Origin of the sequence: Reinekea sp. G2M2-21, from assembly GCF_015687175.1 — a bacterium.
Classification (GTDB): domain Bacteria; phylum Pseudomonadota; class Gammaproteobacteria; order Pseudomonadales; family Natronospirillaceae; genus Reinekea.
Genome location: NZ_JADPQG010000006.1, coordinates 1 through 57671, shown reverse-complemented (window position 1 = coordinate 57671; position 57671 = coordinate 1). Strand labels below are relative to the sequence as shown.

Annotated in this window: 51 protein-coding genes (1 of these 51 running past the window's edge); 20 read left to right on the top strand and 31 right to left on the bottom strand. The window is 49.9% G+C overall.

Annotation, left to right across the window (positions count from 1 at the left end):
• The 6 genes from IYN85_RS19305 to IYN85_RS19280 all read right to left on the bottom strand — a co-directional run.
• Window positions 1–1054: the 5' portion of an HD domain-containing phosphohydrolase gene (locus tag IYN85_RS19305; protein WP_196160587.1), read on the bottom strand. The gene continues 482 nt to the left of window position 1, outside the view; only the first 1054 of its 1536 coding nucleotides appear in the window; the start codon lies at window positions 1052–1054; its stop codon lies off the left edge, out of view.
• 170 nt (window positions 1055–1224) lie between these two features.
• Complete coding sequence (gene hslU / locus IYN85_RS19300; RefSeq protein WP_196160586.1) at window positions 1225–2547, bottom strand: ATP-dependent protease ATPase subunit HslU; 1323 nt, start codon at window positions 2545–2547, stop codon at window positions 1225–1227.
• 49 nt (window positions 2548–2596) lie between these two features.
• Complete coding sequence (gene hslV / locus IYN85_RS19295; RefSeq protein WP_196160585.1) at window positions 2597–3115, bottom strand: ATP-dependent protease subunit HslV; 519 nt, start codon at window positions 3113–3115, stop codon at window positions 2597–2599.
• A 174-nt stretch (window positions 3116–3289) separates the two neighbouring features.
• Window positions 3290–3934 (bottom strand): SPOR domain-containing protein, encoded by a 645-nt coding sequence (locus IYN85_RS19290; protein ID WP_196160584.1) that lies wholly within the window; start codon window positions 3932–3934, stop codon window positions 3290–3292.
• Window positions 3935–3946: 12 nt separating this feature from the next.
• Window positions 3947–5632 (bottom strand): arginine--tRNA ligase, encoded by a 1686-nt coding sequence (argS, locus tag IYN85_RS19285; RefSeq protein WP_196160583.1) that lies wholly within the window; start codon window positions 5630–5632, stop codon window positions 3947–3949.
• Window positions 5633–5741: 109 nt separating this feature from the next.
• Complete coding sequence (locus IYN85_RS19280; protein ID WP_196160582.1) at window positions 5742–7934, bottom strand: primosomal protein N'; 2193 nt, start codon at window positions 7932–7934, stop codon at window positions 5742–5744.
• Window positions 7935–8071: 137 nt separating this feature from the next.
• On the opposite strand from IYN85_RS19280, the gene rpmE reads away from it, so the two are divergent.
• Window positions 8072–8287 (top strand): 50S ribosomal protein L31, encoded by a 216-nt coding sequence (gene rpmE / locus IYN85_RS19275; protein ID WP_196160581.1) that lies wholly within the window; start codon window positions 8072–8074, stop codon window positions 8285–8287.
• A 70-nt stretch (window positions 8288–8357) separates the two neighbouring features.
• Here rpmE and IYN85_RS19270 read toward each other — a convergent pair whose 3' ends face one another.
• Complete coding sequence (locus IYN85_RS19270) at window positions 8358–8885, bottom strand: tetratricopeptide repeat protein (RefSeq protein WP_196160580.1); 528 nt, start codon at window positions 8883–8885, stop codon at window positions 8358–8360.
• A 245-nt stretch (window positions 8886–9130) separates the two neighbouring features.
• On the opposite strand from IYN85_RS19270, the gene IYN85_RS19265 reads away from it, so the two are divergent.
• Window positions 9131–10378: a malic enzyme-like NAD(P)-binding protein gene (locus IYN85_RS19265; RefSeq protein WP_196160579.1), complete on the top strand. Its 1248-nt coding sequence runs from the start codon at window positions 9131–9133 to the stop codon at window positions 10376–10378.
• Window positions 10379–10681: 303 nt separating this feature from the next.
• Window positions 10682–11824, top strand: a complete 1143-nt coding sequence (locus IYN85_RS19260; protein WP_196160578.1) for a hypothetical protein — start codon at window positions 10682–10684, stop codon at window positions 11822–11824.
• On the opposite strand, the gene IYN85_RS19255 is transcribed toward IYN85_RS19260, so the two are convergent.
• The 3 genes from IYN85_RS19255 to IYN85_RS26505 are packed head-to-tail and all read right to left on the bottom strand — an operon-like array spanning window position 11818 to window position 13509.
• Window positions 11818–12120, bottom strand: a complete 303-nt coding sequence (locus tag IYN85_RS19255; RefSeq protein ID WP_230390869.1) for a Dabb family protein — start codon at window positions 12118–12120, stop codon at window positions 11818–11820. The two genes, IYN85_RS19260 and IYN85_RS19255, sit on opposite strands and share 7 nt — an antisense overlap.
• A gap of 11 nt (window positions 12121–12131) precedes the next feature.
• A complete protein-coding gene (locus tag IYN85_RS19250; RefSeq protein WP_196160576.1) occupies window positions 12132–12923 on the bottom strand; it encodes a replication protein P in 792 nt (263 codons plus the stop codon).
• Complete coding sequence (locus tag IYN85_RS26505) at window positions 12820–13509, bottom strand: DnaT-like ssDNA-binding domain-containing protein (protein WP_196160575.1); 690 nt, start codon at window positions 13507–13509, stop codon at window positions 12820–12822. Before IYN85_RS26505 ends, IYN85_RS19250 begins: the two co-directional genes overlap by 104 nt.
• A gap of 867 nt (window positions 13510–14376) precedes the next feature.
• Between IYN85_RS26505 and IYN85_RS19240 the strand changes: the two genes are divergently transcribed.
• Complete coding sequence (locus IYN85_RS19240; protein WP_196160574.1) at window positions 14377–15255, top strand: ABC transporter ATP-binding protein; 879 nt, start codon at window positions 14377–14379, stop codon at window positions 15253–15255.
• Between the two features lie 2 nt (window positions 15256–15257).
• Window positions 15258–16265 carry an ABC transporter permease gene (locus tag IYN85_RS19235; protein WP_196160573.1) on the top strand — a complete coding sequence of 336 codons (1008 nt, stop codon included), beginning with the start codon at window positions 15258–15260 and terminating at the stop codon, window positions 16263–16265.
• A 33-nt stretch (window positions 16266–16298) separates the two neighbouring features.
• On the opposite strand, the gene IYN85_RS19230 is transcribed toward IYN85_RS19235, so the two are convergent.
• From IYN85_RS19230 to IYN85_RS19180, 11 genes are all read right to left on the bottom strand, one after another.
• Window positions 16299–17300 carry a patatin-like phospholipase family protein gene (locus IYN85_RS19230; RefSeq protein WP_196160572.1) on the bottom strand — a complete coding sequence of 334 codons (1002 nt, stop codon included), beginning with the start codon at window positions 17298–17300 and terminating at the stop codon, window positions 16299–16301.
• Window positions 17301–17514: 214 nt separating this feature from the next.
• Window positions 17515–18759, bottom strand: a complete 1245-nt coding sequence (locus tag IYN85_RS19225) for a type II secretion system F family protein (protein WP_196160571.1) — start codon at window positions 18757–18759, stop codon at window positions 17515–17517.
• Window positions 18752–20530 (bottom strand): GspE/PulE family protein, encoded by a 1779-nt coding sequence (locus tag IYN85_RS19220; RefSeq protein WP_196160570.1) that lies wholly within the window; start codon window positions 20528–20530, stop codon window positions 18752–18754. Before IYN85_RS19220 ends, IYN85_RS19225 begins: the two co-directional genes overlap by 8 nt.
• A complete protein-coding gene (locus IYN85_RS19215) occupies window positions 20527–21369 on the bottom strand; it encodes a hypothetical protein (protein WP_196160569.1) in 843 nt (280 codons plus the stop codon). Before IYN85_RS19215 ends, IYN85_RS19220 begins: the two co-directional genes overlap by 4 nt.
• 1 nt (window position 21370) lies before the next feature.
• Entirely contained in the window at window positions 21371–22462 is a 1092-nt protein-coding gene (locus IYN85_RS19210) for a lipopolysaccharide assembly protein LapB (RefSeq protein ID WP_196160568.1), read from the bottom strand.
• Window positions 22459–23358 carry an ExeA family protein gene (locus IYN85_RS19205; RefSeq protein ID WP_196160567.1) on the bottom strand — a complete coding sequence of 300 codons (900 nt, stop codon included), beginning with the start codon at window positions 23356–23358 and terminating at the stop codon, window positions 22459–22461. Before IYN85_RS19205 ends, IYN85_RS19210 begins: the two co-directional genes overlap by 4 nt.
• 5 nt (window positions 23359–23363) lie before the next feature.
• Complete coding sequence (locus tag IYN85_RS26500; protein WP_196160566.1) at window positions 23364–24902, bottom strand: pilus (MSHA type) biogenesis protein MshL; 1539 nt, start codon at window positions 24900–24902, stop codon at window positions 23364–23366.
• A gap of 4 nt (window positions 24903–24906) precedes the next feature.
• Window positions 24907–25257, bottom strand: a complete 351-nt coding sequence (locus IYN85_RS19195; RefSeq protein WP_196160565.1) for a hypothetical protein — start codon at window positions 25255–25257, stop codon at window positions 24907–24909.
• Window positions 25250–25897, bottom strand: coding sequence for a hypothetical protein (locus IYN85_RS19190; RefSeq protein WP_196160564.1), 648 nt, complete (start codon window positions 25895–25897; stop codon window positions 25250–25252). Before IYN85_RS19190 ends, IYN85_RS19195 begins: the two co-directional genes overlap by 8 nt.
• Window positions 25897–26508 (bottom strand): PilN domain-containing protein, encoded by a 612-nt coding sequence (locus tag IYN85_RS19185; RefSeq protein ID WP_196160563.1) that lies wholly within the window; start codon window positions 26506–26508, stop codon window positions 25897–25899. Before IYN85_RS19185 ends, IYN85_RS19190 begins: the two co-directional genes overlap by 1 nt.
• Window positions 26505–27464, bottom strand: coding sequence for a hypothetical protein (locus IYN85_RS19180; RefSeq protein WP_196160562.1), 960 nt, complete (start codon window positions 27462–27464; stop codon window positions 26505–26507). Before IYN85_RS19180 ends, IYN85_RS19185 begins: the two co-directional genes overlap by 4 nt.
• Window positions 27465–27706: 242 nt before the next feature.
• Here IYN85_RS19180 and trmL point away from each other — a divergent pair, with 242 nt between their 5' ends.
• The gene (gene trmL / locus IYN85_RS19175; RefSeq protein ID WP_196160561.1) at window positions 27707–28171 is read left to right on the top strand and encodes a tRNA (uridine(34)/cytosine(34)/5-carboxymethylaminomethyluridine(34)-2'-O)-methyltransferase TrmL; all 465 of its coding nucleotides are present in this window, start codon (window positions 27707–27709) and stop codon (window positions 28169–28171) included.
• Here the strand turns inward: trmL and IYN85_RS19170 are convergent.
• Both IYN85_RS19170 and IYN85_RS19165 read right to left on the bottom strand, forming a co-directional pair.
• Window positions 28166–29416: a UbiH/UbiF/VisC/COQ6 family ubiquinone biosynthesis hydroxylase gene (locus tag IYN85_RS19170; protein ID WP_196160560.1), complete on the bottom strand. Its 1251-nt coding sequence runs from the start codon at window positions 29414–29416 to the stop codon at window positions 28166–28168. The genes trmL and IYN85_RS19170 overlap by 6 nt on opposite strands.
• Window positions 29413–30636 carry an FAD-dependent monooxygenase gene (locus IYN85_RS19165; protein WP_255533788.1) on the bottom strand — a complete coding sequence of 408 codons (1224 nt, stop codon included), beginning with the start codon at window positions 30634–30636 and terminating at the stop codon, window positions 29413–29415. Before IYN85_RS19165 ends, IYN85_RS19170 begins: the two co-directional genes overlap by 4 nt.
• A gap of 200 nt (window positions 30637–30836) precedes the next feature.
• Here IYN85_RS19165 and malE point away from each other — a divergent pair, with 200 nt between their 5' ends.
• The gene (malE, locus tag IYN85_RS19160) at window positions 30837–32099 is read left to right on the top strand and encodes a maltose/maltodextrin ABC transporter substrate-binding protein MalE (RefSeq protein ID WP_196160558.1); all 1263 of its coding nucleotides are present in this window, start codon (window positions 30837–30839) and stop codon (window positions 32097–32099) included.
• A gap of 64 nt (window positions 32100–32163) precedes the next feature.
• On the opposite strand, the gene IYN85_RS19155 is transcribed toward malE, so the two are convergent.
• Window positions 32164–32526, bottom strand: coding sequence for an MmcQ/YjbR family DNA-binding protein (locus tag IYN85_RS19155; RefSeq protein WP_196160557.1), 363 nt, complete (start codon window positions 32524–32526; stop codon window positions 32164–32166).
• A gap of 259 nt (window positions 32527–32785) precedes the next feature.
• Here IYN85_RS19155 and pulA point away from each other — a divergent pair, with 259 nt between their 5' ends.
• The 3 genes from pulA to IYN85_RS19140 all read left to right on the top strand — a co-directional run bounded on the left by pulA (window position 32786) and on the right by IYN85_RS19140 (window position 37323).
• Window positions 32786–36364 (top strand): pullulanase-type alpha-1,6-glucosidase, encoded by a 3579-nt coding sequence (gene pulA / locus IYN85_RS19150; RefSeq protein ID WP_196160556.1) that lies wholly within the window; start codon window positions 32786–32788, stop codon window positions 36362–36364.
• 150 nt (window positions 36365–36514) lie between these two features.
• A complete protein-coding gene (locus tag IYN85_RS19145; protein WP_196160555.1) occupies window positions 36515–36817 on the top strand; it encodes a DUF2007 domain-containing protein in 303 nt (100 codons plus the stop codon).
• Complete coding sequence (locus tag IYN85_RS19140) at window positions 36793–37323, top strand: GNAT family N-acetyltransferase (RefSeq protein ID WP_196160554.1); 531 nt, start codon at window positions 36793–36795, stop codon at window positions 37321–37323. Before IYN85_RS19145 ends, IYN85_RS19140 begins: the two co-directional genes overlap by 25 nt.
• A gap of 77 nt (window positions 37324–37400) precedes the next feature.
• Here IYN85_RS19140 and IYN85_RS19135 read toward each other — a convergent pair whose 3' ends face one another.
• Window positions 37401–40115, bottom strand: a complete 2715-nt coding sequence (locus IYN85_RS19135) for a hypothetical protein (protein WP_196160553.1) — start codon at window positions 40113–40115, stop codon at window positions 37401–37403.
• A gap of 578 nt (window positions 40116–40693) precedes the next feature.
• Here IYN85_RS19135 and IYN85_RS19130 point away from each other — a divergent pair.
• From IYN85_RS19130 to IYN85_RS19115, 4 genes are read left to right on the top strand one after another with little or no spacing between them, the layout of a single operon-like run.
• Window positions 40694–42841 (top strand): CHASE2 domain-containing protein, encoded by a 2148-nt coding sequence (locus IYN85_RS19130; protein ID WP_196160552.1) that lies wholly within the window; start codon window positions 40694–40696, stop codon window positions 42839–42841.
• Between the two features lie 19 nt (window positions 42842–42860).
• Window positions 42861–43334 carry an SH3 domain-containing protein gene (locus IYN85_RS19125; protein ID WP_196160551.1) on the top strand — a complete coding sequence of 158 codons (474 nt, stop codon included), beginning with the start codon at window positions 42861–42863 and terminating at the stop codon, window positions 43332–43334.
• Window positions 43331–44164 (top strand): M48 family metalloprotease, encoded by an 834-nt coding sequence (locus IYN85_RS19120; RefSeq protein WP_196160550.1) that lies wholly within the window; start codon window positions 43331–43333, stop codon window positions 44162–44164. The genes IYN85_RS19125 and IYN85_RS19120 overlap by 4 nt, the downstream gene beginning before the upstream one ends.
• An 8-nt stretch (window positions 44165–44172) precedes the next feature.
• The gene (locus IYN85_RS19115) at window positions 44173–45417 is read left to right on the top strand and encodes an OmpP1/FadL family transporter (protein WP_196160549.1); all 1245 of its coding nucleotides are present in this window, start codon (window positions 44173–44175) and stop codon (window positions 45415–45417) included.
• Window positions 45418–45732: 315 nt separating this feature from the next.
• Here the strand turns inward: IYN85_RS19115 and IYN85_RS19110 are convergent, their stop codons facing one another.
• A complete protein-coding gene (locus IYN85_RS19110; RefSeq protein ID WP_196160548.1) occupies window positions 45733–45876 on the bottom strand; it encodes a hypothetical protein in 144 nt (47 codons plus the stop codon).
• A gap of 103 nt (window positions 45877–45979) precedes the next feature.
• On the opposite strand from IYN85_RS19110, the gene IYN85_RS19105 reads away from it, so the two are divergent.
• From IYN85_RS19105 to IYN85_RS19095, 3 genes are read left to right on the top strand one after another with little or no spacing between them, the layout of a single operon-like run.
• Window positions 45980–46927 carry an ABC transporter ATP-binding protein gene (locus IYN85_RS19105; protein ID WP_196160547.1) on the top strand — a complete coding sequence of 316 codons (948 nt, stop codon included), beginning with the start codon at window positions 45980–45982 and terminating at the stop codon, window positions 46925–46927.
• Window positions 46917–49793, top strand: coding sequence for a Gldg family protein (locus tag IYN85_RS19100; protein WP_230390867.1), 2877 nt, complete (start codon window positions 46917–46919; stop codon window positions 49791–49793). Before IYN85_RS19105 ends, IYN85_RS19100 begins: the two co-directional genes overlap by 11 nt.
• Entirely contained in the window at window positions 49790–50722 is a 933-nt protein-coding gene (locus tag IYN85_RS19095) for a DUF4340 domain-containing protein (RefSeq protein ID WP_196160546.1), read from the top strand. The genes IYN85_RS19100 and IYN85_RS19095 overlap by 4 nt, the downstream gene beginning before the upstream one ends.
• A 46-nt stretch (window positions 50723–50768) precedes the next feature.
• Here the strand turns inward: IYN85_RS19095 and IYN85_RS19090 are convergent, their stop codons facing one another.
• On the bottom strand, window positions 50769–51248 hold the full coding sequence (locus IYN85_RS19090) for a hypothetical protein (protein ID WP_196160545.1): 480 nt from the start codon (window positions 51246–51248) through the stop codon (window positions 50769–50771).
• A 233-nt stretch (window positions 51249–51481) separates the two neighbouring features.
• On the opposite strand from IYN85_RS19090, the gene groES reads away from it, so the two are divergent.
• Together groES and groL are read left to right on the top strand one after the other, a co-directional pair.
• On the top strand, window positions 51482–51796 hold the full coding sequence (gene groES, locus IYN85_RS19085) for a co-chaperone GroES (RefSeq protein ID WP_196160544.1): 315 nt from the start codon (window positions 51482–51484) through the stop codon (window positions 51794–51796).
• Complete coding sequence (groL, locus tag IYN85_RS19080; protein ID WP_196160543.1) at window positions 51793–53421, top strand: chaperonin GroEL; 1629 nt, start codon at window positions 51793–51795, stop codon at window positions 53419–53421. Before groES ends, groL begins: the two co-directional genes overlap by 4 nt.
• A gap of 42 nt (window positions 53422–53463) precedes the next feature.
• Here groL and IYN85_RS19075 read toward each other — a convergent pair whose 3' ends face one another.
• A complete protein-coding gene (locus IYN85_RS19075) occupies window positions 53464–53979 on the bottom strand; it encodes a MerR family transcriptional regulator (protein ID WP_196160542.1) in 516 nt (171 codons plus the stop codon).
• A gap of 141 nt (window positions 53980–54120) precedes the next feature.
• Between IYN85_RS19075 and IYN85_RS19070 the strand changes: the two genes are divergently transcribed.
• Window positions 54121–54501 (top strand): VOC family protein, encoded by a 381-nt coding sequence (locus tag IYN85_RS19070; RefSeq protein ID WP_196160541.1) that lies wholly within the window; start codon window positions 54121–54123, stop codon window positions 54499–54501.
• A gap of 72 nt (window positions 54502–54573) precedes the next feature.
• On the opposite strand, the gene IYN85_RS19065 is transcribed toward IYN85_RS19070, so the two are convergent.
• The 3 genes from IYN85_RS19065 to IYN85_RS19055 all read right to left on the bottom strand — a co-directional run.
• A complete protein-coding gene (locus IYN85_RS19065) occupies window positions 54574–55503 on the bottom strand; it encodes a hypothetical protein (RefSeq protein WP_196160540.1) in 930 nt (309 codons plus the stop codon).
• A 428-nt stretch (window positions 55504–55931) separates the two neighbouring features.
• Window positions 55932–56801: a hypothetical protein gene (locus IYN85_RS19060; protein ID WP_196160539.1), complete on the bottom strand. Its 870-nt coding sequence runs from the start codon at window positions 56799–56801 to the stop codon at window positions 55932–55934.
• Between the two features lie 439 nt (window positions 56802–57240).
• A partial coding sequence (locus tag IYN85_RS19055; protein WP_230390866.1) for a hypothetical protein occupies window positions 57241–57671 on the bottom strand: 431 nt, incomplete at its 5' end.

Below are 57671 nucleotides of genomic sequence, written 5' to 3'. Positions count from 1 at the left end.
GGGCAAAGAATTCACACAACATGGCAACCCGCTTTACGTGACTGCCGGTTTCCAGACTGCGCGCTTCGATGGCGTCTCCGACAATGTACATCAATTCCTTTTGGCTGGTTTCCAGTTGAATCTGGCGAGACAGGTTTTCAAAAATTAGCACCGCCTGAGTGGCGAATATTTCGACAATGTTGGCGCGGAAATGGGTGGGATCATCGTTAAATTCCACATACAAAACCGAACCGGAGTCTTTCCCGGTCGCAAAATAACCGGCAAAGTCAACGTCGGTGACTATCGTGCTTCTGTTGGTAAACGCCAGCTCAATTTTCTGGCGAACCGCGTCGGGGACCTGATCCAAGTCTGTCATTTCTGACTGGGCAAACTGACCGCTGCAGGCGATAACCTTTTCGTCGATGTCAGAAAAAAAGTTCTTCTGCCGGCGGGTGATATAGAGTGATGAGCTATCCATATTAAGGATGCTCAGCAGCCCTTTAAACGTCGATGAGGCCAGTTCATTTAAATTGTCTTCTTTGAGCAGGCTGGCCGATGTGTCGATCAATTTACGGAAGGCACTCAAGCTACGCGCAATGGTGGTGATGTCGCGGTACCCACGAACTGCGTTAAACACGCAGGTTGCCAGGCTCTGTGCGGTCAGATCGGTCTTTGATCGATAGTCATTGATGTCATACTTGCGGATGACTTCGGATTCCGGCGCCATACCCGCTTGACCTGTGCGCAAAATCAGCCGTATTTCATTGTTGTTATGGGTATTGCGTATCCATTCGACGAGCTCAAGTCCTGCGTTCTGCGTTTCCATCACAACATCGACAAACGCCATGCAAAAAGTGGTTTCGCCTTCGGTTAGCAGTTTCTTGGCTTCGGCTGCCGTGTAAGCTGAGTGAATTTTAAGTGGCTGGTCAAACACTTCCAGACGATTCAGGGTCAGACGGGTAACATCATGGACACTGGGTTCATCATCGACAACTAACACGTGCCAGGGCTCTTGCGGCTCCATGCTGGCCGCTTTGGGAGTCGGTTCTTCTTCGTTGAAGAGGAAATCGGTCATGAATACTTCTGCCTAGTTTGTCAGAGTTAAACTATGGCACAGACCCGCGCGTTTTCCAGTTATTTGTCTTCTGAAGCCAGGTTGACCGAGCTAGTTCGGGTTGACATACAGGGATTCAGTAGAAGAAAGCCCACATATGTAGGCTTAAAGGTGTTTGACGTGTGAGTTCGTTACAATATGAAGCGACTCAGGTCTTCATTTTGAGCGAGTGCACCGAGCGATTTCTCGACGTAGGCGGCGTCAATCATTTGCTTTTCGCCACTGCGTTCACTGGCGCTGTAGGAAATCTCCTCGAACAGCCGCTCCATGATGGTGTGCAAGCGCCGCGCGCCAATGTTCTCTGTGCTTTCGTTGACGTGATAGGCCGTATTAGCGATGGCTTCAATGGCATCCTCGGTGAACTCAACGTTCAGTTCTTCGGCCTGCATCAGCGCTTTATACTGTTCGGTAATGCTGTAGTCGGGCTCGGTTAAGATTCGCTTGAAGTCGTTCGGCGTCAGAGCGTTGAGATTTACCCGAATGGGCAGCCGACCCTGTAATTCCGGAATCAGATCACTGGGTTTTGAGAAATGAAACGCGCCACTGCCGATAAACAGTATGTGGTCGGTTTTGATCATGCCATATTTGGTGCTGACCGTACTGCCTTCAATGAGCGGTAGCAGATCCCGCTGCACGCCTTCGCGACTGACATCACCACCACCGCGGTTGTCATTTTTCGCAATTTTATCAATCTCATCGATGAAGACGATGCCGTTTTGCTCCACCGCTTGCAGGGCGCGTTGCTTGAGCTCATCTTCGTTGACCATATGCGCGGCTTCTTCGTCTGCCAGTAGTTTCAATGCTTCCTTGATTTTGACCTTACGCTTTTTCGTTTTCTGATTGCCCATATTGGAAAACATGCTCTGCAACTGGCTGGTCATTTCTTCCATACCAGGAGGCGCCATGATTTCAACGCCGACCTTGGGTTCGGCAACCTGAATTTCAATTTCTTTGTCATCCAGTTCACCTTGGCGCAGTTTCTTACGGAAAACCTGGCGGGTAGATGAGTTGGATTCTGTGGTTTCGTCACCACCTCTGGCCTGAGGCAGTAATATGTCCAGAATTCGGTCTTCGGCGGCGTCCTCTGCGCGCGGCCGAACGGCGTTCATTTCGTGTTCGCGGAACAGTTTAATGCCCGTTTCCACCAGATCACGGACAATAGACTCAACATCTCGTCCAACATAGCCTACTTCCGTAAACTTGGTGGCTTCCACCTTAATAAAGGGCGCATTAGCCAACTTGGCCAATCGCCGGGCGATTTCGGTTTTACCGACACCCGTGGGGCCGATCATCAGAATATTCTTTGGCGTGATTTCATCACGCATACGTTCGTCAAGCTGCATACGGCGCCAGCGGTTACGCAGCGCGATGGCGACCGCACGCTTGGCCTCATCCTGACCAATAATAAATTTGTCCAATTCATGCACGATTTCACGTGGCGTCATGGTTGACATATAAAACCTCGTTACAAATTAAGTATGGAAAACGCCTGCTGCGTTTTCCTTAAAGGGTTTCAATCACCGCGTTATGGTTGGTGAACACGCAAATGTCAGCGGCCAGTTCCAGTGATTTTTCGGCGATTGTTCTTGCGTCCAATTCGGTGTTTTCGAATAGCGCCCGGGCAGCGGCGAATGCATAGTTACCACCGGAACCAATTGCGACCACGCCGTGTTCGGGTTCTACGACATCGCCGGTTCCGGAGATCAATAGGGAGGTTTCGCTGTCGGCGACGATCAGCATAGCTTCCAGACGACGCAAAGCTCTGTCCGTGCGCCACTCTTTCGCCAATTCGACGGCGGATCGGGTGAGGTGCCCGCTGTGTTGCTGTAAATGAGATTCGAATTTTTCAAAAAGCGTAAATGCATCTGCGGTACCGCCGGCGAAACCTGCGATAACTTTGTCATGATAAAGTCGACGGACTTTACGCGCGTTACCTTTCATGACGGTGTTACCGAGTGAGACTTGTCCGTCGCCGGCAACGACGACCTGGTTATCGCGGCGGACCGCAACAATAGTTGTCATAGTTGACTTGCCTGTAAATGAGTTCAGCAAGTTATGTGGGGTTTGGCAAAGGAAATGCAAGAGTGCCGGCCGTGCCGAAAGTCAGTAAATAGTGATCGACGCTTCTGGGCGCCAAACGAAACACATAAAAAAGGCCTGCAACAGGCAGGCCTTTTTAGGATTCGTCTGGGCAAATTACTGGGCTTTTACCAGCGGCTTGTAGTTCAGTTCCGCCAGAATATCCTGCGCCTTGTTCAAACTGGGACGGTGTTCAAACGGCCCCACCATGACGCGGTGATAGGTTCCTTTGCCAGCGACATCGACCGAGACGATCTCTGTATTGGGTAAACCATTCAGGATCAATTGGGCCCGTACCTTATCCGCATCGGCGACATTACTGAACGACGCGACTTGAATAATCCAGCTATTGGCTTTGCTGGTTGTCGTACTGGGTTGTCCGGAAACGGTTGATGACGTTGTGCCGGACGTCGTCGAAACCGGTTTGTCACCGGGCAGATCTACAGAAACTTCATCGTTTTCCAGCAGTTCATAAAACTCGAACGCTTTCTTCATGGTTTCGGCTTTGGCTTTCAGGTCTTCAATAGTCTCGTGTTGCTCTGGTTCGACCTTAGGCGCTGTGGTTTTCGGCGTGGATTCCGTCAACGCAATACTCAGTTGTTCCCGAACGGCTTCAGCCCCTCCCGTTTCGCCTGGCACCTGACTCAGGTAATAGAGGAAACCAACAAAACCGATGGCCACCACCGAGGTGAAATACCACACCCAGCGAGGGATGTGGCTACCTTCCGGTTGACGTGGTTTATGAGCAAAATCTCGTGACATGGTAATTTCCGTTTACATGGTTTCCGGTGCTGAAACACCCAGTAACGCCAGACCATTCGCGAGAACCTGGGCGACAGCCTTAGACAACACCAAACGGGCGTTGCGTACGTCTTCCTCGTCTACCAGCATTTTATTGCTGTTGTAATAACTGTGGAACAGACCCGCCAGGTCTTTCAAATACGTTGCAATCATGGCAGGTTCCAGATTGTCCGCGGCGGCTTTCACGGTATCCGGGTAGCGGCGCAGTTGCGTCATCAATTCACGCTCAGCATCCAGATCGAGTTTACCCAGCGCGGCCAGCCCAGCCTCGGTATTGAAACTGAGACCCTGTTCGGCCACCTTGGCGAGTACGCCGAATACCCGAGCGTGCGCGTACTGAATGTAGTACACCGGGTTCTCATTGCTCTTTGAAGTTGCCAGATCGATATCGAAAACGATCTGCGCGTCAGCCCGACGGGAAATCAGGAAATAGCGGGTCGCGTCGCGTCCGGCTTCTTCAATCAGTTCACGCATCGTGACGTAAGAACCGGCACGCTTGGATATTTTGACTTCTTCGCCATCGCGCATGACACGAATCATCTGGTACAGCGAATAGTCTGGGAAGCCTTCAGGAATGCCTTCTTTGAGGGCCTGCAAACCCGCGCGCACTCGGGTAACGGTGCTGTGGTGGTCCGAGCCCTGAACATTAATGACCCGGTCAAAGCCGCGCTCGAATTTGTTCTTGTGATAGGCCACGTCCGGCAGGAAATAGGTGTAGCCACCGTCTTTTTTACGCATGACACGGTCTTTATCATCGCCGAATTCGGTGGTTTTCAGCCACATTGCACCGCCGTCTTCATAGGTGTAACCGTTTTCGACCAGCTGTTTCACGGTGGCGTCGACCAAACCGTCGGAATACAGGCTGGATTCGAGAAAGTAAACATCGAAATGTACGTCGAACGCTTTCAGATCAAGATCCTGCTCATGGCGCAAGTAAGCAATGGCAAATTCGCGAATGGCGTCGAAGTCTTCCGCATCAGCCGCGGCCGTCACTTCCCGGTCATCAGCGCGAACGGTTTCGCCGGCCATATAAGCCTTGGCCAGTTCGATGATGTATTCACCGCGGTAGCCATCAGCTGGCCAGCTTTCGTCATCGGGGGTCAAGCCCTGTATCCGGGATTGCACGGACACCGCGAGGTTGTTGATCTGGGCGCCAGCGTCGTTGTAATAAAATTCTCGTGTGGGCTGCCAACCATTGGCGCTTAGCAGACGACACAGGGAATCGCCGAGCGCCGCATTACGGCCATGACCTACGTGCAGCGGTCCGGTTGGGTTGGCGGAGACAAACTCGACCTGAACTTTTTTTCTTTCACCGGAATTGTTGGTACCAAATTGTGAACCGGCGGAGAGAATGTCTGCGACGATTTCAGCGCTCGACTCACCTGCCAGATAAAAATTAATAAAACCGGGACCGGCGATTTCGACTTTGCTGACCACGTCATTGTCGGGCAGCGCGGCGATGAGTTTTTCGGCTACGGCACGAGGGTTGGATTGACAAGGTTTCGCTAACGTCAGGGCTAAATTGCTTGCAAGATCGCCGTGCGATTTATCGCGGGTATTGTCGACCATAACGCGGATTGCGTGCTCGGTCGGGATAAATCCCTCTGCTTTTAATTGGTTGGCGGCGGCTTCGAGCAAGTGTGCAATTTGCTGCTTCATGAAAACGATGTCTCCGGAACGGGAAATATGATGTAAGAAAGGCGGCATTATCCATATTTTACCGACAATTAGCCACTGTACTGCCCTCCGGGCGCAGGTGATTAGTGGATTAGGCCAGGTCGGCGGGATCTATATCGATATGCCAGCTAACCTGCTTGGCGTCACGTGGGTAGTGTTGATGCAATGGCGTTAAGGTTTCATGCAGCAAACTGCGTTTGCTTGCCTGAACAATCAGCATGAAGCGATGCTTGCCTGCGCGCCTTGACAGCAGCGCCGGCAGCGGACCCAGCACCCGCACTTTGCCGGTCTGCATCAGGTAAGAGGCCATTTCCTGTAGCAGCTGTTCCGCGCGTTCGGCAAAGGCGCTGTCGCAACGGATGACGGCAATGAAACCAAACGGAGGCAGACCCGTTTTCTTGCGCTCTTGCAGCAAGTCTGCAGCAAAACTCCGATAGTCGTGACGCAGTAAAGGGGTAAACAACGGATTTTCCGGGTAGTGAGTTTGAATAAGAACTTCACCACGTAATTCTCCGCGACCAGAACGCCCCGCTACCTGCGTGAGCAGTTGACCCATGCGCTCACGGGCGCGCAGGTCGGCACTGAACAGGCCAACATCTATATCCCAGATGCAGACCAACGTGACCCGCTCAAAGTGATGGCCTTTGGCCAGCATCTGAGTACCCAGAATGAGTGCGGCACCCTGATCTTCGGTCTTTTGTAGCTGTTTCTCGAATTTCAGCCGAGTACTGGCGGCATCTCGGTCGAAACGGATAACCGGAATGCCCGGAAACAGGTCGACCAACATTTCTTCAGCACGCTCAGTGCCGGTCCCCATCGCTGCAATCCGCTGGCTTTGGCAGTTCGGGCATTGTCTGACCGGCACCTCACGGTGGCCACAGTGGTGACAGATGTTGGCAAACTGTTGTCGGTGATGAGTGAGATGAGCATCGCAAAACACGCAGTCGGCAATCCAGCCGCAATCATCGCAATACCAGGAGGGGGCATAACCGCGCCGGTTCAGAAACACCAAGACCTGATTGTTATCATCTAGATGTTGCTTTATTCGCAAAAGTAGCCGTTCCGATAAGCCGTGACGATGACGCTGTTTGCGCATGTCAATGGTTTCCACGGTTGGCATCTCTTGCCCTGCGGCACGAGCTTTCAGTTGCAGGTGGCCGAATCGCCCGGAAATAGCATTGTGAAGCGTTTCCAGTGATGGGGTCGCTGAGCCGAGCAGAATCGGGATGTTGTTCAGCTGCGCCCGTTTCAGGGCAACATCCCGGGCTTGGTAACGCAGGGTATCCTGCTGTTTATAGGAAAGATCATGTTCTTCATCGACTACGATCAGTCCTAGGTTTGGAATTGGCGTTAAGACAGCTGAGCGGGTGCCAATGACAATAGCAGCCTGTCCCAGTCTGGCTCTTAACCAAGCCTGTAAGCGCTGTTTATCGGACAGACCGGAATGCAAAGCGACCAGTTCATCTTTAAAGCGGCGCTGAAATCTCGCCAATGTTTGAGGGGTTAAACCGATTTCCGGTACCAAAACCAGCGCTCGTTGACCTTTACGCAGACAATGTTCAATGGCCTGCAAATAAATTTCAGTTTTTCCGCTGCCGGTCACGCCTTCCAGTAAAAACGGAGCAAACTGGTTCTGCGAAACTTGCTGTAGAGCGATCCTTTGTTCGTCGTTGAGGGTCAACGCAGGCTCAACCAGTTCTCCGCTCGGCGTTAAGGATTGTTCATTTCGTTGGTCTCTGCGCTTGATGAGCTGCTTCTTTTCTAACGCGGCCAACTCAGCTGACCCATAGCCTAATTGCTTAATATGCGTCAGTGATGCCGTTTTCAGAATCTGCAATTGCGTCATCAACTGTTGCTGCTTTATCGAACGTTTCAGCTGAAGTGGGTCAACGGCTTCTCCCTGTACGGTGAGTTGGATCCATGTTTCTGCGGGCAGTTGGGCCATGTCGCCCTTGCGCAGCAAACCAGGCAAAGCCAGCAAGAAACTGCTGCTGTATTCATGTAAATAGTAGCGGCTCATCCAGTTGGCCAGGCTCAGAATGTCACTACTGAGTTGCGGATGATCGTCGAGTACTTGTGCGATGGGTTTCAGTTTTTCCGAGTTCAGATCCGCATCTGCGGGTTCATCCACAACCAGACCAACCAGGGTTCGAGATCCCAATGGCACCCTCACCCGGGTCCCCGCCGGCACAGGACTGTGACAGATATAGCTTAGGGGGCCGCTAAACGGGCCGGGCACAGCAACTTGAATTCGATGAACGGTGTCGTTAAACAGGCTTGTCAATTGGTTGGACTCTGGTATTATTGCGCTCCCAATTTTTGGGGGCCAGTGAACGCCTATTGTGCCCTCAAAGTGAATGTTCCGTCAAAGCGCGGTGCCAGACACAAGATCTGGTAGCGGCGTGACTTGAGGTAATGACTATGCAAGCTGATATCCATCCTAAGTATGAAGAACTTACTGCGACCTGTTCTTGCGGTAATGTGATCAAGACTAAATCTACCCGTGCTGGCGAAATGCACTTGGACGTATGTTCTGCGTGCCACCCGTTCTATACTGGTAAGCAGAAGACTGTTGATGCTGGTGGTCGAATCGATAAGTTCAAAACTCGTTTCGGTGCTCGTACGCTTAAGAAGTAAGCTCTCGACGAATTCTCTTAAAAGCCCGGTTTACCGGGCTTTTTTGTGCCCGCAGAATGGTCAGTAAGGTTTAAATGCTATCGCGTCGTTGCTGTTTCATTAATGTTTCTACTTTCATCCGGCTGAACGGGGATGCAGGGTAAATATCGAGTACCGCCTGATGTGCTTTGATGGCCGCATCGATCTGACCCAATTTCTCAAACATAAGACCCAAACCGGACCAAGCACCAAAATGGCGGGGCTCCAGTGCGATGGTTTGTTCAATGTCAGCAAAGGATTGGCTAAAGTTTCCCATTATATAGTGCAATGTGGCGCGCTTGTTCCAGGCCTCTGCGTACTTTGGTGTGGTTTCGATCAGCTCATCCAGCAGAACCAGCGCGAGAGTCAGTTCTCCTTGATTCATCGCTCGCACTGCCGAAGCTAGCTGCTCGGTGGCGGTATCTGTCGGGCCTTGTAGCCAGGTCTGCCAGATGTCTTCTTCAATATTGGCTGCCTGAGTCGATGTTTCGGCAGCTTTCAATTGATCGAACAACTGATCTAACGTCGCAGCATTCAATGGCAGGCTCAAACCAGCCAGAAAGATTATGATCATAAACATTCTGATCATCCGCTGCCTACTCCGTGTTGCCAATACAGGAATATTCGTTGTCTCGGGCAAATCGGATTCATCGCCAGAGCGGAGAATTAGCCACACAATAGTAGATGTTATTTTCAGAACCTCGACATTATGTCGCAAAAGCAACACAGCAGTGCCTAAATGTCGATATCCACTGGTTGAGTAAGGGTAATTCCGGCGCTATGCTACAGAGCACTTCATTCCTATAACAATAATTGGAAATCACCATGTCAGATACTCTTAAGCAAGATGCACTCGCTTACCATGCCGACCCTAAGCCCGGCAAACTCAGTATTGAATTAACCACCCCGGCTGAAACTTCCCGCCACCTGTCATTAGCCTACAGCCCGGGTGTCGCTGCTCCTGTGCGTGCTATCGCTGAAAATCCGGAAGATGCGTTCAAATACACCATCAAAGGTAATCTGGTGGGGGTGATTTCCAATGGCTCGGCCATTTTGGGATTGGGTGACCTCGGTAGCTTGGCCAGTAAGCCGGTGATGGAAGGAAAAGCCCTGTTGTTCAAGCGCTTTGCCAATGTTGATGCAATCGACATAGAAGTTGACTCATCAGATATCAATGAGATTGTACGTACTGTTGAATTGATTGCCGAAACCTTTGGCGGCATTAACCTGGAAGATATTAAAGCGCCAGAATGTTTTGAAATTGAGCGCCGCCTCATTGAATCCTGTAATATCCCCATTTTCCATGACGATCAGCACGGTACCGCCATCGTGACCGTGGCCGGTATGCTGAATGCACTGGATGTTCAGGGCAAGAAAGTAGACGAAGCTAAGTTGGTTTGTCTGGGGGCGGGTGCCGCTGCCATCTCCTGTTCCCGATTGCTGGTTGCCGCGGGCATGAAAAAAGAAAATATCGTCATGCTGGATCGTAAAGGCGTAATCTTCAACGGCCGCGAGGGTGTGAACCAATATAAAGCAGAGTTTGCCAACGACGTCACCCGCGCGCGAACTCTGGAAGAAGCTATTGTCGGTGCAGACTGTTTCTTAGGCTTATCCGGTCCGGACCAGTTGTCTGTGGATATGCTGAAATCGATGGCGGACAAGCCCATTGTCTTTGCCTGCTCAAATCCCGATCCGGAAATCAGCCCGGAACTGGCTTTGGCGGCTCGTGATGATGTCATTATGGCCACCGGTCGCTCCGATTACCCAAATCAGGTAAATAATGTATTGGGCTTCCCATTTATTTTCCGTGGCGCGTTGGATGTGCGTGCGACCAAGATCAATGAAGAGATGAAACTTGCAGCGGCTTATGCCATTCGAGACTTGGCAAAAGAAGAGGTTTTGGAGGAAGTCGTTGCCGCCTATGATGGTGAAGCGTTCGCTTTCGGTAAGGAATACATTATCCCTAAACCTTTGGATCCGCGTTTATTGAATCGCGTTGCCGGTGCCGTGGCCCGTGCGGCAGTCGACACGGGTGTTGCGCGAATTGCATTGCCTGAACAATACAAAGTTTAAAGAGCAGGACAATTCGCTCTGTTTAAGGTCACCATTGTGGTGGCCTTTTTTGTGTCTGATCGATCCATGCAGCGCTTTCTCAGGACTGTCCAGTCTGTCAAAAACGGAGTTATGAAATACCCGAATTTCGCTAAAAACGCAGGAAAATGGTAAATTCGTGGTCTATGCTACTCAGGAACAGTGTTCCAGGCTCGAAGTAACCGGCTTTGCGGTGGTAGGATTTCGCAATCGGATAGGGTGCCTGTTCACGAGCCCAAAGTTAGGCGACAATCGTAAGATTCAGCCATTGAGCAAGCTGCAAAGATGACGATGACGAAAGAGCACGTTAAGGATATTCCACAAACGGCATTCTGGTTAATTCACCCAGATCCGACTCAAGCTGCGGTGCACCTAGCATTGCAGTGGTTGGCATTTGTCTATCCGGCCAGTGAACTGCAGATTGATCGTACCTTACAGCAGGCTCTCCCCTACGCGGATGCGGATTTGTCGTCGCGATGGTCTCAGTTCCTTGATGAAGAAGACGTCAACGAGCATGTCGATGCCCTGAATTGGATCGCCAAAACCTTATCCACGGAACAAATTCCTTTTCTGGTTGAAACCTGCTGGCGTTTGCTGTTGGTCGATCATGAGTTACCAACTCACGTGCCGCTGGCCTTGCGTATTCTCGGGCAAATTCTGTCCATTCCCGAAGAGACCATTCTCCGGTTGGGTGAGACCGTGTTTCGAGAATACCTCGACGAAGACGAAAACAGAAACCGGGCTCCTTTGTTGCCGGTAGACCCTCGTTATCTGGATCGGGTTGAATGGCGTCTGTATGGTCATACGGCTACACAACGTATCAATGTTGTGAAAGAAGGCAAACGCAAATCTCGCAGCCCGGCAGGTTATATTGGTTTTATGCTGGGAACGGTATTTGGTGGGCTATTGGTGGCAGGATTGGTTTTTGGTCCGTTGCAGTTGGGGCGGGTCACAGTGCCCATCATGTTACACGACGGTTTGCTGCTGGAGAGTAATAATGGTGTGCCAACTATCGTGAACACAGAACCCGAGACGCAGCCGGACAGTATTGCCGGATCTACTGAGCCTCCGGTTACCGTCGTAGACTCTGGCAACGAATCACAACCCGTCGTTGACGAAGTGAATGCGCCAGTAACTTCTGCATCAGTAGTTGACAGTGCAACGCCAAAACCTGACCAAGAACCTTCGGCAACCGCAGTTTCCCAGTCAGTGACTGAAGCGGAGTCTGAACGGGTTTTGATGGAAGTGTCTGCATCGATACTCAATGTGCGGCGGTCGCCGACAGTCGACAGTGATGTCGTAATTAAGTTAGCCACTGGCGCACGCGTCTGGGCATATCCGCAGCAGGCTTCGGGTTTGTGGATGATGGTTAAGGTAGAAGGCGAAACAGGTTACGCCAGTGCTCGGTTTCTGCGCGAAGTTCAGTAAGGCGCGCTCGTTTCGCTGTCGAAATCCACGACAATGATGTCGTCAATGATGGGTAGAAAATCGCCTTTCAGTCGGTCATGGTCTGGGTGTGGTAAATATGCATCCCGGGCCTGTTTATCCGTAAATGTCATCAGAATACACAGATCGAAATCACGGTTGAGCCCTTCCGGGCTGTGATTAAACCCCCATTCCACGCTGATCAGTCCGTCAAAAAAATCCGGTGCCTGGGTAAAGGCCTGGCGCGCCTTGACCAGAGCATCTGGGCTGACATCGGCTTTTGTCTTTACCAGTAACATGTGTCTGAGCATCAGGCGGGTAACTCAATTTCAACGTTTAATGCCTTTAACTGCTGCGATGCATGGTGTCGATAGCGATCGCGAACACTGCTGCCTTTGGGTTTTTCCAGATAGTAGGCGATCTGTTGTGCCTGAATAGGTGCAACCCCAAGCGATGTAAGTTGTTCCACTAAGGCTTCTTCCGCGCCGAAGTCCGGCTCTGGCAGAGCCACGGGTTGCTCAATGGTAAAGGTTTCGCCGGCCGCCAAACGCTCAATCAACGACAAATAGGCGCTCTGGAAGGCAGGTCTGGAGACCCTTTCAGATTCTGAACGAAGGTTAAAATACCCGACTTCGCGGGCGGCGATCTGCACGCACGGGTGGCTCCATCGATGATCTGACGGGCGATGGCTGTGCCGGCACGCTTCCTGATACGCACTGGCCACATCCGGTAGCCCCAGGCTTTCCGGGGCTGGCTGGACAAGCTTCAGAAATTCCGCAATGGTTGGCGGCCAGGCGTGTTCCCGCTTGCATCGCTCAAGAGCCATCTCCACCAGATTAGCCGGAATACTGGCCAACGACAAAGCCCACTCGCGTTTCGCCTGGTTGAGTGTGGTTTCATCACCATAGGCACTTTCGAAGCGATGGGTGTAGATGTGATGGAAGCGCGCAAAAATCATATTGATCAGTACTTTTGTATCGTGATCAAGTGTGGCGCGGTTACCAGTCAGTGTCCTGGATATTTCGGAGGGCGTCCCGGACTTTTGATCTCTTTGTGCGAGAAGCGTCTGCAGGCTCACCATTTGTCGCGGTTTGTCGGTCATGTCGGCCTTTTGAATTCAATGAGTCATGCCAGGCGCGTTGTACCCAATTCAGGAAACGCACGTCCCAGCTGATTTCGGTTCGATCCGTTGCCGCATAATATTGCCGGAATTTTGCCAACTCGGATAGGGCAAACTGCAGCGGGATATCGTGAAACGATAACAATTGTGGAAAATCTTCGGTAGGTTCCCAATCGGTGTGCATGCGCGTTTTGCGCGCTCTCTGTTTGCTGGCTTGGCTACTGGGTTTTAAATAAGCCAGGTCGTCATCAAACTGATTCCGCTTGCGGGCATCGTTCATGGCGTACACGGGAATTGGCTCAGCCTTGGGTGGCGGCGGTTGGTAATTCACAGTGGATGTCGGTTCGTTTTTTTCCAAAGGTTGCACATTGCCAGCATCGGGCAGCTCACAACGAATGAGCCATGGGTTCTGATTCTGAACCTCGATGACCCCTTGTGCGCTTAGTCGTTTTAATACAAGGCCAAATTGGCTGACGCTCCAGAACGGCAGAAACTGTTGGCGGTGCTGCTCACTGAAGGTGACCTGTGTTTGACCCTGCATCAATTGCATCTCTAGTAGAAGCTGCACAAGCAATGCCTCTTCCAAGCCTAGAGTTTGAGCCAATATGGGTGAAACTGTGAGCATTTTTTCCAAGAGTTGTTCGTGTCCTGAGTTAGAAGTTCGTTTGAATTCAGCGTGCCATTCAAGTTCTATAGCTAGGCGTGTCTCGCAGTCAATGGTTGTTCCATTGCCAAGAGAAAGAACAACGCTAGAGAGCTTGAATGTCGCGCCCGAAGGGAGCTCATGGAAAGCACTACTACGGCGTTGCTCTTCTTGAAAAGATCTCGATATTCTCTTCAAAGAGCGCCTTGTACTAGCGTTTCCCAAACGCTCTGAAACTATACGAACTTCTGACCCAGGACACTAGTGTCCTGAGTTAGAAGTTCGTATGAATTCAGCGTGCCATTCAAGTTCTATAGCTAGGCGTGTCTCGCAGTCAATGGTTGTTCCATTGCCAAGAGACAGAACAACGCTAGAGAGCTTGCATGTCGCGCCCGAAGGGAGCTCATGGAAAACACTACTACGGCGTTGCTCTTCTTGAAAAGATCTCGATATTCTCTTCAAAGAGCGCCTTGTACTAGCGTTTCCCATACGCTCTGAAACTATACGAACTTCTGACCCAGGACACTAGCCTTTCGCTGAATGTTTAACGGCCTGACAGTGTAACATAGGCTGAAACTGGTGCAGAGGTTGTATCGCTGTTCGAGAATAATTTCTTCAAGGCTGATTTGTGCTATCAGCGCGCATACAATTCGGTCGAAAAGAATAACGTGGACAAATAAGCCAAAAACGAGGCACAGATTAAGTTGCATGGTTTGTGGAAATGCACTGGTATCTTCGCCTGCCCTTGGTTAGCCTAAGCGGCTCGGTTTTTGGGATGGCACAGAACGGCGCATGAGCGATGTAATAGAGGTAACTTCATTGACCAAGTCTTTCGGACGTGTAAAGGCGGTCGATAACCTGACTTTCACGGTGCCTCAGGGTATCTGCTTTGGATTGCTGGGTCCCAATGGTGCTGGTAAAACAACCACCATTGAGATGCTTGAAGGTATTGTTAAACCGGATAGCGGTAGCCTGCTGCTGTTTGGTGAGCCGGCCAGTAAAAAGCAGTTTAAACGAGTCGGGATTCAGTTTCAGAATACCGCTTTGCAGGACTACCTGAAGGTCGAAGAAACCCTGCATCTGTTTGCGTCTCTGTATGACCGTACCACACCGGTTGCGGATTTAATGACACTCTGTGCGTTGACAGAATTTGGTGACCAGGATGCTCGTAAGCTGTCTGGCGGTCAGCGGCAGCGGCTTTTGCTGGCGTTAGCCTTGGTGAATGACCCAGATCTCATTTTCCTGGACGAGCCGACAACTGGTCTGGACCCGCAGGCACGTCGTAATTTCTGGGATTTGATCAACCTTATCAAGGCGCAAGGCAAAAGCATTGTGCTTACGACCCATTACATGGACGAAGCACAGATCCTCTGTGATGACATCGCGATTATGGATAAAGGCCATATCATTGCCCGAGGTGCACCGGGTCAATTGCTGGCGCAACATTTCACTGGCGTACTGGTGCAGCTCCCTAAAACAAACGTGGCTGGGCAGGCGCTTCCGATTCCTTTTTTCGAAAAGGATGATCAGCTGGAAATTATGACTGAAAAGGTAGATGAAACCTTACAGTCGCTGATTGAGTTGGGCATACCTCTAACGGGTATGCAGGTGAAAAACGCCAACCTTGATGATCTTTTCCTGAAACTCACCGGACACGAATTACGGGGTTGACGATGAAACGAATGTTGGCGGTATTTAACGCCCGCAATAAAGAATTTTTCCGGGACCGGTCAACGCTGACCTGGAACCTGTTGTTTCCTTTTCTGTTATTGATCGGTTTTTATTATGTTTTCGGGCAGGCGCAACCCATGTTTAAAGTGGGGGTTATTGCCCAACAGGATGCCTACCTGAGTCGGCCTGTTTTCATGGGCTTGCAACATATTCAGTTTATACCTTATGCGCAATTGGACGGCGCACTGCAACGATTGGAGCGTCACCAGATCGACTTGGTGATCGATATCGACCAGAGTCAATACTGGGTGAATGAAGAAAGCAGCAATGGCTATATGGCTGAACAACTGCTGGTGGCGAAAGACCCGGATTTCCAAAGGAATCTGATTCGGGGTAAAGCCATTCGTTATGTGGACTGGGTCCTGCCTGGCATTATGGGCATGAATGTGATGTTCAGCTCGTTGTTTGGCGTTGGGTACGCCATTGTTCGCTATCGCAAAAACGGTGTATTGAAACGCTTACATGCTACACCGTTAACCGCTTTAGAATTCATCAGCGCGCAATTGCTGTCACGCATTTTGATGGTTGTGCTGATCGTGATGATTTTGTTTTTTGGTGCCCGAGCCCTGTTCGCCACCATGATGTTGGGAAATCTAGGCTTGTTGCTGTTAACTCTGTTACTAGGTGCCTTGGCGTTGGTCAGTCTAGGGTTATTGGTGGCGGCGCGTCTGCGCAGTGAGGAGTTTACTGGCGGGTTATTGAATATGGCCACCTGGCCAATGATGGGCTTGTCGGAAGTCTGGTTCCCGCTCGAAGGTGCCCCGCACTTTGTGCATCAGTTGTCTGCACTGTTGCCCTTGACTCACCTGGTTCAGGCCATGCGGGAAATCATGCTCGACGGTGCCGGGTTGGTTGATATCAGCGATCATTTATTGATTCTGGTGTTGATGTCAGCAGTTTTTCTGGCGCTCGGGGCGTCTTTGTTCAGTTGGGCTCCGGACAGTCGTTGAACAGCAAGCGAATCAGGAGCACCGCCACGAAGGTTATCCGGCTTCAGATTTTACCTCGATGCTGTCTGATGCTAACGCTGCGATATCTGATTTTCCCTCAGTGATATGGTCGGCAAATGAAGCTTCAACCGAGTGCCCACTGTATTCGTATCGCTTCAGCGCTTCCAGGCATAATTGGTAGCCCCGTTCGATAATTTCATCGGCCAGATGATAATCAAATAGCCCGCCACAGTCGTATGGAACTTCGACCAGGACATCGGGAATGTTGGCAGCCAGCTTCATATGGGCAATCGTATTCTGCATGGTTTCGATACTGCGGTTGAGCAATTCCAGGGTCGAGAATTGATTTGTCTGTGTGATATCAATGTCGTCCTCTGAACGCCAGCGGTCAATAAAGCGCATGATGGCTTTGTGTACGCCACGCTGTGAGGCGATATCCATCGGTACGTGAGCTTCACTCTGTACGAAGGGCGGACTGAAAGGCGAACGTTTGGCATTCAGGTTCACTGCAACGGTCATATCCGTCACGGTTTTCATGGCAGCTGATACGGGCACTGGGTTTAATACGCCGCCATCGACCAGCCACATGTCACGGTATTTGTGCGGTTTGAAAACTGACGGAATGGCAATGGAGCCACGGATGGCCTCAAACAGACTGCCGTCGGTCAACCAAATCTCCTTTTGCCGATCTAGATCCACCGCCACTGCTGTGAATTCGATGGGCAGGTCTTCGATGACGCGATCTCGGACCAGCGTACTCAATGCGTACATGAGTTTGTCGCCTTTGAAGATCCCGCCGCCGGTAAAACTCAGGTCGAGCAGGCGTAAAACATCCCGTCGCTCCAGGGCGCATACCCAGCTTTGCAGACGATCCAATCGTCCGGCTGCGTAAAAGCCACCCACGAGTGCCCCAATACTGGCCCCGGCAATGTTTTTAATTTCATAACCCTGATCTTCAAGACAGCGAATGACACCAATGTGCGCCATACCGCGAGCACCGCCGCTGCCTAACACCAATGACACTGTCTTCGTCATGAATCATCCCTTTTGCAATGTCTGTGTTGTCAGTTTAGTTCTGAATTGTGGCTTTTGCTGTGCGTAGCGACACATTATTGTGGCCGTGACGCGTGTTGAGCGAATTGATTTTACGAGGTGGGGGCGATGTTAGGTTCGCAAAGGTTAACCGCAACGCATTGCGTTGAAAATTGAAAAAGTATCAGCAACGTGGTTTTTTTGTTGCGCCTCTCAACTAATTAAAGGCCGCACCGAGTTCCCACATCGGTAAAAATACACCCAACGCCAATACCAGGACCATGGCGCCCATAAAAATCAACAGAATGGGCTCGAGGGATTCCGCCAGGCGTTTTAAGTCGTATTCCACTTCCTGATCGTAAAAATCAGCTATATCTACGAGTAGATCAGAGACGTTACCGGTTTCTTCACCCACCGCGATCATTTGCAGAATGAGCGGGTTAAACATACCACTGGACGACGCCGTCGCCAGCAGCGATTCACCACGTTCGATACCGTTCAGCATCCCTTCGATGCCTTTGCCGACATGTTCATTGCCCACGGTTCGTGAGGTGACTGTTAAAGCCTGCAACAGTGGGACACCGGCTTCCAGCATCATTGCGAAAGGGCGGGCAAACCGGCCCAGTGCGACACGTTCAAACACGCCGCCGAGAATCGGAATTTTCAAGATAAACTTGTCCCATTGCAGATGACCTTCAGGTGTTTTTTTCCAATAAATGAAAGAACCAATGGCAATCACCAGCAAGCCAACAATTAACCACCAGAACTTGAGCATAAAATTCGACGAGGCAATCAGCACAATGGTTGGCAATGGCAAATCGGCCCCCAGTTTGCTGAAAATGCTGGAGAATTGCGGGACCACAAAAATGTTCACAATAAACAGGGCAATGAATATGAATACGGTCACGATGATCGGATAACGAGTCGCGGCGACAATTTTCTTTCGAGTGTCTTTTTCCAGTTCAAGATGGTCAATGAGCTGCCGAAAAGCGGAGTCTAACCGACCAGTAGTTTCACCCATTCGGATCATGGCGATAAATAACTCACCAAACACATGCGGATGCGCACGGAACGCATTGGCCAAGGTTGTTCCCTGAGTCAGGCTTCGGGTGATGTCACGCAACACTTCCGAAAGCACCGGTGATCGAGTGGCGTCTGCTAAACCGTTTATCGCCCGAATCAACGGGATGCCCGATCGGGTCAGCGCGTACATTTGTCGGCTGAACATAATCATGTCATCCATCGACACTTTGTGCGGTTTAAACAACGCTGCGATATTGATGGATAAGCCAGAGCCGCGCACTGACGACCCTGACGCTTTGGCAGAGCCCGCTTCAATTTTGGTGGCAATTATGTTTTGTTGTTTTAACTGCTTCAGGACTGCTGCCCGCGAAGCGCCCTGTAGAGTGCCTTCGACCAATTGGCCGTCACTGCTGCGACCGCGATAACTGAATTCAGCCAAGATCTTCACCTATATGGTCGACGTCCAAGTGCGGACGGTCGCCTTCAAAATCATCGAGATCAACAGAAATCCGGAATACCTCTTCTAGGTCGGTAATACCCTTTTCAGCGTATTGCAGTGCCAGTTCTTCCATGGTGACAAAGTTAGGGTTCGCGCGCGCCGCATCGATAAACGCATTGTGGTTTTGGTCCCGAAGCGCAATTAGCATGTCGTCATCAAGCTCTAACCACTCGTAGACGCCGATTCGTCCTCGGTACCCGGTGTTGTTGCAATGGTAGCACCCTGTACCTTTGTAGAATTTAGCGTTCACAAACTTTCCGCCGACCATGTTCTGCAGCCACAGTTTTTGGCGCGAGTCGGCGATTTGTTCCGCAGAGCATTCCGGGCATATTTTCCGCAACAGCCGTTGCGCCAATATACCGCGCAGAGCCGACGCGACCATGTAGGGTTCAACGCCCATGTCCGCGAGACGAATGGCACTGGAGACGGCATCATTGGTGTGCAATGTACTCATCACCATGTGGCCGGTCATGGCCGCACGAACGCCAATGGACACTGTTTCCTGATCCCGCATTTCACCGACCAGAACTATGTCCGGATCCTGACGCAGTGCAGTTCTTAAAATCCGGGCGAAGGTCAAGTCGATTTTAGCGTTGACTTGCACCTGATTGATGCGGCTTAACCGGTATTCGATGGGATCCTCAGCGGTGATGATTTTCCTGGCCGGGGTATTGAGTTTTGACAATGCTGAATACAAGGTGGTGGTTTTTCCGCTGCCGGTAGGGCCAGTCACCAGAATCAAGCCATGTGGCCGTTCAATCATGACCTCAAAGCGCCGACGGATTTCCTCGGGCATCCCCAGTTGCTCCAGGGACTGCAGGCCCGCAGACTGATCGAGTATACGCATGACGACCGATTCACCGAACTGCACAGGCATGGTTGAAATACGGATGTCGATGGAACGGTTTTTCACGCGCACGTTGAACCGTCCGTCCTGTGGTAAGCGGCGTTCTGAAATATCCAGGTTGGACATGATTTTCAAGCGCATCACCAACGCCGAGGCAACACGTTTTTCTTTGATGACCTGTTCTTGCAGCACACCATCAATACGGTTTCGAATCCGGAATACAGTTTCATCTGGTTCGATATGAATGTCAGATGCATTGACGGTTATAGCGTCTTCGAGCAATGACTGCAGCAGACGCACCACCGGCGCATCCTGTATATCCGACTCTCCGGCGAGATCCGCTAGGTCAAAATCGCTTGCCGACAATTCACTGTCCAGCTGACCGGCCAGTGACTCGATTTCACTGGTATTCCGGTACACAACATCCAGCGTCGCGATGACTTCCGATTCACGGACAATGGTCGGATAAATGGGCTTCTGTAACACTTTTTCGGCTTCGTCGATGGCCATCAGGTCTAACGGATCAGCCATAGCCAGCAAGTAACCGTCTTTGTGTTCCGATAAGACAAGACAACGGAAGCGTCGGGCAATGGACTCATCGAGCTTTTGCATCAAGTCATTGTTTAACTGAAATTGCCTTAACTCGATGAATGGAATCTGCAGGTGTCGTGACAGCGTCTGTAGCAGTTGCAGCTCTTCCACCAGTCCCATATCAACCAGGACACGCCCGATTTTTTTACCGGTTATTTTCTGTTCCTGTAACGCGAGGTTCAATTGACCTTCGGTAATGGCACCGGTTTCTACCATAAGATCGCCAAGCCGGATTTTTTTGGGTGGTGTCGATGACGTGCCCTGTGTGGTCATAGTGCGGTTAACTCTTCCAAGTGTCGGTTGGCAAATTCTTTAAGTGTTTCATCACGGCCAATACGGGTGTAAATCTGGTAATTTTCGGCGGCCTCTCGGCGGCATTGTGACTTTTCCTGAGAGTAGGCCAATAACAGATACCAAATGGATTTGACCTGCTTCAGTCGCAATAATTTCTGATAATGCGCGGCGGCCATCATATGCTTGTTTTGTAACTGTTCAGACAGGCACAACAACTCTATGGTTCTCTGGTCGCGTAAGCCCTTACTGATGCAATGTTTTGCCCATTGTTCGGATTGACTGTTGTGACCGGTGCATAAATACATCCAGCACAAGACGTTTATCGCTGCGAGAGAATTTTTAAAGGATTCCAACGTTTCCAGGATGATCACTTCCGCTTCTTTTAGTTCACCGACCTCAACTAGGTCCATGGCCAACATGACCGCCTGTTTTTCATCTGAAGCGTTAAATTTCATCGACGCAAGGTCCGGTTTCGGTACTTGAATGGGTAACTCGCCAGAAGCAAATGCGACGGTGTGTAACAGGTAGTCGCCGTCTTTAATTTGGAATTTTTGCTCGTGCTTTTCCGGTTTGAAATGCACCTGAGTTTTACGTTTCGCTTCAATCTTCTTCAGAATTTTTTTTGATTGGGGAATCAAAGTATCGTGAACGAAAATATTCATGATTTGGGTATAAGACATTATTCCGGTCTTAATTAACTTGCCCCGAAATTCGGAGACTTTGGCATTTCCTGGCAGGGAGTCATACACAGCCAGTATCGCTTCCTGATCCAGGTCCGGATACTGTTGCAATGTCTCAAGCAAAATAGATGCTTTCATCTTACTGCCTCTGAATGACCCTGACGCGCTGTTGCGCAAAGTTACTTAAGTTAGCGTCATCCGCTGGAAAAACCTGAAGGTAATTTTGGTATAACGCTAGTGATTTCGCCAGTTGACCACTGTTCTCCGTGTTCACCGCCCAAAACAGCAACCATTTTCCTTCGCTTGAATCCGCTCGGTATAGTTCTTCGAATATAGCGGCCGCGAGTGCGGGGCGCGACGTTCGTTCGTAAGCAATACCCAGCAGGGCTTTCGCCTCGTTATTGTTGATCGTTTCTATCAGCGGTTCGGCGGCTCGATAGACACCATTATTGATGTAAATCTTCGCAAGCCAGATGCGTGGCACGGAGTCCTTTGGAGAGGCACTGATCCAGCGCTTGAGTTCGGCTTCTGCTTGCTCTATTTCACCACGAGAAATGTAAGCCGTGACATTTTCTTGCCACGTATTAGTGCTGACGGTGATAACACTCGTAGTTTGCCCGTGCAGCGATGTAGTTGTCGCGTCTGTTGGTGTTGTTGCAGAGGCGTCAGTTTTAGGTTTATCGTTTTCTGTATTATCCTCAGTTTCAAGAGGTGCTTGAGGTATAGCGGGCTGAGCAGCCTTCGTTTTCTTCCCATCATTTGATGTGGCTTCTGTGCTAACCGTTAAAGTTGGAGATGAGTCTAAGCTTATCTGCCTAGTCTCGCTGTTCTTCTCTACATTTTCACTGCTGCTTTGCACGATTGGTGTCGCTGTTAGTCTGTCTTTTGCAGTCGTAACCGCGAACGCTTCGGTAACCAGTGTGGTTGGCTCGGATTCGTCCGTGCTGTTGATGACCATACCATTGTCGGTAAGAACTTTTGTATCGTTAGCTATGGAACCTGGTGTTGTGGCAACTTGGGAATCAATAACATTTATCGCCACGGGCGCAGACTGAGATTGCGGCCAGAAGACTATGCCGACAGCGATGACTAAAAAAGCGCAACCCAACAGGTAGTAGCTGATGAAATGGCGGGACGCAGTTTTTTGTTGCGTCAACGGGTTAAAGTTATGCCGCGCTACGCTGTTTCCGTCCGAATCGGTCTGTCGCAGTGCCTGATGAATTGCGCTCACACGAATCTCCAGATAATACCGGCAGACAGGATTATCGCCGCGACAACGGCAAACCAAAGACCGATATTAATCGGTTGACGGGTTTCATCGTCGGCTGCTGCGCGCCGGATATGCCGATGGTCGACTTGCATGACGCGATCGGCAAACGCCGCCATTAAGGCTTTGTGCGCGAGGACATTAATCATCCTCGGTACACCTTTCGACACCGCAAAAAGTTCTTTAGCCGCTTTTTTTGAAAACAGCATCGGACCGTTGTAGCCACTTTGCGTGAGTCGGTATTCCAAATATTGCTGAGTTTCCGGTTGGGACAGAGGCTTCAAGTAATGGGAGAACGTAATGCGTTGACGCAACTGGCGGAATCGGTCTTGCGCGAGCAAGGTATCCAACTCGGTTTGTCCAAACAGAATGACTTGCACCAATTTTTTGCGTTCAGTTTCCAGGTTGGTGATCAGACGCAGGGCTTCTAAGGTTTGTGCAGGCAGGGACTGCGCTTCATCAACCACAATGACCACGCTGCGATTCGATTCGGCTAACGCCAGAATACGCTCGGTGATGTGGCTGAGCAGGGCATCGTTGTCTTTCTGTTGTTCGGCGCTCAACCCGAGTTCTTGCCCCACCGCGCGGTATAAACCTACGGAAGACAACATTGGGTTAGGTATATAAACGGAATGAAACTGCTGTTGTTCTGGGTTTTCCAGATACCGCAGCAGTTTGCGGCATAAGATAGTTTTACCGGTGCCCACATCACCGATGACTTTCAAAAAACCTTCACCGCTGTCCAATACATGTTTGAGCAGCGAATAGCACTGTTCGTGATCGATCAGATTGACGAACAGCCCCGTATCCGGCGACAGCGAGAAGGGGCGTTTTTGCAGTCCATAAAATGATTCGTACATGGCAATTATTCGAGTCGGTCCAAGATAGTATCGACTTCATTCATGGTGGTGTAATCATCATAAACCGTTGGTTTTAACAGGATAACGAGTTCACTTTTTTCCTGGCTTTGCCTGTCCTGATTAAACAGACCACGAATGACCGGTAGCTTGCGAAACCAGGGTAAGCCAGTCGATCCGACATCTTGTTTGTGCTGCAACAGTCCACCGATAACGACAATTTGGCCGCTGTTGGCGCGGATAATACTGTCCGACTCGCGAATGTTCGACGAGGCCAAAGGCAATGAATAATTTTCCCCACCAATGTTGATGACTTTCGTACGTTCAATGACTTCTGTTACCGTTGGTCGCACGTGCAACGTGACCGAATCGTCGCCAGCGATTTGCGGAGTAACATCCAGCGCGATGCCGGAGAAAAATTGCGCCAGTTCAACCGCTGGAGTGACTTCGCCATCTTCTCCGGTGGCAACACTGTTCACGGTTGCGTAGTAATCGTCTGTGCCGACCTTGATGACGGCTTTCTGATTATTCACGGTAGATACTCGTGGACTGGACAGTACTTGAACGTCGCCCTGGTGATCGAGTAACTGCAGCATGGACGTGAAGTTGTCCAACGATAAGCTCAGATTAAATACCCCGCCCGCGTTACCAATTCCAGAAAGGGCATCACCTTGGAGCCCAAAGCCAGCGGAAGTGTTGTCACTACCAAAGTTGTCATTAAAGAAAGACCAGTTAATGCCAGAACGGTATTCTTTGTCGAGGGTCACTTCGACAATCTTGGCTTCAATGATGACCTGTTTTTGCATGATCAGTTCGGCGTCGGACAGAAACTTGGCGATGTTGGCGTGCTCTTTGGTGGTGGCATGGACGACCAGCAGACCCGTTTGACTGTTGATGATAACGGGCTTTTCGATGTTAGTGTCATTACTGATAAAACCCAGAATAGACCGTTCAATACCCGTCCAAAAGCCATTGCCGGTTTCGGAGTTGGCCGAGAAGGAGGTGGTGACCGTGTTGGTATCGTCTCCTCCGACAACCGTTTTTGAAGACCCCGAACGCTCCAGGTTCAGGTAATTTAGACGATAAACACGGGTAGACAGTTGGTTGGGGGCGACACGGTAACCATAACTGGTGCGCTGAAATTCGAAACCATAGGTATCCTGCAAGGCAGACATGATTTGTGCAAAGGTCACGTTTTGTAGTGACAGGTTGATCGGCTCTGAAACCAGAGGGTCGACTAGAATATTGATGTTCTGACTGGCACCGAGATCGGCAAAAAATAACTTTGCGGGTCGGTCTTTGGCTTCGACATTAATGCGTTGCGCCTGATTCGGTGCTGTATTAATGGCCAGTAGGTCCTGAGTTAACGCTGAGGGGGACTGCACAGCTGTCGGTTCTGCTGGTTGAGGTAGAGCGTTTGCCCGTTCAGACGCAATTTCGGAACGGACATTCAGTGGCTGCATGCCAACGTCAGTCGGTGGCGTCGCGCAGGCCGTCAGGATCAAACTGATCAGCGACAGATTAGCGATGTGTAAGTGTCGGCGCACAATATTATTCCTCGACTACCGGTGTGATCTTCGTCTCACCGAGGGTTGATAAGTTAATTTGTTTCCGGGTGTTACCGTATTGCAAAACGACATGGTCAGCCTCGACCGAAATTAATTGGAAGCCTGACCGGCTTTCCCCCAGGTTGAGCTCCCAAGCGTTGCTGAAAATGGCTTTTCGGTACTCCCCGATGATGATGACGCTGCTTAAAGCAGGCCAACGCACGGTCTTCGCCACAACGGGCTTATTGGTGCTGGTCGCTGGTTTGGAGGCGGTAATATTATCCGGTTGCATGGGGTTCGCTGACACACACTGAAAAACCAACAACAGCAAAACAGTGAAAAATGACTTAGACATTGAGCCACTCCTCATTTTGACTGAGCGTGTGCACGTTGAGTTGTATTTTCAGGATTGGAAAGGATTCCGTTTCAATAATCAGGTCATCCCAGAACAGTTGTTCAGACAGGTTTTCAATCTGATCTAGGTACAGCGTTAACGATTCAAACTGACCTTCCAGTTCAATGTAAAGGCTGTGCTGGTAGAACAGGGTGCCGCCATCAACATTGGAGGCAATTGTTGTGATTGGCAGTACATCAAATTTGACCACGGTCAGGTTGGATTTTTTGTACAGCAGTTCTTTTAGCAAAGCGATCATTCGATCTGGCGACATCAGCTTGTCGTTGATCTGGTCAATGTTCTGCTCCAGTCTGGACAGATCATCCAATAGCTTCTTATTGCTGTTCTGCAAAGCGAGAACCTGCGGATTATTCAGGGCCGCTTGGTAGTCAACCAGAACCTGTTTAACTCGATCTGTTTCCGTTTTTTTCTGTTCGATGCGCTGCAATACCAAATCATGCTTATCCAGGCCAATCACCATTAAAGCACCCTGAGTCAGCGCCAGAATGAGGGCTACGAGCGTAACCAGCAGCAAGTAGCGCTCACGTACGGAGATTTTTTCGATCAGCAGGCGAAGTGCGAAAAACTGTTTCTGCAACATCAGCGAACCCCCTGTTCAGCAATATCGGTGCTGTTCGATAAAGTGAAACGCCAAAGCTCGGAATCGGCTTCTTTTGCCACAGACATTTGCGCAATGGTTAATCCCTGAAACTCAGATTGACCCAATTGTTCCAGATATTGCGGGATCAGTTCCGGATCGCGCGCAAAACCTGCGAGTGAGAAATACCGTTTGCCATCTTTCAGCGTGATCTTGCTTAACCAAAGGCCATTCAGGTCATAATCGGACAACTGCGTCAGCGACTGATGAAAGCCATCGACAGCATTTTCGACTTGATTCGCCAGACCACTGTAAGTCTCTCTGGCTTTTTTTAGTTGCTGGTTAAGCTTTTCATTCTCAGCCAGCAGCGCCGGTTCATTTTCCACGCTTGGATTGTTTGCCTGGAACTCGGTCAATGCCTGTAACTGCTCATTTAGCGTGACAGTCCATTGCTGTTCCTCTGCTAAAAGAGATTGTCGTTGAGCCCAGGCCAGATAAGACCAGAAACCGCTGGCGAGCAGAGCAATGGCGATGGCTGCGAGAAAAAGCGGTAACTGTACGGGGCCATAGCCAGGCAGCAGTGTTTTTGAATTGAGATTGATCTGCCGTGTCATGCTAGCGCCTCTCGATACACCAGACCGGTCAGGTTGAAGTAATTTACCGGGTCCATGTTGTGGTCGCTGAGCCGAATGTCGATGAAATCCTGAGGTCGCAACAACAATATGCGTACACCCAAACGACTTGCCAATTCCGTGACCAGTGATTCATGTTGTTCATCGCAGAGAAACAGCATTTCTGAAATAGCGCCCAAGCCAAGCTGAGATTCGTAATAATCAAACGAGCGCCTGACTTCCAGCACCAGCGATTCAAGTTGAATTTCAAATTGCGTATCTTCGGTTACCGTCAGTTCCAATTCGCCGTCGTGAACGGTGGTTTCTTTCACCAGGCTGGACAGACCGATATCAAATGATCGCGACAGCACCATTTCACGATTGTAGGTTAGTAACAATCGACTTTGCAGCGGTTGCAGATACATGAAACCGGATTCGTTCATGTTCTGATGAAAGACGGCTAAATTGCGCAACTGTGTGATCTCAATGTCAATGAGGTTGACCTTGATACTGTGCAAAATGAGTTCCTTAAGCCAGTCGGCCAAAGGTGATTTGCGCATAGCAACGATAAAGGCCATGCGCATTCGACCGCGATATGCATCCGTCGGCAGTTGAATGACATCAATGACGGCATCATCAATGTCGTAACTCAATAAATCAGCCGCCTTCAGTTCGATGGCGTCGTCCATCTCGTCTGCCGGGACATCGGGAACGTCTGACAGCAACAGTTGGTAAAGCGCATGAGATAAAACCAGATTTATTTTGCTGGGGGCATGTTGCTTGACCCAGTCGACATGTTTCACGGGTGTAGCCAGCGGGTTCTCCGCGTTCAGCTGTGCGATGACCTGTAAGTAGGGCAGCGAGTTTTTGCCCATACCCGTCTCGACCAGCGTCAATCCGGTCGGCGTCATATAGAGCCAGGTCTGTTTGGAGAATTTTTTTTGTGTGGCACCCGCCATTGGCAGCCCTTGTTATTCTTCTAACACAATTAGGAGGTAGTTTAGCAAGAGTTATCGCTAAATACCTGATCAGTAAGCTATTTTGGTGGTTTTTTTAACTACTTCAAAGATTTTTCAGTGAAATTGTGCGTTGATATCCTGGTTGCTCAATCTGAACCAGTGGTCGACTTTGCCGTAACGTTGGTAATCGCCTGTGATTGCACTATCATCCCGCCCTTCTAAAAAACCTTCGAGACCGACACGTGTTCAATATCGTACTTTTTGAACCTGAAATACCGCCTAATACGGGAAATATTATTCGTTTGTGTGCCAATACCGGGTGTGAATTACACCTTATTGAACCGTTGGGTTTTTCCATGGATGAGAAAGCGTTGCGACGGGCGGGGCTGGATTATCATGAATTTGCCGATATACGTATCTGGCCGGACTACGAGACTTTTATTGAGCAGGCTGCCCCCAAGCGGTTGTTTGCATTGTCCACTAAGGGAAAGCACGGCTATTCCGATGTGCAGTTTCAAGCCGGTGACTACCTGATGTTCGGACCCGAAACCCGTGGTTTACCCGCCTCCATCCGCGACAGCTTACCGTTGGAACAAGTACTGCGCTTGCCTATGCTGCCAGACAGTCGCAGTTTGAACCTGTCTAATACGGTGGCCATCATGGTATATGAGGCCTGGCGGCAAAATGGCTTCGCCGGTAAGTTATAACGGTTGCTCTGGGTTACTGCGGCAAAGCGGCGGTAAGTAAACGCCTGCTTCGCCCAATGCGCCCATAACAAGTGGGCGTTTCAACAGAGCTGACTGGTCGACCCACTTAAGACCGGTGTTGCGCAGAATGACCGGCAAAGCCAACTGCGTATCAAACAGTCGTTTCAGACCTTCCATCAAGCCACCGACGGCGAGATTGTGCGCTTGGCGCTGTCGTTGAAAACGGCGCAACGTGAAATCATGCCCAATGTCGGTTTTTTTCTGTTTGGCCCGCTGCCAGACATCGGCCAATACGGCTGCGTCCAGAAAACCGAGGTTCACCCCTAGTCCCGCTAATGGGTGGATAGTATGAGCTGCATCCCCAACAATCACGACCCGTCCGTCGCGATAGGTTTTCGCCTGTTGCGCGGTCAGCGGAAATGCAAAGCGGGAATCAATCTGGGTCATATCGCCCAAGCGGCCTTCTGTTCGGTTGCTCAGCGCCGCCATAAAAGCGGTATCGTCTAGTGTCATTAATCGCTCAGCTTCTTCGGTCTTGGCGGACCAAACAATGGAACTGACATGGGCGCTGCCGGACGTTAACGGTAAGAACGCTAACGGGCCAGATTCCAGAAACACCTGATGAGCACACTGCTGATGGGGCTTGGTGTGTCGGACGGTGGTGACAATGGCTGTGTGGTGATAATCCCATTGCCATAAATCGATATTGGCCAGTTTTCGTACCGGAGACTGTTTACCTTCACTGCCGACCAACACCGAGCCATGCAGGATGGCTCCCTGTTGGGTCTCGACGTGCACATGGTTGTCGTCTTGCTGCCAGTGTTGAATGGAATCTTCGGTCAGAATGTCGATTCCTGGCAGTGCGTAGGCAACTTGCCACAAGGCATCGCAGATAAAGTTGTTCTCAACGATATGGCCAAGATGGGGTTTTTGCACACTGTTCGCGTCAAAGTGTATCTCTCCCTGACCTAATCCATCCCAAACCCGCATATCTCGATAGGGCGTTTTACGGTGCGTCGGAATCAGGTCCCAAGCGCCCAGGTTTCGAAGTAAATGTTCACTGGCCAGATTCAGTGCACTGACTCTGGGCGAAAAAACGTCGGCTTCATCAACCGCGATCACCGCCTTTCCCTGTTCGATCAGGGTAACGGTCAGGCCTACTTTATGGGCGGCGATGGCAAGCGCGAGGCCCACCATGCCCGCCCCTGAAATGATTACGTCGCGTTTGTCTTGTTGCTGCATCATGAAGCCTGTCCTTTATTGAAACCAGATAATGTCGGAGTGCCTGCCAACAGCCCCATACTCGCCAACGCAAAGGTTTTACTGAAGCTGGGGTGACGATCCAGACTGCCGAGTGCAATACCTCTTCCCAGTTGCAACAGGGGGTTGTGGGAACCGAAGGTATTGATCAGCTCACGGGAGAACAACACAGTTTGTTGTTGGTCCGACAGAATATCACCAGCGAGGCTGTTGAGCTGTGCAAAGTTCGGCAGAGTTTTTTGATCCCCCCATATCTGACAGATTAATCGAGCTGCCCGCATGAGACCCCGTATCGCTAAATTGAAGCCTTGACCCGCGACAGGGTGGAGGGTGGCTGCGCTGTTACCTAACACCAACAGACCATGACTGGCTTGCATGTCGATAGTCTTCTCGGTCAGTGGGTAGTCCTGCCAGTCGCTGATGTCGGTAATGGTGCCCAAACGCTGACCGAAATGTTCGTTGAGCCACTGCAGGGCTGTCTCTCGGGTGGATGGCATTTTTGCCAGTTGCGCATCGGGTAGCGTCCAGACTAGGGCACTGTATTCGCCAAACGGCAGCAGGGCGATAGGACCACTCGCCGTGAAGCGTTCAAACGCACAGCCTCCATGTGGTTGGCTGGTTTTCACCGTGGCAACTCGGGCATGTGCATGAAACGGTTTTTGTTGGGTGTGAAAGCCAAGCCGTTGCGCAAGCGATGAGCGACCACCGTCGCATAACAGAACCAACCCGGCTTCCAGCTCAGTCGCGTTGCTGAGCGTCAGACGATGTCCTTGAGCAAAGGGAGTGATGGCACTGACCTCGGTTTCAAAGTGCCAATCGATGGGCAGGTTTTGTGTCCGTTGCCACAATAAACTACCCAGTGCCCGGTTGGCGATGACGGCGCCATAGCGATCAAACCCGGCTTGTGACGCAGTCATTTCATGATAGCCAACATGGCCCTGATCACTGACTTCTATGCGCCTAATATTAGAAATTACCTGTTCCAGGCCCTGCAGTTGGATGTCTTGCAAAGAGGCCAGTGTTTGGGCGGACAACGCCGTTGCCCGGTCATCAAAACTGGGCGATCCGGCTTGAACTGCGTTTGGTTTTTGCGCAGGATCAATGAGCGCGACCTTCATACCCTGTTCAATGGCGGGTTGGAGAGCCGCAACTAAGGTTAAACCCGTCATTCCTCCACCCACTACAACCAGCTCGTACCTTTCCATAATTCAACTTAGTCTTATATATATAACTGTAGATAATACCAGCCTACATGGAATGGTTCATTTGGATCGGTACAAGTTTCTTCAAAAAGAACTCCCTAGCGGACGGGGCCAATAATAAAAAAGTAACTTGGTGCCCTTATCAATAATAATTTTCCGGCACCTTAAAACACACTTAGGCTGCGGAGACAAGCATGCACCTGATGGCGAAATTACGACTCATATCACTGACACTTATATTTTCTTTAACCAGCAGCGCGCTATTTGCGTTTGAAGAAGGCGCACTGGTGGTCTGGATCAATAACGATAAAGGATCCAATGGTTTGCGCGAAGTCGGGGAGCGGTTTACCGCTGATACCGGTATTCGTGTGATCGTCCAAACCCAAGATGATTACGAAAGTAACGATGATCCGGCGAACCGTTACGCTCGTGTGGCGGCTACCACCGAAGGTCCGGATATCATTTTCTGGGCCCATGACCGCATTGGTAACTGGATTAACGACGGTTACCTGCAACCGGTAAATCCTTCAAAAGAAGTTTACGACCAGCTGCATGAATTTGCCTGGAACGCCGTGACGGTCGGTGATTCTATATATGGCTACCCCATTGCGATGGAAGCGATTTCTTTCATTTACAACAAAGACCTTATCGCTCGTCCACCTAAAACCTGGGATGAAATCATTGCGTTAGACAAACAATTGCGTAAATCCGGCAAGCGTGCGTTGAATTACAAGTACGGAGATACATATTTTACTTGGCCGTTTATCACTTCCGGTGGCGGTTATTCGTTCAAAAAGGCGGATCGAGTCTACCAACTGGTCGACGTGGGTTTGGATAACCGTGGCGCAGTCAAAGGCATCAGTATGTTAAACAAGCTGTACCGTGAAGGCGTCATTGAAGTCGACGACGGCCAGGACTGGGGTGCCATGATGCAAGCCTTTAAAGATGGCAATGTTGCGATGACCATCAATGGCCCGTGGACCTGGAATGAATTGAACGAAAGTGGCGTGAACTGGGGGCTGGGTAAGTTCCCTGCTGTCGACAGCAATTCTGGTTTCGGTCGCCCATTTGTAGGCTTTCTGGCGGGTTACGTGAACAGCTTCTCGCCAAACGAAGCTGCAGTTAAAAAGTTTATGGAAGAGTACGTCTTGGTTTACGAAGGTGTGAAGACCATCGATTCTGATCGCCCGTTAGGTGCCGCGGCAAATAAAAAGCTGCAGGCAGAGCTGGATTCCAACCCGCTGATTGCCCATACCTTTGCTATGGCTGCAACGGGTGAAACCATGCCGGACATTCCTGAAATGAAGCGTTTTTGGAGCTCCATGCAGGCTAACCTGCAACCGATGGTCGTAGGTGAAATGCCGGTCGAAGCAACCTTGAAAGATATTTCTCAAAAGCTGCGTCGTCTGGATAATATGAAAATGTGGACCCGAAAGCATTATCTGGCTGGACCCGCCACCGAGTAACCAACCAGACACGTGAGCATCAAAAAGCCAGCATATCGCTGGCTTTTTTGTATCAGCACTAACCTTACGAAGACTTCAATGCGGACTGAACTTTCTTGGGCAAACCTTTTACCACCAGATCGTAAGAATCATCGATCCAGCCAAGAATCAGGCTTCGGTCCAATTGAGTGTCCAGTGCCACCGTGTTCCAGTGCTTTTTATTCATGTGGTAGCCAGGAATCACTTCAGGAAAGGTGTCTCGTAATATCATCGCTTCTTGTGGATCGCACTTCAGGTTAATGCTCAGCGGTGGTTCCACGCCCATGAGCGCAAACATCTTGCCACTGACCTTATAAACCAATATTTCCGGGCCAAAAGGTGTTTCTTCAACACTGCCGATTTTGGCCAAGCAGCGTGATCGCCAATACTCTAAATCTTTTTTTGCCATTCCTAAATCAAACCCCTGTTAAATTAAGGTCTCAACCTTGAACGAAGCACGCTAGGATGACTGCAAAATTACGTGTGGCGGGTGCCTGTTTTCAGCGTGTTCGTCAAATGTCCCTGAGTCAGACAAGGCAATCTTGGATTCCTGGCCGGTCGTTGTTCAGTTGTGGCAATAGCCATAACCCGACCGAGCGCTTATCGGTGGAATCTTCGTACACTTGTCTGAACAGGCCCCAAAATAAAACAAACAAAAGGGATTCACAATGAAGCCTACCTTTATGTTACGCGGAATCGCGATAGCGTTGACCAGCAGTGTATTACTGTTATCCGGCTGTCAGGTGACGGACTCAGCATCGTCAACGGGGTCTGAAGTGGCCGCAGCAACCACTGCTGTAGACATCAGTGCACTCGATATTTATCAGGCCAAAGCCAACGAGGCGGTTGTTTTCTATAAACGCGCCGACGGCAATTACGACGGCTGGGGGCTGCATCTGTGGGATGGTGACGGTCGAACTAACGGGGTGAATGAACTGGTGGACGGCACCAGTTGGGATGCCCCGAGACCACACGACGGTGTTCACCCCGACTTTGGCGCCTATTACGTTGTCCCGATGAACACCGATAACTGGGGCGACTTTATGTTTATCGTCCATAAAGGGAACGATAAGGACGTGGGTGGGTTGGATCATCGGTTCAATCGGGATCTGCATGGCAGCCAATACCTGTTTACCTTCGAAGGCGTGTCCAAGTTATACACCGAGCCGCATTTGGTTCCTCCTATTGCCATCGACGGTGCCGCAGCACACTGGCTTGACGAGCGAACGCTGGTGTTTAATCCGGGTGTCGTGCCGACGGTGAAGCTTTACTACAGCGAAGACGCCAACCTGCGCACCAATGCGGCTGAAAAGACCATGGAAGGGGGCGAGTCCGTTACCCTGACGCGCACCACTTTAAGTGATGAATTGAAAGCGGCGTACCCGCAGCTGGCCGAGTTTAAAGCTTGGCAGTTGCCAGCGGATCTCGATATAAAACAGATGGTGAAAGATCAGTTGGTGGTGGCGACTTTTAATCCGGATGGCAGCTTGGAAACTGCGACCCAAGTCCAGAAGGCAGGGGTGTTAGATGCCTTGTACGCTGACGCCGCTGCGGATCTGGAACTGGGTGCCGTTATCGACAATGGTCAAACGACTTTCCGTGTCTGGGCGCCGACGGCTCTGAATGTTGAGCTGAAACTCTATAAAAATTTGGCTAAAAAACCAAAGACTCTGGCGATGGATTTCAATGAGCAAACCGGTGCTTGGGTGGTGACCTCGAAAAAAGATGAACGCGGAGCATACTACCGTTATCACGTAGAGGTTTTTCATCCGGACACCAATGCCATTGAACGTTATGAAGTCACCGACCCCTACAGTTTAAGCCTGAGCGCCAACAGTGAATTCTCTCAGGTAGTCGATCTGAACGCGGCCAGCCTGAAGCCTGAGAATTGGGGGCGTGGCGACTATGTTGTGGCGCAGCCGGAGGACATGGTTATATACGAATCACACATCCGCGACTTAACACTCAGTGATCGTACCGGTTCTGCGGCATTGAATGGCAAATATGGCGCCTTCACCGAGAGTCAACGTGCCAGTATGCGACACATTCAGGCGCTGCAAAAAGCAGGCTTAACGCATCTGCATCTGCTGCCTTCATTCGATATCGCCACCACGATTGAGTTTGACGATCAGCAGGCCAATATAGACGATCCAGTCTCACGCCTGTGTGCGTTGAGTGAGGCGTTTGTGGCCAGTGATTATGGTCACTACTGCGACGGTGAACAAACGATTCGTGACGTGCTTGCGTCGTTCCCTGCGGACAGTGAAAAGCAACAGGACTTCATGAGTTATGTGCGTCCTCTCGACAACTTCAACTGGGGTTATGACCCTTATCATTACACGGTGCCCGAAGGCAGCTACGCCACCGACCCGAATGGCAGCGCTCGAATTCTGGAATACCGCACCATGGTGCAGAAGATTCACGATATGAACCTGAACGTGGTCATGGACGTGGTCTATAACCACACCAATCAGGCCGGTGTCGCAGACAAATCCGTCCTCGATAAAATCGTGCCCGGTTATTACCATCGCTTGAACCTGTTGTCTGGCGCCGTCGAAAACTCAACCTGTTGCAAAAATACCGCGACTGAACATCGCATGATGGAAAAACTGATGATTGATTCATTGGTGGTGTGGGCACGGGACTACCAGATCGACGCCTTCCGTTTTGACCTGATGGGTCATCACATGAAAGCCAATATGGAAAAAGCCTATGCCGCCGTTCAGGCGGTTCGTCCTCACGTTTATTTTTATGGCGAGGGTTGGAACTTTGGCGAAGTGGTGGATGGCGCGCGTGGTGAAAACGCCATTCAATGGAATATGGGCGGTACCGGTATCGGTACCTTCAGTGACCGTCTGCGCGATGCCGTTCGTGGTGGTGGCCCGTTCGATGAACGCGATTATCTGCGCATTAACCAGGGCTTTGCTAACGGGCTGTACTACTTACCGAATGAAAAACGCACCGATGCCAAGCATGACAAGGACGATCTGTTGCATAAGGCGGATCAGATCCGGGTCGGTTTGGCCGGAAATTTGCGAAATTATCTGCTGGTCAACAAAGATGGTTTTCCAGCATACGGTAAGGATATCGACTACAACGGCCAGCCCGCCGGTTACACCCTGGACCCGCAGGAAAACATCACCTACATATCTAAGCACGATAACCAAACATTGTGGGACAACAATCAATACCGCATCGCCGACTACGTCACTACCGCCGAACGAGTGCGAATGCAAAACCTCGGTCTGGCCATCAACATGATGGCGCAGGGTGTACCGTTCTTCCACATGGGCTCTGATCTGCTGCGCTCCAAATCCATGGAAAGAGACAGCTACGATAGTGGCGATTGGTTTAACGCCGTTGATTTCAGCTTTCAGGACAGTACCTGGGCCAGAGGTTTGCCACGCGCCGACAAAGATGGCAATAACTGGTACTTGATTAAAAACGCGTTCGCCAATCCGGAAACCTACACCGAACCCACGGATCGTGAGTTTGCCGCAACGGTGTTTCAGGAGTTCCTGGCGATTCGTAAAAGCAGTGCGTTGTTCCATTTGCCCACGGAGTTGGCGGTGAAGCAGCGTGTCGATTTCCACAATACCGGCGTAGAGCAAATTCCCGGTGTTATTGTCATGTCGATAAACGATGGGCAAGGCTTGATTGACCGTGACCCCTCGGTGGATGCCCTTGTTGTGGTGATTAACGCTTCGGACGTGACACAAGGTGTTGCAGTGCCGGGTGCTACCGGGTTCCAATTGCATGCCTTGCAACAGCAGTCGGTTGATTCGGTTATCCACAACGCTCATTTTGTCGATGGTGAATTCCGGGTACCCGGTTTGAGTGTGGCTGTCTTCGTGCAACCGCAACAAGGTGGCCAAGGTGTTGGCCTGCCAGTAACAGAGAAGGATCTCACTCAGATGCCGCCTCTGGGGAAAGACAAGATATACCTGCTGGGAACGCTCACCAGTTGGGATAATCTCAGCGCGAACAACGCCTTTCAGTTTCAGGGTAATAGTGTGTATGCCATTGAACTTGAACTGAAGAAGGGCTTTTACAAAGTGAAAACCGGTAATAATGCGGGTCTGGAATACGGAAAATTGGGTGCCTTCCTTAAAGAGGGGGCCGAAGTCTCATTGACCGCCCCTGGCGGTGTCATGAACCTTCAGCTCGCAGAAGATGGTGTTTACCGCTTTGAATTGGATCTCAATGACAAATCGGCGCCAGGATTTAAAGTGTCGAAAAAACCATAGACACGTTATGAGTTGAAGCACGCTTTTCGTCTATAAAAAACCCCAGCAGACAGGCTGGGGTTTTTTGTGGCTGCCATTCGCAGTGGTTGCGCCGAACTGCAATACTCGGTTACCTTTGGCAACCCAACTGACTAGTCAAATTACGTTCTTATGTTGATATACACGCATCCGCTGTTGTACCAGGTTGTGAATGTTCAGAATCTGTTATCTTTGCATCACATTGAAACCATCGTGCGCAATGAATATGCCGCTGGCGCAACGGGAGACCTTTCCGCGAATGAAACTTGGGCCGAACTTTGGTTGCAGGATGAGCGGGACCAAGCACAAGCTCAGCAGTTGATTGCCCAGATGGACGAGCAAAGTCGTGAAGAATGGTTCTGTTCGCAGTGTGGCGAAAAAAACAGCGGGTCTTTCGAAGTGTGTTGGCAATGCCAGACCGAGCGCCGGTTGTGATCCGCATCCGGCACATTCATGAAGCTGACCTGGACAGTTTAAACCGCCTTCAGGTGCTGGCTTATGGTCATGATTTCCTGGAAGCCCCAGACGTGATTCTGGATAAAATCAAGCAGGGTAAAGAAACCAGTTTTGTCGCTGAAAAAACGCTCCATGGCTATTCCTCGCTGGTGGGCTATTGCCTTTCGCATGCTTATAAGCCGCAGCAAGTCCCGCCGTTAAACAGTTTGCTGAACAGCGCGCAACTCACCTCTTCCCATCATTGGTATATTCATGATTTGTCGCTTGATCCTGACGCACGAGGGCAGGGCATCGCCCAAGCACTGCTCGACGCTGTTTATGCTGAAAAAGCCGTGCAACATTGTCAGACTATCGCGCTGGTTGCCGTTCAAAACAGTGTCCCTTTCTGGCAAAAACAGGGATTCGTTGTTGCCGAAGAACAGCCAAAAATGAGTAGCTACGGTGAGGATGCGCGCTATATGGTGAAGCTGCTCGCGCTCGATTAATGTGGTCGCAAAAATCATGGTCCAAAAAAACCGCCTCGAAGAGGCGGTTTGTCGTTTTCTACTTTTGCAGAGCCTTGCTAGTAGATGTCGTTATACGTACTGGTTAAATCTGTTTCGAAAGTTGAACCAGATACGGTATAGCCTGTGAAGTCTTCACTGAAGGTTCCTGCGGCCGTCTCATTGCCACTGGCGTCCAGCGTGTTCAATACGATATTGTCTAAGCCTATCGGTTGAATGACACGGAACATCAGTCGGTAATCAGTGCCAGTTCGGTCATACAAGTCGGTCTGTGACAAGACGTCTGCCGTGACGTAGTCCGCATCGAGTGGGACTTGCGGTTTGCTTTCAACGCTCACTGTATTGCCAAAGACGCGAAGGCGGTAAGTCTTCCAGCTGCCATTGAAAATCTCGTTGCTTTGTCCGTTCGCCCAAGACCATTGAGGATTGCCATACATATCGACACCGGTCACGTAGTCAATCCAAGACCAGCCATTCATACCCATACGGAATGACGTGCGTTGATATTCTGCACCGGCAACGTCAAAGAGCATAAGTTCAATGCCGTCCCAGCTTAGGTTTTTGGCATCAAACAGCAATTCGAAGTTAGCAGGTACACTGGCTTGAGTGAGGTCATAGGTTGACCATGCCCAGCTTGAATCCGCTCGTCCCGCATATAAAAGAACATCAGCGCTGTTGACGTACCATCCGTTGTCGGGCCGCATCGTAATGGCTGAAACCGTATCGGCCGTTGTGGCATTGCCAAAGCTATCTGCTGTACCAGTCGCGGCTGTTAAGGTGTAAGTGTTATTGGGCGTCATAGGTGTCGTTGACGAACTATCGGCCAGGCCATCCAGATCAGGAATAATATGTAAAGTCTTATTCACCCAGATTTTCATCATGTCTATGTTGCCGTCATTCAGGAAACCTTCGCTACCGTCACTGGACACTAGCGTTAGGTTGGATTCTACAGAATCCCAATCCATAGTGGTGCTAAAGTCGACACTCATTGAAAACAGGTTTTCCATGCTTTGGAAGAAGGTCATGGTCGGCTCTGTAGCAGGGTCAGTTTCGTTACTGACCTGACGGATCACTTCGATGTCTTTAATCGCAGACGAGGCACCGGCGGCTGAAGCGACTTCCGTTAATTCAAAGTAGACGGATTCGTCGACATCAGAGTCAAACAACGCAGTATCGATAACACCTGTGACCACCGTGTTGTTGTCTTTCTTCAAGCCTGAAAAATGCAGCTCTTTTCCAGCAAGGCGCCAGTTATAAATTTCATAGCGGCCAACACCGGTAGACATGTTAGGCATTAACAGTTCTGTGTGCTCACGAGTGTTCAGATCAACCATCACAATAATGTCTGATGTACCAAGATAGGGAACATCGACCGTGTCTTTATAATAGAGCAGATCACCAGAAACCTGGAAAGGCGTATTCTGCATCCAATACCACCAGTCATTCGTACCCAAAGCCAATTCAAGTTTTGGAACACCATCAAATGGCAGAATTTGATACACGGTCAAGGTCTGTTCCCAGCCAGTATGGTTGCCGCTGTTGTCATAGGTATCCCGGCCACCTTCGAACACACCATAGATGCGACCGTTGTCACTTACCATCAGTCGTCGGGGTTTTGGATTTCCCCAGCCGCTGTTTTCGTTCCCACCGAACAGGCTGGTGTCCAAGGAGGCTTTTTCAACACCAAAGGTGGTTCGGGGTCTTGCGAAGCGTAAACCATTCGTACCTGAACCCGACCAGTCTGCTTGCCCAAAGATAACGGCATTGCGATCGTCCACCGTAAAGAAGTCGATACCCCAACCAGTTCCATCGGTTAAATCGATGATGCTAGTACCTTGGAGCATTTTCAGTAATGCGGTCCAGTCAGATTCATTGCGTGATTGATAGACGAGTTCACCCGATTTCAAGACGGAGAAAAACTCTACATATTCATTGTCCTGCGTCACGGCAGTTGCGTTGGTTTCTCCGACCAGGCGCTTGAATATGCGAGGTTGCCAATTGGTTTGGTTTAACCAACTGTTGGTAATGGTTTCGCAAACCTCTTCCTCAAGGGACTCGTCGAAGAAACAGTTGTCCCAAGAATCTTCCTGTACCGTAAACGTTGTGCCCGCAAAATACAGATTCCCGGCTGCATCAAATTGGATCGGTTTCTGATTTCCGCTGACGGCCTTCATATAGCTGTCATCCATTTGCTGTACAAACATGCCTTCGGAAACGCAACTGAATTCGTTTGTATTGACGTCAACTTCAAACAACGCACAGTTTGATTCAGCGATGACGCGTGAAAAATCAATCCAGTTTCCGTTTTCATCCACCTGAGGTTCGTTACTCCACCAACCTGGGTCAAGCGCAATATAAATTTTGTCGCCTAATGGACTGGCAACTGAATACATGACTTTTAATGGAAAGTTGGTCACCAGCGCAGGGCTCAGAACCCCTTGATCGTCCAAGGCCAGTAAATTAGTACCTGAAACATCAGACGCCTGGGTTTGGTCGCCGACTCGGCTGACCATGGAACGCGTCGAGATGCCCATCCGCGATGCGGATCCGCCAACGGCACGGAATGTCGGTAAGCCACCGCCAAGTGAGCGTTCTTCGGTAACAATGTCCTCGTTGGCCACCAAGGCGACTGCGGTATCTAAGTCAAACTCTAGTGTGAGCGTTTGATCTACTTCTCTGAACTGTGTGTTGCCACCACCGCCACCTTCATCGCAGGATGAAAGAAACAGTGCTGATCCGGTCAGCAACATTCCGGCAATTAGTTTTGTATTCATTCCAAGGCTCCAATTTTTAAACGACGAATGCGAGCCATGGAATCGCAAATCTCTGCCCTTAGGTACGGCAGCACTACGAAAACATCAGCTCACCATTGCGTCTTAAAGTATGGTCTCGGACCTGAGCTTTAGCCCGAACAGAATAGATTCAATTTGTGTTTGAGTATTGCTGCAATTGACAGTTTGTTGACACAAAATCAGATAACCCTGTCGGTCGGTAACAGTTACAGGTTCATGCGACTGCCTAGCCGTTTACATAAGGTAACAATGAGTGTTTAGCTGACCGGTAAGTCAGACTCTCAGTCCCATTTTTACAGACTGGACTCCAACTGACTTTTGTACTTTTTCACGTGGTTTCAGAAAGCATCAGCGAAAACAGAAATGCCCCCTATACTGAAATAACTAATCAGGTCGGTGTCGTATAAATTGTTGCTCGTTCTTCTTTTTCCAGGGATGGCTAAGCTGCTTTTATAATGTTCCCAGCGCTGTGTTGGAAAGGCCAATAACTCGAAACCAGTCTGTAATCAACCTGACATGAGACGCAACAGTTGAACCTTAATTCGGAATCCTTCAGGCGTTTGCGCACCCAACTTTGGGTCTTTGTGATCAGCTTCGTGCTGGTTCTGATTTCCGCGCAACAGTCGTGGACATGGCGACTGGAATACGCGATATACGACAAGCGTATTTCAGATATTCGCGAGGAGACTGTGTTGTCCGACACTGTCCGTGTGGTGCTGATCGACGAATCATCACTGGCCTACATGTCACCCTCGTTGGGGTCTTTTCCATGGCCCCGCACCGTATACGCCGAACTTATAGAGTTTTTTTCGCTCGGTGGTGCTAAGGCGGTGCTGTTTGATATTTTATTTACCGAACCAGAAGCGACCACTTTTGATAGCCAAGAAGATTACTCCGTTCATGACCAGCAACTGGCGATGGCAAGCGGGGCGTACCCCGGCACCGTACACGCGATGTTGTTAACCAAGGATGTCGAAGATGAATCTGGTTCAACTTTAAACAACCCACTGCCTGTTGGTATTGCTGAGAAGTTCGCGTTACCGGTTTCGGCTTCGGTGGTCAGTGGCCAACAAAATTCGTATTCATTACCGATTCCCATCATTGCCCAAAGCACACCACACATTGGCGTCGTCGGTCTTGATCCTGATGAAGATGGCATTTATCGCCGTGTAAAACCGCTTTGGAAGTATCAGAATGCGGTGTTTCCTGCCTTTGCATTGACCCCTCTGTTGTTAGACAAGACAGCGTTGACATTCAGAAGTAAAGATCGGGAACTGAACGTTCAGGAAAGATCCATTCCCTTGGACGACACTTCACAGGTGTTGGTAAATTTTTATGGTGAGATGAACCCGATATCCATTGCCCGCGTCTTTCAGGCATGGGATCAGATTACCAAAGGCGAGGTTGAATCTTTAGCCTTAGATCCTTTTTCCTTCGAAAATAAAATCGTTTTGATTGGGGCTAGTGCCATCGGGCTACAGGATACCAAACCCGTGATTAACGATACCAAAGCACCTGGCGTATATGTACACGCTGCGTTGCTGTCCAATATTCTTGAAGATGATCTAATGCGGCCTGTGAAAACCGTTCATACTCAAATAGCGGTTGCCATCATGGTATTAATCGCCGTTGTGCTTGCATTCAATATCCCTTGGTTATGGTTAAAAATGATCTTTCTGGTTGGTACTCCGTTACTGTGGTGGTGGCTGAGTGGATGGGCATTGGTCCATAACCTGCAATTGAATGTCACGCAGCCATTAACTGGTTTTGCGTTGGGATGGAGTTGGTCCTTTACCTACCTGAGCGTCACGGAAGGTGCCTCGAAACGTCGGGTAAAGAGGATGTTGTCGCAATATGTGTCGCCAGCCATGCTGGACGAAGTACTTGCCCAACGGGATGAGATATTACACGCCGGTGTCGGTAAAACCGAAACTCTGTCCATCCTGTTTTCCGATGTTCGTGGCTTTACTAAAATTTCAGAATCGTTGCCAGCGGAGAAAGTAGTGACTCTGCTGAACTGTCACTTCAGTGAAATGGCCGACGCCATCTTCAATAATTTCGGAACCCTCGACAAGTTCATTGGCGACGCCATCATGGCATATTGGGGTGCGCCCATACCGGTCAGTGATCATGCCGACCGTTCTGTGAAAGCCGCATTGGATATGATGAGAGCATTGGATACCGTAAACCAACGGTTGGCGGAAATGGCATTACCGAGCATTGAAATTGGTATCGGTATTAACACCGGTGATGTGGTGCTGGGCAATATTGGCAGCGATCGGAAATTGGATTACACCGTCATTGGCGATGCGGTCAACGTGGCTTCCAGGATGGAAGGCATTACAAAAATGTACGGTGTTCCGGTGGTCATCAGCGAAACCACTCGAATGGCTCTGAGCACACCCCGGCCCTGCGTGCTTCTTGATTATGTGCGGGTGAAAGGCAAAACCGAACCTATGGCGATATACCTGCCATTACCCGATGAAGTTGACTCTCCAACCCAGTACGCAAGTCATTGTGATATGGCGATATTGTCGCAGCGGGCGTTTGCGTACTATCAGAGCCAGCAATGGGATAAGGCAGAAAACCTGTACCGAGACTTGCATCTGGATTCCGTCAGAGCTTTGTTTCTGTCACGGATTCTTGAATTTCGTCGCCAGCCACCCCCCTTCTTCTGGGATGGCGTCTATACTTTCACCACCAAATAACATTGCAGTGAGGCCGCCAATGAAAAATATGAGCGTACTGTTGTTGGGCTTTCTACTGAGCGTCGTGAGTTACGCTGAAACACTTTACGTCCACAGCAGTAAGGCTGTTTTACTGACTGATCGTGATTTTTCCAGTGGCACCGTTGCTTTATTGCAAAAGGGCGATGCAGTCACCGTTCTGCAGCGTCAAACCCGTTGGGTAGAAGTTGAGTTTAATGCGCAGCAGGGTTGGGTATCGGTGTTGCTGCTGAAAGCGACGCCACCGTCGGGCATTGTCTCAGTCATCGGCTCGGATGACGTTAACCTGGAAGGGGATGCGCGTATGAGAGCATCTGCGGTCGCCACCGCAGGAGCAACCCGGGGATTGGTGGAAGAAGGGGGGGCACAGTCGATGGGTTTCGACTTCAGTGAATTGCACCAACTGGAAACAATGGTTGTCACTGATCAGGAACTGGATATGTTTTCACAACCCGTTTTGGGAGGTGGCCAATGAGCGATACATGGCGAATCTTTTTCCTGGTCGTAATGTCCATGTTGACTTTTCAGTGTGCCAGTGTGCCTCTCGAAGAGGATTTTCGAGCGCGTTGGTCTCAAACCCTGCTAACCGATAATGAGTCGGCAAATACCGAAGCGGAAATAAAGTTTGGTCGTGAAGTCGCCGCCCGTATGCTGGCGGACATCGACGGCGTGGAAAACTTTGAGATTCAGAAATATGTGAATACGCTGGGGAATTATTTGGCGCAGTATTCCGCCCGTCCGGATCTTCAATTCTATTTCTGGGTCATTGAATCCGATGCTATCAATGCTTACGCCATGCCCGGCGGCTACATTTTCATCACGTCTGCGGCGTATCGTTTGCTGGAAAACGAAGCGGAGCTGGCTGGGGTACTTGCGCATGAGATTGCGCATGTGAAACAGAAACATATTGTGCATGCGCTCGATATCAAAGCGGTGGGGGCAGGGGCGACCTTAACACAGTTAACGTCTGGCGCCAGTGATGCCTTTCGTGTGGCCATGAATCAAGCCTCAGAACAGGCCGTTGCCTTGCTCAAAAAAGACGGTCTGCATCAGGAAGACGAGTACGAGGCAGATGAAATAGGGTTAACCATTATGGTCCAGGCGGGTTACGAACCCGATGCCTATCTGCGTTTTTTGCAGCGGGTTGCAATGGTATCCGCGCGTCAACTAGAGGAAGTCACGCAGACACATCCGTCGTTCGCTTCAAGATTGACGGCACTGGAAGCGGTGAAACGCGACTACGGCATGAATAATTTAAATTACGCCCAGTTACCCGAACGGTTTAACCAATTCAAATTGGAATAAAAGCTTCTATGCGAATTAAGCTGTTTTTTTTATTGAGTAGTGCGTTCGCGTCAACGCTTTTGTCGGCGGATGAACTACATAACATCAATCAGATTGTCGGTGACCGCTCCATCGGTATGGCGGGCGCTTACGGTGCGGTTTCTGATGATCCGTCAGGTATGGTGTATAACCCGGCGGGCATAGCGTTTGCCAATGCGGCCAGTATGTCGGCAAACGTTAACACCCTGCAATGGTCACAAATAACCTATAAAGACGCACTCCAGGAAACGTTCGATTACCAGCGGTCGGCCTATCAGGTATTGCCAAACTTTTTCGGGGTTGTGCAACCGTTCGGTGACGTCATGGTGGGTTTTTCCAGTGCCATCGTCGATTCTAATCAAGAAAAGCAGGACCAGGTTTTCGACAATCTGCAAGGTATCGAACGATTTACGGTTAACTTTCACAACATTGATACCATTTATAACGTTGGCCCAACCGTCGCTCGTAAATTTTCTCAAAAACTAGCCATCGGGTTTTCATTGCCGCTGCATTACCGCAGCTCTGAATATATATCCAATCAGAGTGTTGTGTTTGAAGAGTCCAACAGTGATAACCTGCGCTGGACAAATGTATATAAAAAAATCAGTGAGCAGGGTGTGCGACCCAAGCTTGGCGTGTTAGTGGTGCCGATTGAAAAGTTGTCCATCGGGCTTACCGTGGATAAAACCCTTGTGCTCAACGCTCGACAGTCTCGTCAAGCATCTCAATGCTATACCAACGATACGGACATAGGGTGTTCGGACCAGCAGAACCCCAGTATCGAAAAGACGACTCTGAAGCCTAATTACCCGATTCAAGTACGGGTAGCAGGTGCCTGGTTTCCTAACAGTGCATTACTGGTCAGTGCGGATTTCATTCATAACAGTGCGGTTTCTTCCACAACGGCTTTCCCAGGTAAAGAAGCAACTTACGATGCTGCGGTTGGCCTGGAATGGTATTGGTCACCCCGTTGGGCTTTGCGCTCAGGCGCCTATACATCGATGGCAAACACCCCGGAACTGAATGATCTGGCTACGAATCAAAGTGCGCATGTCGACCGTTATGGTGCCACCGTCAGTGTGGCCCGTTTTAGTCAGGGCTCATCAATCAGCTTAGGGGTTATTGGTTTATACGGACAGGGTAAGAGCCAATTGTTTGGTTCCATTCCAGGGTTATTGCAGAAGACGACGTCAATTGATGTGAATGTATTTTTTACAACATCGTATCGCTATTAAGGCAGCTCTGAATAATGGCTATCTACCTCAGTGGGTGAAGAAATTTTCCATTTCAAGCCCGCCCTTTAGGTCCTTCATATCGATGACTGAACTGTGTTGTGAGTTTTGAAAGGGCTCGCCATTCCCTGCAACACAGCCCTTGCTCATCCTTTGATCTGATAGGACTGAGGTGATTTGAATTAATCAGAGTTGCCTTAATGGTGCTTGTTTGCTGTGAACTGTCCGGTGTAGCCGTGTTCTAACACATGATGACTTTCGCGTAGTGTCATGTGATAAATCCTGCAGTGCGCTACTTCAGGAAACATATTTCGTTTGTCAGCCAACTGCGCGCGGATTTTCATAAAAATGTAAATCTTTTTCTCCTGCCTTGAATTCATCTTTGCTTGCTCGTATTTCTGTTCGCGGATTAATCGACATTAACTTGAACGGGCCGCCGCCCCGAAAAGGAGGAATAGTCATGTTTTTTTCGATTGAGCGCCGTTGCCAACCGCACTCCGGTGCGCCACCGCCAAATCCCCTTATCTGACCAAACAGACATTCTTTCTCACAAACGGAGACTCTTATGCTGAGCGTTAAAAACCTGACGCGTCGGTACGGTCGCTTTTGCGCCGTCGATAACGTGTCCTTTGAGATACCCACCGGAGAAATCGTTGGTTTGCTGGGTCACAATGGGGCCGGTAAAACCACCATTATGAAAATTATTTCCGGTTTTTTGGAGGCCGACAACGGATCGGTCACCGTGAACAATTTATCCGTGCAGGATAATCTGAAAGCTGTGCAACGTCTTATCGGGTATCTGCCAGAAAGCTTGCCCGTGTACCCGGAGATGACCGTCGCCGACTATCTGGATTACGCAGCAGACCTTAAAGGCTTGCGCGGTTCTTCAAAGACCAGCGAGATTAAACGGGTCGTTGCCGCAACCGATTTATCGTCAAAGTTCCTGGCGCCAATCGGCACACTATCCCGAGGTTTCAAGCAGCGGGTTGGGGTCGCTCAGGCGGTGCTGGGTAACCCTAGGTTGTTGATATTAGATGAGCCCACCAATGGTCTGGACCCAGAGCAGACTGCGCAAATGCGGCAGTTAATCCGTGATGTAGCCAAAGACGCGACCGTTATTCTATCGACCCATATTATGCAGGAAGTGGAAGCGCTCTGTTCCCGCGTACTGATTCTGCGCAGCGGAAAGTTGGTTATAAACAAGACCTTAGCCGAGTTGCAACAAGCGTCAACCATTGATGTGCTGACGTCATTGAATGCGGATCAAGCTGCGTTGTTGCAGGCGATTCCCGGCGTCACGTCGGTCGAGTGTTTGACAGCACCGGAAGGTCAGCCACCGCACTTCCGCATTACCGTCGCCAGCGCTGAACAATTAAATGACATCTGCGCTGCCGTTGCGGCGAAAGTGAGCGCAGAAAAAGCCAGTTTGTATCGCTTAACCCCGGCCGTCATGGATATGGAAAAACTGTTTCATGAAGCCACTCAGGAAGAGGAGGTGAGTCATGCAGCCTGATGCTATGTTCTCGGTGTCCGTCCGCCGTATCGCTCGGAAAGAGAGATCCGTCTTTTTCCAATCCACCATTGCCTATCTTTTTCTGGCGGTATTTTCCGGTGTCAGCCTGTTTGTGTTTTTCTGGGGTGAGGCATTCTATGCGCGCAATGTGGCCGACGTCGCACCGTTATTTAAATGGATGCCCATCCTGTTTATCTTTCTGTGTTCAGCATTAACCATGCGCACCTGGAGCGAAGAGCGCCGCAGCGGTACGCTGGAGCATGTGCTGACTCAACCGATTCCCTTGTGGCATTTTGTATTAGGGAAATTTGTTGGTGGGTTGGTGGTCGTGGCTGTTGCGCTGGTTATCACTTTGCCTATCCCGATCAGCGTCTGGATCATGGCCGGGCTGGATTGGGGGCCGGTTGTCGCGGGTTACTTGGCCTCGTTGCTGTTGGGGGCTGCCTATCTGGCTATCGGACAATTTGCATCGGCACGTTCCGATAATCCGATTGTTGCGCTGCTGCTGTCGGTTGCCATTGGTAGTTTTTTTTATGTGGTCGGCGCATCGCAGTTCACGGCATTTTTCGGTCAGACGGTTGCAGACTTCCTGGCGGGATTATCCACCGGTGCCCGTTTCGAAGACATTACCCGCGGCGTAATAGACTTACGCGACTTCTATTATTTTATCAGTTTAGCGGCCGTGTTCCTGGTGGCTACCGTGTTCAGTTTGGAACGGGAGCGTTGGATAAGCGACGCCACGGAACCGCGTCACGTGCATTGGCGTTGGGCAACAACCTTGTTGATCGGTAATCTACTCGTCGCGAATCTGTGGCTGGGATATTTTACCTTTGCACGGATCGACACCACCGCCGGCCAGCAATACAGTTTGACCGACACCACAAAAGCCTACCTGAATCGGTTGCAGGAACCGTTGCTGATTCGTGGTTATTTCAGCGACAAAACCCATCCACTCTTAGCCCCACTGGTGCCCCAGCTCAGTAACCTGCTTGCGGAATATGACGTTGCCAGTCGTTTGGTCAATGTTGATATCGTTGACCCGCAACGAGAACCGGAGTTGGAGCAGGAGGCGCGGGAGAAATACGGTATTCAAGCGGTCCCTTTCCAATTGGCTGACCGGTATCAGTCGTCAATTGTGTCATCCTATTTCAATGTGCTGGTGCAGTATGGTGACGAATACGATGTTCTCGACTTCGAAGACCTGATTGATGTGCGTAATGCGCCAAATGGCGATATCGATGTGCAGTTGCGCAACGCTGAGTTTGATATCACCAAGTCGATAAAAACAGTTATCCAACGTTTTCAGAGCGCCGGTAATGTATTCGATACCATCAAACAACCCATCCACTTCACCGCTTATGTGTCAGCAGATGCTCGGTTGCCTGAAACGCTGGTCACGTTTAAAAACGAGTTAAACACGGTATTGGACAGCGTAAAAGTCAAGGGCAATAGCCAGTTTACGTTTGAACTGATTGACCCGGACGCCAACGGCGGTGCTGTCGCGGAGGAACTCGCAACCAACTATGGTTTCCAGCCCATGGCCACCAGTCTGCTCAGCGATCAAACATTTTACTTTTATATGGTCATGGGCACGCAGGATCAAAAAGTGCAAATTCCGCTAGGGGATTTGCAGGCGTCAACTCTGCAGAAGAACATCGACTCAGGCTTGCAGCGATTCTCCGATGGATTTACCAAAACCATTGCGTTGGTAGCCCCAGAACAGGACTACGCTGCAATGAGTCAGGGTTTGGCCGTCGGCAAACCTGCTTTTCAGCAGCTGGAAAATTGGTTGGGAGACGAATGGCAAGTGATCCATGAAGATCTGTCTGATGGCCAAGTCAGTGGCAACGCGGACGCATTGTTGGTGATGGCCCCTGAAGGTTTAAACGACAATGCCCGTTTTGCTATCGACCAATACCTGATGCAGGGCGGTACCGTGTTATTGGGTACGTCACCGTACAATGCCACCCTGCAAAACCGAAACCTTGTTGCGCAACGATACGACAGTGGACTCACCGACTGGTTGGCGCATATGGGCGTACAGATAGAAGAGAGCCTGGTGATGGATCGTCAAAGTGGTGCATTCCCCGTGCCGGTCACACGCAATATTGGGGGGTTGCAGGTGCAGGAAATGCAAATGCTGCCCTATCCCTTTTTTCTGGATGTTCGAGGTGACAGCCTGAATCAAACTCACCCTGTTTTAGCGGGGCTGCCACAATTGAACATGTCCTGGGCATCGCCGATTAAACTGGATAAAGCGCTTGGGGATCACCTCAAAGTAAGCCGGTTGGTCACATCTTCAGATCAGGCACAATTGTCTCAATCGCTGACCATTACGCCGACGGGACAAACCGATATGGTGCGGGCGGTGCAACCCACTGGTGAGCACTATCTGTTGGCCGCCGCATTGGAAGGCGAGTTTACCTCTTACTATGCCGACAAAGACCAGCCGACCTTGTCGCTCGGCAGTGATGACGCTGTCTTCGATGTGGCGCAGGTTATTGGCAAATCGCCTGCCAGTGCGCGCCTGATTGTGTTTGCATCCAATACGTTCCTGAGTGATCAGGTCTTGCAACTGGCCGCCGCTGTAAACCGCAGTGCTATGGCCAATAACCTGTCGATGATGAGTAATCTTGTCGACTGGTCAGTGGAAGATGCCGGGTTGATGAACATTCGCACCCGGGGTGCTTACAGCCAAACGCTGCCACCGATGACCGAAACCACGCAACGTATCTGGGAATACGGAAACTACCTGATGTCTGTACTGTTGATTCTGATGACTGGGTTCCTGGCGTATCGATCGCGGCGTAAAGCCCAACAACATTGGTATTCCTTTTTGGCGGAAACAAAAGGAGAAATCGCATGAACATTAAAAAACGCTGGCTCAGTGCCGCGCTGGCGCTGCAGGTAAGTGTCGCGGCGCTACTGGCTTGGACCGTCAATGTACCGGTGTCGCATTCGCCATCTGAGTGGATGACCGGTAATGCACAAACCGTCGACCGGCTTGAGCTGGCCGACGCAGAGCAAAGTATTGCGCTGGTTAAGCGAAACAACCGCTGGTGGATAGACACCGACACAGCGTTGCCAGCCGATTCCGGCAAAGTTCAACGGGTACTGGATGAGCTGGACCAGTTGAAACCGGGCTATCCCGTAGTCACCCGGGCAACAAGCCACGCCCGGTTTGAGGTTGCCGAAGACGCTTATTACCGAAAAGTCACCTGGTATCAGGGTAATGAGGCTTTGGATACATTGTTTGTCGGCACCACCCCGGCCATGCGCCAGGCGCATGTCCGGCACGCCCGCTCGGACGATGTGTATGCGCTTGAGCTAAACCGGTTTGATCTGGACACAAATGTAAACGGCTGGCTGCAAAAGTCGCTGTTGCAAACGTCTGGATTGACGGCGTTACTGCACGACGATTGGCAAGCTGAGAAATCGGAAGAGGGCTGGGTGTTGACCACTCAAGAGGGTGAGCAGATCACCAACGACGCAGTGCTGGCCGACATCGATCGCGCTGTGAGTCTGTTGAACGGGTTAGATGTCATCGGCGTGAAAGATGGCGTGTCGATCACCGACCTAAGCCCGGTTGAAACCTTCACGGCGCAAGGTGACAAGCCGTGGCGCTATGCATTTTACGACCTGGACGGCGAAAAGTTGGTTACGCGGGATGACATCGACGCGGTGTTCCGGCTGCGCACAGCGGATTTTGACACGCTGGCTGCGCTGAATTTTTCCGTGGTCCAGCTGACATCGCATGACTCCGCCACCGAGTCGCCACAGGACGGTGAAAGCTAACGTATAAAACTTAGAAAAAGCCCTGACATACTCAGGGCTTTTTTTGTCAGTGCTGAACTCGATCCGGAAAAACGGCCTTCCCAAGGCAAGTGGCGATGCCGGTAAATTCTGAAGCCAATTCGTCGAACGGAAACTGATTTGCCCGTTTTGCTGAGGCCAGAAACCCGAACGCGTTTTCGCCCATCGACAGGAAGTAGCGTCGATTGAGGCCCCTTCGTCGCCACACGTCCGGGAAGCAGGCGGCCAGGAAAAGTGCGGTATCGCCTAAGGTGCGGATAAGTGCATCCCGCTCGCGTTCTGACCCTGCCGCTAAAGCATCGCGGTATAAAAAGGCGAGGGTGGGTAACGACCGTTGTTGACCTTGCTGAATGAACAGTTGATCGCTGTTTAAGTAGCGCAGCGCCAGATGCGCTACGTACACTTGTGTTTCTTCGCGAATGCTCAGCGGGTACTCGGCCAGGGCATCTTGCAATGAATTGAATAGATATTCCGTTAAGTTCTGATCAGATAATTCGGTTAAAGTCATCTTGCATATCTCATGAACCCAAACTTTCTTGGCAACAAAATTTTTACATTTTTTAAATCTTGAAATCAATTTTTACTGTCCTTATTTACGCGATCGGTAACCATTGAGTTCACCAAAACCGGTGGTGTCTTCGCACAAAGCGCCACGTGTTTATTTGTTTTGATAAGAGCCTGCTCAGACAAAGTGGAGTCGTCGGGCTCAAGGTGTTCAATCATTTTTTGGAGAAAAGCAAAATGGCTTTAAAACCACTACATGATCGACTGGTTGTTCGCCAAATTGAGGCAGAAACCACAACCGCCGGTGGCATTGTTATTCCTGACAAAGCCACGGAAAAACCAACGCAGGGAGAAGTACTTGCTGTCGGCCCTGGTCAGGTCACCGATAACGGACAGGTTCGTCCTTTAGATGTGAAACCCGGGGATCGCGTGCTCTATAACCAATACGCCGGTAACAAGGTTAAGCACGAAGGCGAGGAACTGTTGATCCTCAAGGAGAGTGACGTTTTAGCGATTGTGGAAACCACACAGAAACAGGAGAAAGCAGCATGAGTGCGAAAGAGTTAATGTTTGCCGATGACGCTCGTCATAAAATTTTGACGGGTGTGAATATTCTGGCGGATGCCGTAAAGGCAACTTTAGGTCCAAAAGGTCGCAATGTGATTCTGGACAAAAGCTTTGGTGCCCCACGCGTTACCAAAGACGGAGTTTCGGTCGCCAAAGAAATTGAACTGCAGGACAAATTCCAAAACATGGGCGCGCAAATGGTGAAAGAAGTATCGTCCAAAACCGCGGATGTCGCCGGTGACGGTACTACCACCGCTACGGTGTTAGCGCAGGCGCTCATGCGCGAAGGTCATAAAGCCATTGCCGCTGGTATGAACCCAATGGATTTAAAGCGCGGTGTCGATGCCGTGGTGAAAGCCGCCGTCGATGAGCTGCACGCCCTTGCCAAACCCTGCGATGACAATAAATCCATTGGTCAGGTGGCGACAGTGTCCGCGAACTGGAATACCGATATCGGCGATATCATTGCACAGGCCATGGAAAAAGTTGGTCGTGATGGGGTGATCACCGTCGAGGAAGGTAAATCGCTGCAAAACGAGCTGGATGTTGTGGAAGGTATGCAGTTTGACCGGGGTTACCTGTCACCTTACTTCATCAACAACCAGGAGAAAATGCAGGTAGAACTGGATAACCCCAGTCTGTTGTTGGTGGACAAAAAAATCAGCACGGTACGCGAGTTGATCAGCATTTTGGAAGCGACCGCCAAAGACGGAAAACCTCTGGTGTTGATCGCCGAAGACATTGAAGGCGAAGCTTTGTCGACACTGGTGGTAAACCAGTTGCGCGGTATCATTAAAGTGGCCGCGGTGAAAGCGCCGGGCTTTGGTGACCGCCGCAAAGCCATGCTGCAAGACATAGCAACTCTGACCGGCGCAACTGTTATCAACGAAGAGGTTGGTCTGTCTCTGGAAAGCGCTGAATTGACGCACCTCGGTTCGGCCAAACGCGTAGTCATCGGTAAAGACTTTACCACCATCGTCGACGGTGCCGGCGATAAGGCAGACATCGACGCTCGTGTCGCGCAAATCCGTAAGGAAATTGAACAGTCCACCTCGGATTACGACAAAGAAAAACTGCAGGAGCGCGTCGCCAAACTAGCGGGCGGTGTCGCCGTGATCAAAGTGGGCGCCGCAACAGAAGTCGAAATGAAAGAACGTAAAGACTTGGTTGATGACGCCTTTCATGCCACCCGTGCAGCCGTTGAAGAAGGTATTGTGCCAGGCGGTGGTGTAGCGCTGGTCCGTATCGCCGATAAGGTTAAGCATGCTGATTTGAAACTGGCCAATGAAGACCAAAAAGTCGGTGCACGCATTGCCTTGCGCGCGATGGAAGAGCCGTTCCGTCAAATTGTTGATAACGCCGGTGTTGAACCCAGTGTGGTGTTGGAAGCCGTGCGCAACGGCAAAGATTCCTACGGCTATAATGCGCAAACAGAAGAGTACGGCGACATGCTGGAAATGGGCATTATCGACCCGGCCAAGGTTACCCGTTCTGCACTGCAGAATGCGTGTTCCATTGCGGGCCTGTTGCTGACCACCGAAGTCATGGTGGCCGATGCGCCGAAACCCGAGTCTAAAACGCCAGCCATGCCAGACGCCGGCATGTACTGATACCCACACAAAAAGACCCCGGGCAAACCGGGGTCTTCTTTTTTAGTCCGCCACACTCCATTGCCGAATGTGTGTGATTTCTTCGTCGCTGCATCCAATAGAGGCCAGAAACTCCGCGTGGGCATCGGGTTCCAGGCGCTCAAACTGTCGATGCCAGTTATGCATCTGTTCGTCACTGAGACCAGCGGCTTTCATAATCTCCGTCCATTTTTCTTTGGTTACCATGTCTTGTTCCTCGCGTTGATAATTCAGCAATCCAATAATGACTTGCTGTTGTTGTCTTAAGCTTTGTATCTCGGTGTCCAGCCGTTGCAGATGCTGAGCCAGGATGTGGTCTCGTTCCGAATTGTTGTTCAGCAATTGACGAATATCCTCAACACTCAGTCCCATTGCACGGAAACTGGCGACCCGTTGCAGGTGCAGCAGAGCCGCCTCATCGTAATAACGATATCCGTTTTCTGCCCGCTGGCTGGCCGCCAACAGACCCTGCTTTTCGTAATACAGCAACGTGGTTCGGGACAGGTTTAACGCTTTTGCCAATTGACCGATGGTCAACATATCGGGTTCCTCAGAATTCACAAACGGGCTTGGTCACCGCAAAAACAGGGTAAAGTCGTCTATTATAGACAGGTCAAGCCTGTCTTTTCAGAAAACGACATTCGGTGTTACATTGCCACGTTAAAAAAGAGAGGAAAACAGATGAATAACCGTGGCCCAGCATTAGGGCAATTGGCGTTAACCGTCAGTGACGTAACCAAAGCACTGCGTTTCTACCAGGATATTATTGGCCTGACCTTTCTGTTCTCACCGGTAGAAAATCTCGCATTTTTGCAAAGTGGTGATACTCGTATTATGTTAACAACCCCTCAGGGCGCCGGAGAAATCGGTAAGAACTCCATTTGTTATTTTGTAGTACCGCACGTGGAAGCATTTTATGCACAGGCGATAGAGAAAGGAGCAATGGGAGAGCGGCCTCCCGCACTCGCCGCGCAAATGCCCGAGCACGAATTGTGGATTGGTTTCTTAAAAGACCCGGACGGTAACTTGGTAGGGTTGATGGAAGAAAAACGGTTTGAATGATCAGCTTTACCCTACCTGTGTTTATTTTCAAGTCCGAGCAAACATGGGGGTATGTGCGAATGTTGACATTGCTTATGACGGCCACAACATGTCATTCGAAACGGGTGTTTCTTTATAAATCAGGTAGTCTGAATTAAATGAGAAGTAACCTTCTACGTTGGAATTTTTATAGTCTGCCATGCGAAATTTCGCTTTCACTCCTCGTTGTGAGATAGCCCAAAGAATGTCTATCATTGCACTAAGCTGCTTTCCTGACATATTTCGTATACAAAAAGGTGAGCCATTGTCTTCCTGATTAATATCAATATGAACCGTTGTGTCGAATGAATAACCTAGAAATAGAAAATTACTATGAGCTTCGCAAAAGACCAGAGATCTTGCGAAGTCGGGATTACCCAAAAATCGTTCAGATCCATAGGTGTAAGACGGAAAGTCAGTTTCCCATCCCATGCTTTTATTTATATGAGTATCCACAAAGGTTTTTAATGATGCATAGTTTTGATCAGATTTCTCTCTCGTATAGCTTAAACAAGCACTGTGAAAAGCACTCATAACTTTCTTATTGGGTATGGTAACTCTGACGAGAAGAGTCGAGTGGTTGTTGCCAAACTTTTCGTAGAATGAAGGCTCAATGGCAGGTGGTGCGTTGCTTTCTAAATGGACCTGAAGTTCAAGTTCATCATTGTAAACTATTAACTCTTTATCTGATTTAACGTAATACAGAGCTTCATTGGCGTGATCAAATTCAATTCTTGCATAAGGCACGCTAATTGATGGAAGTTTTGATAAGTAACTTAATGCACCACGGATAGCATCTTTGTTGGGGTCTGCTTTTAAACTAATGGTGAAAAAACCTGCCTTTGACTTATTTTCTCCGCCAGCAAGTTCTGACAGTTCTACTTTCGCTCGTTTATAGGCTTTGCTGATTTCCTTAGCAACCTTTTCAAACTTAATTTCGTCATCAATACAAGAGTATGTGTAGTGGTGGTAGGTTTCAGCCATATCTATTACTCACAGAAGTATCATAAGTTTATTAGCGCTCGCGTTCACAAAAGCTGAGTGGCCAGTCGCAGAGTTCTAAACCGGTAGCGTGCGTTTATTGCCCGAATGTAGCAGGGGTGAATCATGGTGACAATAAAGAGTTGTCGCGACAGCGGCTCACTGCGACACGGGATTAGAGTAAACTGACAGTCTATCGCTGTTGTGCAAAACGTTCTCATTACATGGGGGGGTAACTCTGATTGACAGACATCCACCACAGTTGGTGCAGAATTATAGGACTTCCCAAGCAAGGCTTGCAGGCAATATTCATTATCTTGGCAAAGGACTCGCCATTCTCTGCAACACACGCCTCGCTCATCCTTCGATCTGATAGGACCAAGTGATTGATAATGATAAGATTTTCCCCAGATATCGTCTCTACTGCCCGACTAGCAGGGCTGGCCATTAAGCGCAGAGTTGATGATATAAGTTACCCAATCGCCCGGTTTTCTACCATCATCGAAAGCAGTATACCCATTCGCCTTGTATCGAAAATTCGTTTTCCAACCAGAATCGACTTTTTTGTTCTGCAAGTAGCTTACGGCGTACTGCGTTCTGGGGTCATCCAATAGCTGAGCGTTGCTGGCAAATCTAATCAGCTCAACAATATTCAAGTGATAGGACTCGGGAAACGAAATATCCAATATATGTGACGTGATGGGCTCGGTTTTGCTTAATCGATTCACAAGATGGTGTTCAAGCAGATACTCTTTGCCTTGTTCCAGTTTGTTTAGTACATCCGGGTCGTCGGTGTATTTCCAGTAATTGAATAGAGCGATTGCAGATTTCGCCACACCTATATAGCAGGGTGAGCTGTTAAAACAGCCTCCAAACCTATCGAATCGGAAACCTGGTATAGACACCGGTAACCCCCGCTCCATGGGCTGGTAAGTGATAATCCACTCAACACCATTTTTGACTTGTTCTTCATTGGCTAAGCCAAGTCTGCACATCGCCGAGACCAGCATCGCGTTGTAACAGGGTAAGAAGTACTTCTCATCGCCACTTAACGAGAACCCAAAGGGGGTTGCCAGCTTTTTGAAGACCCGGTCAATGAGCTTGTGGGTGTAATTTAGGTTCTGAGTATAAGGTATCTCGCTTAACGCGATAAGTTTCCAAATGTAGAACAGCGCATCATCTTTCCAATCTCGTGTCAGTTTCTTAATCAACTCCGATTGTTCAAGCAAGTAGAGCGCTTCACTTTGCGAGATAGAATTACCCTTATCTCTGGCGATTTTTAACTGCAAGGCCGTATCCATACATCACCTCCGCTAAACAATTAGTAAGTTGGCCAGATTAAGAATAGAAGACTGACGGGACTTATTCACGCGTACCATCATTTAATCGGATCGATTGTTGCTACATATCAATTGGTTATTTGAAATGTGTTGAGGTAGATCTATTTATGGGATCTGAACACATTGGCATACATTTTTTTGTACGCAGCAAGTGTCGCTATTCGCTACAGAACGACACTTTAGTCATAAATGGTGAATAACACTTTTTCAGAGTTAAATATAAAATTAATCAAGTTTTACGGAGATTGCATTCGGTATATCGAAAAGCCGATTCCGTAGGCGTGTGCATTATCGGGTTAGATTCTGCGTGACCAACCTTTGTTTGTTAGTTGCTTACCAAATTTTCATCAAAATCTTTGTTCAAGTATCCGTATCCTGGAATTTCTATTCTTTGTTTCTTCTATCCAAATACTTCCAAGGACTCAGCATATATTGGGAATGAAAGATCTTCTAACTCTTGAACATTAGGCTCTACAATGCCAAACCAAAAATTAATCGCCTTTTCGCCTAAATACATGCAAGGCTGCAAAAGACTAAGTTCGGACTCTCCATGGTAGAAGAAGCCCATGTATTCATTGCCTAAGGAGTCTGTGAAATCAACTTTAACCTCCAAGACAAATTCTTGGCCGCTGATAATTGCCTCATTGGCCGGCTTTATGGTAGCTTCATCATATCCACCTTCCTCAATCATCGGAAAGTACCAAGCCTGATGCTTTCCTAGATCGTCTATAGTCAATACATACACTAGTTTGTGCATGAAACCCTTTCTACAACTAACGCTGAGGTTAATCGGCGTAATCTTACACCACTTTCGTGGACACTTTTCATACG

Excerpts from the sequence above, each read along its gene's own strand:
- IYN85_RS19095 (WP_196160546.1), top strand. The coding sequence starts at position 49,790 with ATGAACATTAAAAAACGCTGGCTCAGTGCCGCGCTGGCGCTGCAGGTA.
- IYN85_RS19235 (WP_196160573.1), top strand. The coding sequence starts at position 15,258 with ATGAAACGAATGTTGGCGGTATTTAACGCCCGCAATAAAGAATTTTTC.
- IYN85_RS19115 (WP_196160549.1), top strand. The coding sequence starts at position 44,173 with ATGCGAATTAAGCTGTTTTTTTTATTGAGTAGTGCGTTCGCGTCAACG.
- IYN85_RS19190 (WP_196160564.1), bottom strand. The coding sequence starts at position 25,897 with ATGTTGCAGAAACAGTTTTTCGCACTTCGCCTGCTGATCGAAAAAATC.
- IYN85_RS19110 (WP_196160548.1), bottom strand. The coding sequence starts at position 45,876 with ATGACTATTCCTCCTTTTCGGGGCGGCGGCCCGTTCAAGTTAATGTCG.
- hslU (WP_196160586.1), bottom strand. The coding sequence starts at position 2,547 with ATGTCAACCATGACGCCACGTGAAATCGTGCATGAATTGGACAAATTT.
- hslV (WP_196160585.1), bottom strand. The coding sequence starts at position 3,115 with ATGACAACTATTGTTGCGGTCCGCCGCGATAACCAGGTCGTCGTTGCC.
- IYN85_RS19100 (WP_230390867.1), top strand. The coding sequence starts at position 46,917 with ATGCAGCCTGATGCTATGTTCTCGGTGTCCGTCCGCCGTATCGCTCGG.
- IYN85_RS19265 (WP_196160579.1), top strand. The coding sequence starts at position 9,131 with ATGTCAGATACTCTTAAGCAAGATGCACTCGCTTACCATGCCGACCCT.
- IYN85_RS19250 (WP_196160576.1), bottom strand. The coding sequence starts at position 12,923 with ATGACCGACAAACCGCGACAAATGGTGAGCCTGCAGACGCTTCTCGCA.
- IYN85_RS19230 (WP_196160572.1), bottom strand. The coding sequence starts at position 17,300 with ATGACGAAGACAGTGTCATTGGTGTTAGGCAGCGGCGGTGCTCGCGGT.
- IYN85_RS19125 (WP_196160551.1), top strand. The coding sequence starts at position 42,861 with ATGAAAAATATGAGCGTACTGTTGTTGGGCTTTCTACTGAGCGTCGTG.
- IYN85_RS19205 (WP_196160567.1), bottom strand. The coding sequence starts at position 23,358 with ATGTACGAATCATTTTATGGACTGCAAAAACGCCCCTTCTCGCTGTCG.
- IYN85_RS19140 (WP_196160554.1), top strand. The coding sequence starts at position 36,793 with ATGCCAGACCGAGCGCCGGTTGTGATCCGCATCCGGCACATTCATGAA.
- IYN85_RS19255 (WP_230390869.1), bottom strand. The coding sequence starts at position 12,120 with ATGTTACTGGTAAAGACAAAAGCCGATGTCAGCCCAGATGCTCTGGTC.
- IYN85_RS19170 (WP_196160560.1), bottom strand. The coding sequence starts at position 29,416 with ATGATGCAGCAACAAGACAAACGCGACGTAATCATTTCAGGGGCGGGC.
- IYN85_RS19215 (WP_196160569.1), bottom strand. The coding sequence starts at position 21,369 with ATGAAAGCATCTATTTTGCTTGAGACATTGCAACAGTATCCGGACCTG.
- IYN85_RS19105 (WP_196160547.1), top strand. The coding sequence starts at position 45,980 with ATGCTGAGCGTTAAAAACCTGACGCGTCGGTACGGTCGCTTTTGCGCC.
- IYN85_RS19155 (WP_196160557.1), bottom strand. The coding sequence starts at position 32,526 with ATGGCAAAAAAAGATTTAGAGTATTGGCGATCACGCTGCTTGGCCAAA.
- IYN85_RS19135 (WP_196160553.1), bottom strand. The coding sequence starts at position 40,115 with ATGAATACAAAACTAATTGCCGGAATGTTGCTGACCGGATCAGCACTG.
- IYN85_RS19260 (WP_196160578.1), top strand. The coding sequence starts at position 10,682 with ATGACGATGACGAAAGAGCACGTTAAGGATATTCCACAAACGGCATTC.
- groES (WP_196160544.1), top strand. The coding sequence starts at position 51,482 with ATGGCTTTAAAACCACTACATGATCGACTGGTTGTTCGCCAAATTGAG.
- IYN85_RS19180 (WP_196160562.1), bottom strand. The coding sequence starts at position 27,464 with ATGGCGGGTGCCACACAAAAAAAATTCTCCAAACAGACCTGGCTCTAT.
- IYN85_RS19075 (WP_196160542.1), bottom strand. The coding sequence starts at position 53,979 with ATGTTGACCATCGGTCAATTGGCAAAAGCGTTAAACCTGTCCCGAACC.
- groL (WP_196160543.1), top strand. The coding sequence starts at position 51,793 with ATGAGTGCGAAAGAGTTAATGTTTGCCGATGACGCTCGTCATAAAATT.
- IYN85_RS19270 (WP_196160580.1), bottom strand. The coding sequence starts at position 8,885 with ATGTTTATGATCATAATCTTTCTGGCTGGTTTGAGCCTGCCATTGAAT.
- IYN85_RS19220 (WP_196160570.1), bottom strand. The coding sequence starts at position 20,530 with ATGACCACACAGGGCACGTCATCGACACCACCCAAAAAAATCCGGCTT.
- IYN85_RS19070 (WP_196160541.1), top strand. The coding sequence starts at position 54,121 with ATGAATAACCGTGGCCCAGCATTAGGGCAATTGGCGTTAACCGTCAGT.
- IYN85_RS19240 (WP_196160574.1), top strand. The coding sequence starts at position 14,377 with ATGAGCGATGTAATAGAGGTAACTTCATTGACCAAGTCTTTCGGACGT.
- IYN85_RS19165 (WP_255533788.1), bottom strand. The coding sequence starts at position 30,636 with ATGGAAAGGTACGAGCTGGTTGTAGTGGGTGGAGGAATGACGGGTTTA.
- malE (WP_196160558.1), top strand. The coding sequence starts at position 30,837 with ATGGCGAAATTACGACTCATATCACTGACACTTATATTTTCTTTAACC.
- IYN85_RS19195 (WP_196160565.1), bottom strand. The coding sequence starts at position 25,257 with ATGTCTAAGTCATTTTTCACTGTTTTGCTGTTGTTGGTTTTTCAGTGT.
- IYN85_RS19290 (WP_196160584.1), bottom strand. The coding sequence starts at position 3,934 with ATGTCACGAGATTTTGCTCATAAACCACGTCAACCGGAAGGTAGCCAC.
- pulA (WP_196160556.1), top strand. The coding sequence starts at position 32,786 with ATGAAGCCTACCTTTATGTTACGCGGAATCGCGATAGCGTTGACCAGC.
- argS (WP_196160583.1), bottom strand. The coding sequence starts at position 5,632 with ATGAAGCAGCAAATTGCACACTTGCTCGAAGCCGCCGCCAACCAATTA.
- IYN85_RS19120 (WP_196160550.1), top strand. The coding sequence starts at position 43,331 with ATGAGCGATACATGGCGAATCTTTTTCCTGGTCGTAATGTCCATGTTG.
- IYN85_RS19090 (WP_196160545.1), bottom strand. The coding sequence starts at position 51,248 with ATGACTTTAACCGAATTATCTGATCAGAACTTAACGGAATATCTATTC.
- rpmE (WP_196160581.1), top strand. The coding sequence starts at position 8,072 with ATGCAAGCTGATATCCATCCTAAGTATGAAGAACTTACTGCGACCTGT.
- IYN85_RS19060 (WP_196160539.1), bottom strand. The coding sequence starts at position 56,801 with ATGGATACGGCCTTGCAGTTAAAAATCGCCAGAGATAAGGGTAATTCT.
- IYN85_RS19145 (WP_196160555.1), top strand. The coding sequence starts at position 36,515 with ATGTTGATATACACGCATCCGCTGTTGTACCAGGTTGTGAATGTTCAG.
- IYN85_RS19065 (WP_196160540.1), bottom strand. The coding sequence starts at position 55,503 with ATGGCTGAAACCTACCACCACTACACATACTCTTGTATTGATGACGAA.
- IYN85_RS19185 (WP_196160563.1), bottom strand. The coding sequence starts at position 26,508 with ATGACACGGCAGATCAATCTCAATTCAAAAACACTGCTGCCTGGCTAT.